The organism is Streptomyces sp. NPDC102467 (genome assembly GCF_044765445.1).
In the GTDB taxonomy this organism is placed as follows: domain Bacteria; phylum Actinomycetota; class Actinomycetes; order Streptomycetales; family Streptomycetaceae; genus Streptomyces.
The window spans coordinates 298,744-356,414 of the sequence record NZ_JBIWKA010000010.1 but is presented as its reverse complement, the minus strand read 5'-3'; the positions used below and the strand labels follow the sequence as shown (position 1 = coordinate 356,414).

Here is a 57,671-nt window from a genome sequence, read left to right as displayed (position 1 = left end):
TACCGACCGTGGCGACGCCGTCCTCCACGGCCGACAGCCACTCGTGCTCCTTGCTGTAACGCAGCTGCTGGGGGTTGCTCATGAGGCGAATTCTCCTGTACGCGGGAGGGTGCTGATGACAGTGGGGGAGGGCGGCGGGGCGACGAGCGTCACTTCTGGCGCTTGTAGAACGGCAGCGCCACGACCTCGTACGGCTCATGCGTACCGCGGATGTCCACGCCGACACCTGCCGTACCGGGCGCGGCGAGCGCGGCGTCCACGTACGCGATGGCGAGCGGCTTGCCGAGGGTCGGGGAGGGGGCGCCGGAGGTGACCTCGCCGACCACCTGGCCTTCGTGGACGACCGGCATGCCCGCGCGCGGGACGCGGCGGCCCTCGGCGATCAGGCCGACGAGCTTGCGGGGCGGGGCGCTCTCGGCGCGCTCGGCGGCGGCCGTCAGGGCTTCGCGGCCCACGAAGTCGCCGTCCTTCTCGAACTTCACGACCCGGCCGAGGCCCGCGTCGAACGGCGTCAGCTCCGTGGTCAGCTCGTGCCCGTACAGCGGCATGCCCGCTTCCAGGCGCAGCGTGTCGCGGCAGGACAGGCCGCACGGGATCAGGCCGTATTCGGCGCCCGCCTCGGTCAGCGCCTGCCACAGCTTCTCCGCGTCGGCGGGGGCGACGAACAGCTCGAAGCCGTCCTCACCGGTGTAGCCGGTGCGCGCGATGAGCGCCTCGACACCGGCGACGGTGCCCGGCAGACCTGCGTAGTACTTCAGCCCGTCCAGGTCCGCGTCCGTGACGGACTTCACGATGGCGGGGGAGTGCGGGCCCTGCACGGCGATCAGCGCGTACGCGTCGCGGTCGTCACGTACCTCGGCATCGAACCCGGTGACGCGCTCGGTCAGGGCGTCGAGCACGGTCTGCGCGTTGCCCGCGTTGGCGACGACCATGAACTCGGCGTCGCCGAGGCGGTAGACGATCAGGTCGTCGAGGATGCCGCCGTCGGCGCGGCAGATCATGGTGTAGCGGGCGCGGCCGACACCGACCGTGGCGATGTTGCCCACGAGCGAGAAGCTCAGGAACGCCGCCGCGTCCGGTCCCGACACCGTGATCTCACCCATGTGGGACAGGTCGAAGAGCCCGGCCTTCGTACGCACGGCGTTGTGCTCGTCGCGCTCGCTGGCGTAGCGCAGTGGCATGTCCCAGCCGGCGAAGTCGGTCATCGTGGCGCCCAGCGAGCGGTGCAGGGCGTCGAGGGCGGTCGTACGGGGGGTACGGGTCATGGCTGGTGCTCCCGGGCGTGACGGCGATGGCGAGGGGTCCCCCGTGGCGGAGGTTCCTCCCCATCTGTCATCGGAACCTGAGAGGTTCGCCCCGACCACGCGTACTGGTGGTCATGACTTGCACCTTGGGTGGGGCCGCCGGACTGGACGGGCGGCCCGCTTTTCAGATGTGCCTCGCCCGCGCGGTACGGGGCCTGAGAGATTCAAGGGAGAACTTGCTCCTTCGGCGTCCGGGTACCCGTACTCCTGGTGGGCTGGTGGTTCCCGGAACTCTCCCGCGCGGATTCAAGCGGCCGGTATGCGGTTGTGTGGGTGTGGCGCGCACATCATTGCATGCCCCTCGAACGGGGAAACCCCTTGTAGGGCATTACCTTCTCTTTACACTTGGTGGACAGAACGAGGACAGCAGTGGCGTGACCGGAACGGGGAGGACGATCACGGTGCACAAGCCAGTCGTGGGGGTGTACGCGACGACGGCTTCGGCCGCGGCCGCGGTGGTGCCGGGAGTGCGGATCCCTCGGCAGCGCTCGGTGCGGGACCTACGGGGACGCGGCGGCCGTACGCCGCACCTGATCGGCTTCGCGGCGGGCGATTTCGTGGTGCTCTCCGGATTGCCGGGCAGCGGCAAGTCGACCCTGATGCGGCGGGCCGTCACCGTCGTGCGCATCGACTCGCAGGACACCCGCGAGCGCTGGGCCGCCCGGCTGCCGCGGGTGCCGTACGTGCTCTACCGGCCGCTGGTCCGGGTAGCGCACTACGCAGGTCTGCGGCGGGCGATGCGCTCGGGCGCCAGCGTGGTCGTGCACGACTGCGGCACCCAGGCCTGGGTGCGCCGCTGGGTGACCCGCGCGGCGCGGCGGCGCGGCGCCGCCGTCCATCTGCTGCTCCTCGACGTGCCGCCGGACACGGCCCTCGAAGGTCAGCTGGTGCGGGGCCGCGGGGTGTCGCGGTACGCGTTCGCGCGTCATCGCCGGGCGGTCGGCGCGCTGGTGACGGCGACGGAGCGGGGCGACCTGCCGTCGGGGATCGAGTCGGCGGTGCTCCTCGACCGGGCGGCGACCGACGCGCTTGGCGGGATCACGTTCCGGGAGTAGCCCGCCCGCCCGGACGTTCGCGTTATCGTCGGCGGCTATGGAGCACCCCGCGCATCACGAGGACGCACACCCCTACCCCCACCCCACGCAGGGCTGGCCGGCGAACGAGCTGGAGGAGGTCCTCGCCGCGGCGCTCGGAGTCGAAGGGGCGGGCGGCCGCATCGTCGAGGTGCTCGGCCGCAGCCCGATCTGGATACCGCTGCCGCAGGGCGGCAGCGCCGCGAGCCGCGACCTCGACCTGCCGACGCTGGAGATAGAGGGCCAGGTGTACGTGCCCGTCTTCAGCTCCGAGCAGCAGTTCATGCAGGTCACCGGCGGCCGCATGAACTGCACGGTGGCCCCGGCCGTCGAGTTCGCGCGCGGACTGCCCGCCCAGGTGGGGCTCGCCCTGAACCCGGACGGCGCGGTCGGTGTCCCGCTGCCCCCGCCCGCCGTCGCCGAGCTGGCCCGCGCCGGCCGCACCCCGCTCGACGGCCCGGCCTCCGGCGGCCGTGTCGTGCTCTCCGAGCCGGACTGGCAGCACGACCCGGTGGACTTCCTGTCGGCGGTCCGCGAGGAGTTCGAGGCGACCGGCACGGTGATGAGCGCCCGCCGCTGCCTCGCCGTCGTCGAGGACGCGGCTCCGTCCCTTTTCGTCGGCGTGGAACTGAGCCAGTGGGAGGGCGCCGCGCGCGACCTGCCGCTCGACGCGCTGGGCCGTGCGCTCGGCCGGGCGCCGGCCGGCTGGCCGGTGAACCTGGTGTTCCTCGACGTCACGCAGGACCCGGTCGCCGACTTCCTGCGCACACGCGTACAGCCGTTCTATGCACGGGAACGCTGACGCCGTCCGCCAAGTCGGTGTCAGGAACGCCGCTTAAGCTGGTTTCATGACCTGACCGGGCGGCGCTGTGCCTCCCGGTCACGGCGGAACACGGACGTTCACGAAGGGGCGGTTACGGGTGAGTGCGTCGGGCACGGCCGCGGCCGGACAGGTCGAGCACATGCTGCGCCAGGTGACCCCCGGGCGCTACGACGCGTACGAGGCGCTCCTCGCGGCCCTCGCCGACCCTGCCGCGGGACAGGTCTGGATGCTGCTCTGGCACGGCCAGGCCGGCTCGCCCGACGCCCAGTACGGGAACATGGACGTCGACGGTTTCTCCTACGCGCCCTGCGTGACATCCGCGCAGGAGCTCTCCGCGTCCGGCTGGTCCCGCGCCTACGAGGTGGTCGGCGGGGTCGACGCGGCCCGCACCCTCTACCCCGACCACTACGGCCTGTGGCTCAATCCGCACGCGCCGGGCGGCGGGGTGGGCGTGCCCTGGCTCGATCTGCGCCGCATCGCGGGCGGGCTCGACCGGCAGCCGGCCGGGCCGCTGCGCCTCGCCGAGCCGACCATCGAACTCCCGCAGTTCTACGCGCTGCTCGCGCAGAACGCGCACCGCACCACCGCGGTCCGCTCGCTGCGCCGCGCGTGGGTGCAGCCCGCGGTCGGCGCGCCGTACCTGGCGATCGGCCTCGATGTGTACGACACGGCGCCCGCGTCGGTGGACGCGGTCCGGGCGATGATGCAGGGCTCCGTCGCGGCGGTCCCGGACGGCCTGCCGGTCTCCACCGTCGCCATGTCCGACGAGTACGACCCGGTGGCGATGTGGCTGCGGGCGAACGCCCGGCCGTTCTACGACCGCGAGGCGCACGCGGCTCCGGCGGGGCCGGTGGGTGGGGGTTACGGGTACCCGCCGCCGTACGGCGCGTCGTACTGACCGTTTGTCCTCAATCGCCGGACTGCAACGTGCGTGCGGCTACGGGCGGTTGTGGCACCAATGTCCGACCTGGCGCCACTTCCGACCCAACTGCCCAACGTTCGCACCCCGTTCACAGCTGTCCGGATAACGGAACACCCCTGAAGGCATCACGTTTAGGCATCCTTTCCCCTTCAAGTCTGGCAACAGATCGCACACAGGTTGAAGACTCCGGCAGCAGGGGGCTTCGCCTCTGTGTACGACGGACTGAATCACGCCGCTACAGCGGCAAGTGTGGGCCGGTCACCGCCGGTTGAGAGGGGTCCTTGCCACGATGACGGCACCATTGCACGACACGACCGCGGAAGTGGATCCGACCGCCGCGGTCGACGCCGCCGCGAGCGGCTCCGACCGCAAGGTCGAGGGCAGGTCGCTGAAGCAGATCGCCTGGAACCGCCTCAAGCGGGACAAGGTCGCCCTCGCCGGTGGCATCGTTGTCGTCTTCCTGATTCTGGTGGCGGTCTTCGCGCCGCTCATCGTGAGCCTGCTCGGTCACCCGCCGAACCAGTTCCACCAGGACAAGCTGGACCCCCTGACGAACCTGCCCAGCGGGTCTCTCGGCGGTGTCAGCGGTGACTTCCTGTTCGGCGTCGAGCCGAACAAGGGCCGCGACGTGTTCAGCCGCATCGTCTACGGCGCCCGCATCTCCCTGCTCGTGGCGTTCCTCGCGGCGATCGTCGCGGTGGCGCTCGGCACCCTGTTCGGCATCATCGCCGGCTACTTCGGCGGCTGGGTCGACGCGCTGATCAGCCGCGTGATGGACGTGCTGCTCTCGTTCCCGCAGCTGCTCTTCATCATCTCCCTGGTCTCGGTGCTCCCGGACGACCTGCTGGGCCTGACCGGCAGCGGAGTGCGCATCGCCGTGCTCATCATGGTCATCGGCTTCTTCGGCTGGCCGTACGTCGGCCGCATCGTCCGAGGACAGACGCTCTCGCTGCGCGAGCGCGAATACGTGGAAGCGGCACGGTCGTTGGGTGGCGGCTCGCGGCACATCCTCTTCCGCGAACTGCTGCCGAACCTGGCCGCGCCGATCGTCGTCTACATGACACTGATGATCCCGACGAACATCCTCACGGAGGCCGCGCTCAGCTTCCTCGGCGCCGGTGTCCGGCCGCCCACGGCATCGTGGGGCGGCATGCTCCGCGACGCCCTCGAGACGTACGAGCACGACCCGATGTTCATGATCTTCCCGGGCGTCACGATCTTCATCACCGTCCTCGCGTTCAACCTCTTCGGCGACGGGTTGCGCGACGCGCTCGACCCGAAGGGGTCCCGGTAAAGCCACAGGCCCGACCGGTCTGTCCCGAACTGCCCCTGCCGCATTGTCAGGTGGCTCGACTCCATGGTTCTCCGGCTGCTGGCCCGGGACCGCGATCTCGGAGGTTACGAGAAAATGCCCACAAGTTCCCCGAAGCGACGGCTCGCCGCAGGCGCGGCCCTCGTCGTCGCGGCGCTCGTGTCCACCACGGCGTGCGGCGGCGGTGACGGCGACTCCAAGGACTCGTCGAAGGGTGCCGGTTACGACGCCGCGTACAACAAGATCGCGAACGTCTCCACGAAGAAGGGAGGCACGCTGAAGATGGTCGGCAAGCAGGACCTGGACTCCGCCGACCCGCAGCGCGCCTACTACGGCATGTCGTGGGACTTCATGCGGTTCTACACGCGTCAGCTCGTGACGTTCGCGCCGAAGGCGGGCGCCGCCTCCACCGAGCTGGTGGGCGACCTCGCGGATTCCACCGCGAAGGTCACCGACGGCGGCAAGACCTACACGTACACCCTGCGGGACGGCGTCACCTGGGAGGACGGTTCGCCGATCACCTCGCAGGACATCAAGTACGGCATCGAGCGCATCTGGGCGACGGACACCATCACCGGTGGCCCGCAGTACCTGAAGCAGAACCTGGACCCCAAGGGCGAGTACAAGGGCCCCTACAAGGACAAGTCCAAGGACAAGCTCGGTCTGAAGTCGATCCAGACGCCGGACGCGAAGACCATCGTCTTCAAGCTCCCCAAGCCCAACGGTGACTTCGAGCAGTTCCTCGCCATGCCGTCCGGCTCGCCGGTGAAGCAGGCCAAGGACACGGCGACCAAGTACACCCAGCACCCGTTCTCCTCGGGCCCGTACAAGTTCCAGTCGTACAAGGCCAACAAGAAGATCGTGCTGGTCCGCAACGACAAGTGGAAGAAGGCCTCGGACCCGATCCGTGCCGCGCTTCCCGACAAGATCGACGTGACGATCTCCGCCAACCTGGAGGAGAACGACAAGCGCCTGATGGAGGGCGACTACGACGTCGACCTGAACGGCACCGGCATGACCCAGTCGGGTCGCGTCAGCGCCGTCCAGGACCACCGTGACAGCGTCGACAACATGCGGACCTCCTTCGTCCGCTACGTCGCCCTGGTGCACACCGCCAAGCCGTTCGACAACGTCCACTGCCGCAAGGCCGTGTTCTACGCGACGGACTTCGCCGGTCTGCAGCAGACCCGTGGCGGCAAGCTGGCCGGTGGCGACATCGCCAACTCGACCCTGCCGGTCTCCATCAAGGGCCACACCGACTACGACCCGTACGGCGTCATCGCCCGCAAGGGCAAGCCGGACGTGGCCAAGGCCAAGGCCGAGCTGAAGGAGTGCGGCCAGCCCAACGGGTTCTCCTCCAAGATCACCGCCCGTAACAACCAGCCGGGCGAGGTCGACACCGCGGAGGCGCTCCAGGAGCAGCTCTCCAAGGTCGGCATCAAGATCGAGGTGGACTCCCTCGACGGCGCCGAGACCTCCGCGATCACCGGTTCGCCGAAGGTCGTCAAGGAGCGCGGCTACGGCATGACGATGAGCGGCTGGGGCCCGGACTTCCCGTCCGGCCAGGGCTTCGGCCAGCCGCTGTGGGACAGCCGGTTCCTGTCGGACACCGGTAACTACAACGAGTCCCAGATCAAGGACAAGAAGATCGACGGTCTCTTCGACAAGGCGATCGCCGAGACCGACGCGGACAAGGCCGGGAAGCTCTACGAGGAGCTCGACCACCGGATCCTCGACCAGGCCGACTGGATGCCCTTCATCTACGAGAAGAACATCACCTGGCGTGGCCCGCGTCTGACCAACGTCTACATGTCCGACGCGTACAACGGTCGCTACGACTACGCCTCCCTCGGCGTCGTCAAGTAACACCCTTTCCGGGCAACGGAGTCGGGACGATCCGTTGCCCGGATCTGGACCTCCGCCGCCGAAACCCGCCAGTCCGAAGGGCAGGTGATGGCCCCGGGCGCCGATCGGGGACTCCCACAAGGAGTTCCCGGCCGGTGCCGGGCCGCGCACAGTGCTTGCTTATCTCATCCGGCGCCTGTTCGCCGTTGTCATCATGGTGCTCGTCGTGCTGCTCGCGACCTTCACCATCTTCTTCATGCTGCCCAAATGGGCGGGTCAGGACGTAGCCGTCCTCTTCGCCGGCAAGGCAACCGGAGCCGAGCAGCTCGCCGGTATCCGGATCAAGCTCGGCCTGAACGACCCCGTGCTCCTGCAGTTCTGGGACTTCGTCAAGGCCATCCCGATGGGTCGCGACTACGTCAACGGCAATGACGTGACCCACTGCGCCGCTCCGTGCTTCGGCTACTCCTTCCGCACGGAGGAGCCCGTCTGGACCACCCTCAAGGACGCGCTGCCGGTCACCCTGGCCCTCGCCGCCGGTGCCTGTGTCCTGTGGCTGATCGCCGGTGTCGCCACCGGTGTGCTCTCCGCGCTCAAGCGCGGCACCATCTGGGACCGTTCCGCCATGACCATCGCCCTCGGCGGTGTCTCCCTGCCGGTCTTCTTCACCGGCATGGTCGCGATGGGCGTCTTCGTGCACAGCCTCGGCTGGGTGCACATCGCCGACAGCCTCTCGACCGAGGACTCCATCGGCGTCTGGTTCGAGACACTGATCCTGCCGTGGATCGTGCTCGCCTTCCTCAACGCCGCGATGTACGCCCGTCTCACCAGAGCCACCATGCTGGAGATCCTGGGCGAGGACTACATCCGCACCGCGCGCGCCAAGGGACTCGGCGAGTCCGCGGTCATCACCCGGCACGCCCTGCGGTCCGCGATGACCCCGATCCTCACCGTCTTCGGACTCGACCTCGGTGTGCTGCTCGGCGGTGCCGTGCTCACCGAGTCCACGTTCAACCTGCCGGGTCTCGGCCTCGCGGCGGTCCAGGCCATCAGCAACAAGGACCTGCCCGTGATCCTCGGCGTGACGCTGTTCGCGGCTCTCGCGATCGCCGTCGCCAACCTCGTCGTGGACCTTCTGTACGCCGTCATCGACCCGCGAGTGAGGCTGGGATGACCGAACTGCACAAGACCGGTGCGGCGGTCGGAGAACCCGTCACCGCCCCGGCCGCTCCCCGCGCCTTCCTCGAGGTCCGTGACCTCAAGGTGCACTTCCCGACCGACGACGGTGTGGTCAAGTCCGTCGACGGACTCTCCTTCAAGCTGGAGAAGGGCCGCACCCTCGGCATCGTCGGCGAGTCCGGATCGGGCAAGTCCGTCACGTCGCTGGGCATCCTCGGCCTGCACACCGCGGGCCAGTACGGCCGGCGCAAGGCCCAGATCAGCGGCGAGATCTGGCTGGACGGCACCGAGCTGCTGACCGCGGACCCCGACAAGGTACGCAAGCTGCGCGGCCGCGACATGGCGATGATCTTCCAGGATCCGCTCTCCGCGCTGCACCCGTACTACACGATCGGCAAGCAGATCGTGGAGGCCTACCGGGTCCACCACGACGTCGACAAGAAGACGGCACGCAAGCGGGCCATCGAGATGCTCGACCGGGTCGGGATCCCCCAGCCGGACAAGCGGGTCGACTCCTACCCGCACGAGTTCTCCGGCGGTATGCGCCAGCGCGCGATGATCGCCATGGCGCTGGTGAACAACCCCGAGCTGCTGATCGCCGACGAGCCGACCACGGCCCTCGACGTGACCGTGCAGGCGCAGATCCTCGACCTGATCCGGGATCTGCAGAAGGAGTTCGGCTCGGCCGTCATCATGATCACGCACGACCTCGGTGTCGTCGCGGAGATGGCCGACGAGCTCCTCGTCATGTACGGCGGCCGCTGCGTCGAACGCGGCCCGGCGGGCAAGGTCTTCTCCACGCCGCAGCACCCGTACACCTGGGGCCTGTTGGGCTCGATGCCGCGCATCGACCGGGAGCAGACCGAGCGGCTCACCCCGGTCAAGGGCTCCCCGCCCAGCCTGATCAATCTGCCGAGCGGCTGCGCGTTCAACCCGCGCTGCCCGTACGCGGACATCCCCAAGGACAACATCACCCGTCGCGAGCGCCCCGAACTGCACCAGATCGGCTCCGGCCACTTCTCGGCCTGCCACATGTCGGCCGAGGAGCGGGAGCGGATCTGGACCGAAGAGATTGCGCCGAAGCTGTGACGGACGCCAAAGGACCCGAGATGACGATCCCTCAGCAGGCGAGCGACTCGCCGGCCACCTCGCCGGATCCCGCCAAGGGTGAGCCGCTGCTCAAGGTCGAGGGACTGGTCAAGCACTTCCCGATCAAGAAGGGCCTGCTCAAGCGGCAGGTCGCCGCGGTGCAGGCGGTCGACGGGCTGACCTTCGACGTGCGCGCGGGGGAGACCCTGGGCGTGGTCGGCGAGTCCGGCTGCGGCAAGTCGACGATGGGCCGGCTGATCACGCGGCTGCTCGAACCGACCGCCGGGCGCGTCGAGTTCGAGGGCACCGACATCACGCACCTGGGCACCGCCGGCATGCGTCCGCTCCGCCGCGACGTCCAGATGATCTTCCAGGACCCGTACTCGTCGCTGAACCCGCGCCACAACATCGGCACGATCGTCGGGGCGCCGTTCACCATCCAGGGCGTCAAACCCGAGGGCGGTGTGCGCAAGGCCGTGCAGGATCTGCTGGAGCGCGTCGGGCTCAACCCCGAGCACTACAACCGCTACCCGCACGAGTTCTCCGGCGGCCAGCGCCAGCGCATCGGCATCGCCCGCGCGCTGGCCCTGCGCCCGAAGCTGGTGGTCGCCGACGAGCCGGTCTCGGCCCTCGACGTGTCGATCCAGGCCCAGGTGGTGAACCTCCTCGACGACTTGCAGGACGAGCTCGGTCTGACGTACGTGATCATCGCGCACGACCTCTCGGTCATCCGGCACGTCTCCGACCGGATCGCGGTGATGTACCTCGGCAAGATCGTGGAGCTCGCCGACCGCAACGACCTCTACTCGACGCCGATGCACCCGTACACCAAGGCACTGCTGTCGGCGGTTCCGGTGCCGGACCCGAACCGGCGCGGTGCGAAGAGCGAGCGCATCCTGCTGCGCGGCGACGTCCCCTCGCCCATCGACCCGCCCGCCGGCTGCCGGTTCCACACGCGCTGCTGGAAGGCGACGGAGGTGTGCGCGACGAAGGAGCCCCCGCTGCTCCAGCTCGCCACCGGCCACCAGGTCGCCTGCCACCACCCGGAGAACGCCCCCGACCAGGCCCCCGAGGACACCAAGCTGCTCTCGGTGGCGAAGGAGGCGATCGACGTGGTGACGGTCCCGGCACCGGCCGCCGTCGAACCGGAGCCCGAGGTTGTAGCGGAGCCGGAGGTCGTCGCGGAGCCCGAGGTCGTCGCGGATCCTGTGGCCGCGGCGAAGCCCAAGGCTGTCGCGGAGCCCGAGGTTGTAGCGAAGCCCGAGGCCGTCGCGGAGCCCGAGGCCGTAGCGAAGCCCAAGGCCGTCGCGGAGTCCGAGGTCGTCGCGGAGTCCGACGAGAAGTGAGTCCCCGGCGCGGGGCAGGCAGCCTGCCCCGCGCCGAACTCGGCAGTGAACATGGCCCAGAAGGGTCATGTACACGACGTACCCCCGAGCGGCAGTGTCTCCGTGTCCAATACACCGGAACCTGCTCGAAGGGACGCCCATGGCTCTCTCCCGTTCGGCACGCCTGGCCGCGCTCACCGTCGCCGCCGCCTCCTTCTGCCTGATAGCCGCATCCCCGGCACCCGAGCCCGGCGCCGACGGCATCGGCGACACGTACTTCCCACAGCTCGGCAACGGCGGCTTCGACGCCCGCCATTACGATCTCGATGTCGCCTACAACCCCGACACCGACCGCCTCGACGGCCGCACCACCCTCACCGCGCGCGCCACCCAGAACCTCTCCTCCTTCGATCTCGACCTGCAGCAGCTCACGGTCACCCGGGTCGAAGTGGACGGCAGACGCGCCGACTTCACGCGCACCGGCGACGAGATAGTGGTCACCCCGCGCGGCTCGATCCGTAAGGGGCACACCTTCCGTGCCGCCGTCACCTACGGCGGAGTCCCCGAAGCGCTCAGCGGTCCGATCGTCTTCGGCTCCGACTACGGCTGGATGAAGACCACCGACGGCGTCTTCGTCGCCTGCGAGCCGAACGCCGCCTCCACCTGGTTCCCGTCCAGCGACCACCCCTCCGACAAGGCGACCTACGACATCCGTATCAAGGCCCCCAAGGGCCTCACCGGTGTCTCCAACGGCCGACTCGTCGACACGTACGACACCAAGGGCGGCCAGACCGTCCACCACTGGCGCGAGTCGAAGCCCATGGCGACCTACCTCGCGACCGCCAGCATCGGAAAGTTCGACGTGAAGAGCGGCCGCACCCCGGCGGGCACCCCCATCTACGTCGCCATCGACCCGGTCCTCGCCAACAGCAACGGCGTCGACGTGTACGCCGTCACCGCCGAGGCCACCGACTACTGGTCCCGGGTCTTCGGCCCCTACCCCTTCGAGGAGACGGGTGCGGTCGTCGACGACATGCCGCAGGCCGGCTTCTCCCTGGAGACCCAGTCCAAGCCCAGCTACTCCGCCGTCCGCAACGAGTCGACCATCGTGCACGAGCTGGCCCACCAGTGGTTCGGCGACTCCGTCTCCGTCGAGCAGTGGCAGCACATCTGGCTCAACGAGGGCTTCGCCACGTACGCCCAGTGGCTGTGGGCCGAGCACAAGGGAACCCAGTCGGCGCACGACGCCTTCCTCGCGGGCTACAACTCCCGCCCGGCCACCTCCTCCTTCTGGCAGACGAAGGTCGGTGACCCGCAGCGCGACACGATGTTCGCCTCCGCGGTCTACCAGCGCGGCGCGATGACCCTCCAGGTGCTGCGCGAGCGCATCGGCGACAAGGCCTTCTTCAAGCTGCTGCCCGCCTGGACGAAGCTGCACCGCTACGGCAACGCGCGGACGTCCGACTTCATCGCCCTCGCCGAGCGGATCTCCGGTCAGCGGCTCGACGGCCTCTTCGACACCTGGCTGTACACCACGGGCAAGCCGAGCCTGTAGCCGGGTTCCGGTCGTCCGGCAGGTAAGAATGTCGGGTGATCCAGGAACTGTTCACCCCCTCCGTCCAGCATTGGCTCGACCTCATCGGCATCTTCGTGTTCGCGATCTCCGGTGCGCTGATGGCCGTCCGCAAGAACTGGGACGTCTTCGGCATCGTCGCGCTCGCCGAGGCCACCGCGCTGGGCGGAGGGGTGTTCCGCGATCTGGTCATCGGGGCCGTGCCCCCGGCCGCTTTCACCGACCTCGGCTACTTCCTGACCCCGATGGTCGCCGCGGCCCTCGTCTTCTTCCTGCACCCCGAGGTCGAGCGGACCCAGCTCGCCGTGAACATCTTCGACGCGGCCGGCCTCGGCCTGTTCTGCGTCACGGGCACGACCAAGGCGTACGACTACGGGCTCGGCCTCACCGCGTCCGCCGCGCTCGGCCTCACCACGGCGGTCGGCGGCGGTGTGGTGCGCGACATCATCGCCAACGAGGTGCCGTCGCTGGTCCGCTGGGACCGGGACCTCTACGCGGTCCCGGCGATGGTCGGCGCGGGCATCGTCGTCCTGTGCATCAACTACGACGCCCTGAACGGCTTCACCAGCGCCGTCGCGGTCCTCACCGCGTTCCTCCTGCGGCTGCTCGCCATGCACTACCACTGGCGCGCGCCCCGCGCGTGGAACCGCAGATCGGCCGCGGTGGACGTGACGGAGGAGACGCCGTAGCGGAGCGGGCCCTCAACTCCCGCCTCTTTCCTGTCTCTTGACTCCCTTGGGCCTCACGAGTTAACTCACGTACTGAATTAAGTCTGGACCAACCTTCCCTCCCCCCACGCTTGGAAGGCCCATGAGAACTCGTACCCGGATCACCGCCGTGGCCGCCGCGACCGCGGCCGTCGCGGCAGGCACCCTCTTCGGTACCGCCCAGGCCGACCCCGCCCCCACGGCCGCCCCGCAGGCCGTGGCCCCCTACCTCTACAACGGCTGGGGCGACCCGCCGGGCCCGGCGGAGGTCCAACAGGCCACCGGTGTCCGCTGGTTCACGCTCGCCTTCGTTCTCGACGCCGGCGGCTGCACCCCGAAGTGGGACGGCTCCCGTCCGCTCACCGGCGGCGCCGACCAGCGGACGGTCGAGGCCGTACGGGCGGGCGGCGGCGACGTCGTCCCGTCCTTCGGCGGCGCGAGCGGCGCCAAGCTGGAGCAGTCCTGCTCCGACGCGGACGCGCTCGCGGGGGCGTACCAGAAGGTCATCGACGCCTACGGGCTGAAGGCGATCGACATCGACATCGAGGGCGACGCCTACAACGACCCGGCCACGCAGACGATGACGATCGACGCCCTGAAGAAGGTGAAGGCCGACAACGCGGGACTCACCACCTACGTGACGTTCCCCTCCGACCGGAGCGGCCCCGACGGCAGCATGATCGACCGGGCCGCCGACGCCGGTCTGGAGGTGGACGGCTGGACGATCATGCCGTTCGACTTCGGCGGCGCGGGCCAGAACATGGGCGAGCTGACGAAGCAGGCCACCGACGGGCTCAAGGACCGGGTGAAGTCGGCGTACGGCTACAGCGACGACGAGGCGTACCGGCACAGCGGCCTGTCCTCCATGAACGGCATCACCGACAACGACGAGACCGTCACCCAGGCCGACTTCGAGACGATCCTCGCCTACGCGCAGGCCCACCACCTGGCCCGGCTCTCCTTCTGGTCCGTCAACCGCGACCGGCCCTGCCCCGGCGCCTACCCGAACGACGACACGTGTTCCGGTGTCGACCAGGAGCCCTGGGCGTTCACCAAGATCCTCGCGAAATACGAAGCTACCGCTTAGTAATTTCTTGTTGTACGTTTCCGGTATGGCAGAAGCAGCGTCCATGCAGGACCGTACGACGACCATGCAGGACCGTACGACGACGGTGACCGCGGCGACGATCGGCGACAGCGAGTTCGACCGCGACACGACCGTCATCCGGCGGGAGCCCGGTGTCTACGACATCGAGCTCTCCGCCGGGTGGACGATCATCAACGCCGTCAACGGGGGCTACCTGCTCGCCGTGCTCGGCCGCGCCCTCGCGGACGCCCTGCCGCACAGCGACCCGTTCACGATCTCGGCGCACTACCTGACGGCCTCGGCACCTGGCCCCGCCGTCATCCGCACCGACGTCGTACGTACCGGCCGCACCCTCTCCACCGGACAGGCCTCCCTGTTCCAGTACGCCGACGACGGCACCGAGATCGAGCGCATCCGCGTCCTCGCCTCCTACGGCGACCTGGACGCGCTCCCCGACGACGTGCGCACCAGTGCGCAGGTCCCGTCCATCCCGCCCATCGATCAGTGCTTCGGCGCGGGCGACGCACCCGACGGCACGCCCCCGGTCCCCGGCAGCTCCGCGATCACCGACCGCCTCGCGCTCAAGCTCGACCCGGCGACGCTCGGCTGGGCCCTCGGCGCCCCCTCGGGCAAGGGTGAGATGCGCGCGTGGTTCGGCCTGGCCGACGGCCGCGACGCGGATCCGCTGTCGCTGCTGCTCGCCGTGGACGCCCTGCCGCCGACCGCCTTCGAGCTCGGCCTCAAGGGCTGGGTCCCGACGGTCGAACTGACGGTCCACGTCCGCTGCCGCCCGGCGCCCGGCCCGCTCCGGGTCTCCATCACCACGCGCAATCTGGCCGGCGGCTTCCTGGAGGAGGACGCGGAGGTCTGGGACGCGCAGGACCGGCTCGTGGCCCAGTCGAGGCAGCTGGCGCGGGTTCGGTTGGGCTGACGCGGGTCCCCTCCGGGGGAGGTCGGGTCGTGTCGCCGGGTGCACCTTTCGTCGTGGCTGGTCGCGCCCACGCGGCGGAGCCGCACATGTCACAGCCCCGCGCCCCTGAGATGCGCACTGCGTGCGCCATCTCAGACGCCCATGGGGCTGCGGCGAAGCCGCATGCCTCAGCGGCGCGGGGAACTGCGCGAGAAGTCCCCACCGGGGCGCACCTGGCGGCGGGCCGTGGCGGGCACGTCAGACTGGCCCGGTGAAATCGGACCGGCTGCTCTCCATCCTCCTGCTCCTCCAGACCCGCGGCCGCGTCCCCGCCCACGAACTGGCGGACCGGCTGGAGGTCTCGGTCCGCACCATCTACCGGGACGTCGACGCGCTGAGCGGCGCGGGCGTACCCGTCTACGCCGAGCGCGGGCGCCACGGCGGCATCGCCCTCCTGCCCGGCTACCGCACCGACGTCACCGGCCTCACCGCCGACGAGTCGCGCGCCCTGTTCATCCTCGCCGCGCAGGGCGCCCACGCCGCCCTCGGCCTGGACACGGCGTTCGGCTCGGCCCTGCGCAAGGTCATGGCCGCGCTGCCCGCGCCGCACCGCCCCGCCGCCGAGCTGACCAGCCGCCGGATCCTGGTCGAGTCCTCGCGCTGGATGGGCCCGCCGCCGCGCGAGGTCGACGTCAGCGCCTTGCAGGACGCGGTCTTCGCCGACCGGCGGCTGCGCATCCGCTACCGGCACAGCGGCGCCGACGCGCCGCGCACGTACACCGTCGACCCGTACGGCCTCGTCTCCAAGGCCGGCGTCTGGTACCTGATCGCCGACCGCCGGGCCGTGCCCCGCCTCTTCCGCGCCGACCGGATGCACGCCGCGACGCTCACCGACGCCCCGGTCAAGCGGCGAGCGGGCGTCGAACTCGCCGACGTGTGGGCGGTGTTGAAGCGACAGGTCGAGGTGCGGACCGGCGGTATCGGCGTCACGGCCCGGGTCCGCCGCGACCGCTTCGACCTGTTCCTGCGGATGTGCGGCAACTCCCTGACCGAACACCCCGAGGACGACGGCGTCAGCGAGTGGATCACCGTCCGGCTCGGCTACGGGGTCCTGGGGGCGGCCCGCATGCTCCTCCCTTTCGCCGACCACCTCGAAGTGCTCGAACCCGCCGAGGTGCGCGAGGAGTTGGCCCGCTGCGGCGCCGCGATCACCGGCCTGTACGGAGGAACCGACCGAGCGCGGCCGTGAGTTCGGCGGGCGCGTCCTCCTGGACCAGGTGTCCGGCGCCGCCGATGATCCGCAGCTCGGCACCGGGGATCAGCGCGGCCAGCTCATGCCCCCGCCCGACCGGGATCCAGGTGTCCTCGGCGCCCCAGCAGACCAGCACGGGCAGCGCCAACTCCCCGTAACGGCCCTGGATGTCGTCGGTGCCGACATGAGGGACGTTCTGCTCGATCTGCCGGTAGAAGGCGTCCTTGCCCGCCTCGGTCAGCCACGGGGCGACGAGTCGCGCGTGCGTGTCCGGGTGCAGGCCGGGGTGGCTCGCCGAGCTGATGTAGCGGTGCACGAGCGCCTCGTGCAGATCATCGGGCAACCGCCGGAAGACATCCGCGTGTTCGGCGAGCAGGCGGTACGTGGGGGAGCCCCAGGGTGCGAGCGCCACCGGGTCGACCAGGGCGAGGCGGGAGTACGCGGCGCCGTGCAGCAGATGGGCGCGCAGGGCGACGCAGCCGCCGAAATCATGGGCGACGACGGCCGGTGCGGCCGGTCCTGTCAGGCCCCAGTGGTCGATCAGCCCGGCCAGGGCGCGGGCCTGCGCGTCGAGCGTGACGTCCTGGCCGGGCCGCATCTCGGAGGCGCCGTAGCCCGGCAGGTCCCATACGTACACGCGGTGTTCGGCCGCCAGCGCCCGTGCGGGGCCGCGCCATACGTACGACGAGAACGGCGTGCCGTGGACGAGGACGACGGGCGGCGCGTCCTCCGGGCCGAGCGCGGCCCAGCGGATCTCGCCGGAAGGGCCGGCGTAGCCGCGATCGAGGGTCCAGTCGGTGGTCCGGACACCCCTGGCTTCCGCTGTTGTCATGACCGTAAGGCTAGTAGCTCCTGACGTACTCGGCCAGGGCTCATGACGCGTCCAGCCAGTGCCGGCGCCCGAGGCTCACCAGCCTCAACTGCCGCTCCGCCAGCCCTGCCACGCGCGCGAAGTCCTCGGGGGGCGTGGTGAGAAAGACCGACGCCGTCATCACCATGTGGTCGACGTACAGGCCCGCGAGCATCAGCAGATCCTCCCGGCTCCAGCCCACCGACTCCGGGTCGTGGCTCAGGGCCGCGGCCACCTCCTCGGCGAACTGCCCGAGCTGCGCCCCTATGGCCTCGCTGACCCGCTGGACGCCGCCGTGCCGCTCGCGCGCGATGAAACGCACGTGGGCCGGATGGGCGCGCACGTGCGCGGCGATCAACTTCACGGTGCACGCGATCCGTTCGTCGCTGTCCCAGGTCGCCGTCAGCAACTCGGAGACCACCGCGTGCAGACTGCCGAGCGCCTCGTCGACCAGGGCCACGCCGAGGTCGGCCGTGCTGTCGAAGTGCCGGTAGAACGCGGTCGGCGCCACCCCCACGGCCCGCGTGACCTCCCGCAGGCCCAGGCTGCTGAGGCTCTGCTCCTCCAGCAGTTCCAGCGCCGCGTCGAGGAGGGCCTGCCGGGTTTTCTGCTTCTGGGCCTGCCGGACGCCGAGAGTGTGACTCATGTCATCCAGTTAACAACTGTTCTCCGTAATTGAAAAGCCGTACACGGGCTAGACTCCTAAGTCAGTGAACAGTTGTAACCTACGCTGAGTCTGAGAGGTCTTGTCCATGCTGTTCCTCGTAGCGGCCCTTCTGCTCCTGGGCTTCGCGCTCGGCACCGTGGCGCACGCCCCGCTGTCGTTCACGCTCGTCGCCGCCGCCGTCATCGGCGTCTGGCTGGCCGTCTTCGCGGTCCGCGAGCGCCACAGCCGCCGCCACCAGCACTGATCTCTACGCAGCATTGATCTGCATTGATCTGCATTGATCTGCACGCAGCACTGATCCGTTTTCGTCAGCAAGGGGGTACCACCATGCAGCTCACCGCACCGGCCCGGACACCGAAGACGACCGACGACGTGTCGGAGACGACCGAGGCGCCGGAGACGGCTCACGTATCGGAGACGACCGAGGCGCCGGAGACGACCGAGGCGCCGGAGACGGCCGACGCGCCGGAGACGGCCGACGCGCCGGAGGCGACCGAGGTCCGGCCCACCGGACGGCGGGACACCGACGGTATGGCCGTCGCCTCGTTCGTCCTCGGCCTCATCGGGCTGCTCGTCCTGAACGTCTTGCTCGGCCCGATCGCGATCGTTCTCGCGGGCCTGTCCCTGTGGCGTGGCACCGCCCGCCGCGGCCGTGCCCTGCTCGGTCTCGGACTCGGCGTCGCCGACCTCGTCGTGCTCGCCGCCCTCGTCGCGGCGGACGGCACTTTGTCCTGGAGCATCGCGGGCTGACGCCCGTCGCAGAGCCTCGCGTGGGTACGGGACCCCACGCGGCGGCAGAGGATCCCCGGCGGGCTCGTAGAATCGTGGTCACCATGGCCTACCTCGACCACGCCGCGACCACTCCGATGCTCCCGGAGGCGGTCGAGGTGATGACCGCCCAGCTCGGCGTCACCGGCAACGCCTCGTCCCTGCACGCCGCGGGCCGCCGCGCCCGGCGCACCGTCGAGGAGTCCCGCGAGACCCTCGCCGCCTCCCTCGGCGCCCGCCCCAGCGAGGTCGTCCTCACCGCGGGCGGCACCGAAGCCGACAACCTCGCCGTCAAGGGCCTCTACTGGGCCCGGCGTGCCGCGGACCCGGGCCGCACCCGCGTCCTCTCCAGCCCCGTCGAACATCACGCCGTTCTCGATGCCGTGCACTGGCTCGCCGAGCACGAGGGCGCCACCGTCGAGTACCTGCCCGTCGACTCCTACGGCCGCGTCTCCGCCGAAGCCCTGCGCGAGGCGATCGCCCGTAACCCCGACGATGTGGCCCTGGCCACCGTCATGTGGGCCAACAACGAGATCGGCACGATCCAGCCCGTCCGCGAACTCGCCGACGTGGCCCAGGAGTTCGACATCCCGCTGCACGCCGACGCGGTCCAGGCCTACGGCCAGGTGCCGGTCGACTTCGCCGCCTCGGGCCTCGCGGCCATGACGGTGTCGGGCCACAAGGTCGGCGGCCCGTACGGCATCGGCGCGCTCCTCCTCGGCCGTGAGTACACCCCCGTCCCCGTCCTGCACGGCGGCGGACAGGAGCGGCACGTCCGCTCCGGCACCCTTGACGTACCGGCCGTCGCCGCGTTCGCCACGGCGGGCCGGATCGCGGCCGAGCGGCGCGAGTGGTTCGCCCGCGAGATCGGCGCCCTGCGCGACGAACTGGTCCGGGCCGTCCGCACGGCCGCCCCCGAGGCGCTCCTCGGCGGTGACCCGGACCCCGGCGGCCGCCTCCCCGCCAACGCCCACTTCACCTTCCCCGGCTGCGAAGGCGACTCCCTCCTGCTGCTCCTGGACGCCCAGGGCATCGAGTGCTCGACGGGCTCGGCCTGCACCGCGGGCGTCGCCCAGCCCAGCCATGTCCTGCTCGCCACCGGCACCGCCCCGGACCTGGCCCGCGGCACGCTCCGCTTCTCGCTCGGCCATACGTCGACGAAGGCGGACGTGGACGCGGTGGCCCAGGCGATCGGCCCGGCGGTGGAGCGGGCGCGGTCGGCGGGCCTGACGTGATGTGACGGCGGGTGGCGGGTGGCGGGTGGCGGGTGGCCGGTGGCTTTGGCGGCTCGGGGCCAAGGCCTTGCGGTTTGGCCCTGGCGGCTCAGGCCCTGGCGGTTCAGGCCTTGGCGGCGCCGGCCCGCTTGTGTGCCTCCCGCACCAGCCGCATGTACTTGTCCCAGTCCCAGTGCGGCCCGGGATCGGTGTGATCGGTCCCCGGCACCTCCACGTGGCCGATGACGTGCTTGCGGTCCGGCGGAAAGTCGTAGCGACGGCATATCGCCGCGGTCAGCCGGGCCGACGCCGCGTACATGGCCTCGGTGAAGTCCTCCGGGTGGTCGACGAACCCCTCGTGCTCGATGCCGACACTGCGCTCGTTGTACTCCCGGTTCCCCGCGTGGAACGCGACGTCCAACTCCCGGATCATCTGCGCTATGTGCCCGTCCTGGCGCACCACGTAATGCGATGCCGCGCCGTGCCACGGATCCTTGAAGACCTTCAGGGTCCCCTGATAGCTGCCCTGCGTGACGTGGATGATGACCCGGTCGATCGTGTAGTCGGCGGGCCGGTCCGCCCGCCGCCAGTTCGCCGCGGCCGCCGCCACCCACTCCGCGCCCCGGTAGTCCACCGCTCCGGCGTCGCGCGGCTTGTCGACCCCCGGCATCTGCCACCACATGTGCGCGAGATCGCTGCGCGCGAGCAGCCCTACGCCCACGGCCGACGCCGCGCCGCCGATGATCAGCGTCCGCCTGCTGACCCGACCGTCCCGGTCGGCGCCTTTTCCGGCTCCCGACTTACCCATCCCACGCCCCCGTCCTCCCCGTACTAGATCCAAACGGATATCCGGGGGATTCGGTTCCCAGCGCCCCGTACCCTGTTAGAGCTATGACTTCGCAGACTCCGCAGACTCCGCAGACCTCGCAGCGCCCTGCCGACCGCCCCGACCGCCCCCTGCGCGTTCTGGCCGCCATGTCCGGCGGCGTGGACTCCGCCGTCGCCGCGGCCCGCGCCGCGGAAGCCGGGCACGACGTGACCGGCGTACACCTCGCACTTTCGGCGAACCCGCAGTCGTTCCGCACCGGGGCCCGTGGCTGTTGCACCATCGAGGACTCGCGGGACGCGCGCCGCGCGGCGGACGTCATCGGCATCCCGTTCTACGTCTGGGACCTCGCCGAGCGCTTCCGCGAGGACGTGGTCGACGACTTCATCGCCGAGTACGAGGCCGGACGCACTCCGAACCCGTGCCTGCGCTGCAACGAGAAGATCAAGTTCGCCGCGCTCCTCGACAAGGCGCTGGCCCTCGGCTTCGACGCGGTCTGCACGGGCCACTACGCCCAGGTCATCGTGAACGAGGCGGGCGATCGTGAACTCCACCGCGCCTCCGACATGGCCAAGGACCAGTCCTACGTCCTCGGGGTCCTGGACGACCGCCAGCTCGCCCACGCGATGTTCCCGCTCGGCGACACGGTCACCACCAAGGAAGAGATCCGCGCGGAGGCCGAGCGCCGGGACCTCGCGGTGGCCAAGAAGCCCGACTCGCACGACATCTGCTTCATCGCCGACGGCGACACCCAGGGTTTCCTCGCCTCGCGCCTCGGCAAGGCGGAGGGCGACATCGTCGACGAGTCCGGGGCCACGGTGGGTACGCACGAGGGCGCATACGGCTTCACCATCGGCCAGCGCAAGGGCCTGCGCATCGGCACCCCGGCCCCCGACGGCAAGCCCCGCTACGTGCTGGACATCTCCCCGGTGAACAACACGGTGACGGTCGGCCCGGTCGACGCCCTGGACGTGACATCCCTGACGGCGATCAAGCCCCGCTGGTGCGGAGCGGCGCCCTCCGGGCCGGGTACGTACACGGCGCAGCTGCGCGCGCACGGCGGCGAGACCGAGGTCTCGGCAGAGCTGGTCGACACCGAACTCCGAGTCTCGTTCACCGAGCCGGCCCGGGGGGTTGCCCCGGGCCAGGCGATCGTTCTTTACGACGGGACGCGGGTGGTGGGGTCGGCGACTATTGCGTCGACGTCGCGGGTCGCAGCGCGGGTCTGAGGTCGGCCGCGGGCCGGGTCAAAAATGCGGGAGTGTCGGCCGCGGCGATCCATAGATTTCGCAGATTCACGATGGCGATACTCACGCACCACACGTCCAGCAGGATCAGGATTCCCACCCACGTGGAGAACTCTCCACGTTTGATTAGTAGTTCGCTGAATGCCGTCATCCAGGTAGCGAGCACTACTGACCACAGGGCTCTGTTGGAATTGTCGTTCACTGACAACCTGCACGCCGGGTCGTTAGGGTCTTGAAGGTTCATACGGTGTACTCCTGCGTGTTCACTCTAAACCAGCTTGTTGTCGTAGCTTCTGCCGACGACGGGGAACTTCCTGAGCTCATCAGAGAGAGCCACCGTTGCCAGTCCGACGCCGCCGAGTAGCCCGTTCAGGCCGAGCATGAAATGGTCGTACTCCTTCACAAGCTCGTGGTACGCCTGCACCATCGAATTCACCCGCTCAACGGCCAACGCCACGCCGACGAAAGACCCCGTGAAGCCCACCCCGGTGAGAGCCATGGCAGTGGACGCCGCGGCCGCGATGGCGGCCTGCGTACCTTTGTCGCAGATCTCTGCGAGCACTCCCTTGGCCAGTTCGGCAAAGGAGAAGACCATCTTGGTAACGCTCGCATACCGATCGCGAAGCTCGTGGAAAGCGTCATGTGCCGAGTCGAGTCGGGCTGCCACCTTGTTGAAGTATTTCCAGGCCGCGTCGGCGGCATTACCTCGCCAACTGGTCCCGAGTACCTGATTTCCATGCCGAATGTTATCCGCGGTGGCGGCACAGAATTCTCCTAGGCAGTCCCATGCGTCGGCGCATGCGGCGTAGTTCTGCCAGTCGCCGGAGAACCAGTTGCAGACAGTCCCGAGGACGTCCCAGCCGAAGGCCATCTTGATACCTTCGTTTGCCAGCGCGGACGGGCTGCCGATGTCCAGCAGTGTTCCTGCCGTCTTGTGGATCGGGGCGAACATGAACTCGTCCGCATGTCCTTGAAGCCAGCCGTCTGAACTACCGGTGGGTTTGAGGCGGTCGACGGCATCGTGGACGTCCTTGAAGGAAAGCGAGCCACTCGGCCGAACTCGAGGGATGGCCGTTGCATGCTTACCCGTCGGGTATGTCGCGTCGAGTGCACGAGCTCGCTCCAAGTCCACCGACCGGTACCAGGAGGCGGTCTTCTTGAGCTCTGTCTTCGAAGCGCCGAGGATCGTGCCGAACCGCGTCAGAACGTTCCGGGCTTCCCGACTTCTTTCGGTGTGATCGCCGAGGGCCATGTCCCAGGCCTTCTGCGAGAGGGAGAAGCTGATCGGTGTGCACCTGTCCAGATAGGCAAGAGCGCTGTCGCAGTCCTCACCGGCTCTGCGCACCAAGCCCGCGTAGCCGATCAGGTCGCCTGACTCCACGGCAAGCGTCATGAGCACCCACCCTGTGGGCGCTCGGACTTCAGGAGCGCTCGCTCCTCCGCCACCTGCTGTTCGCCCAGTCGAACCAACGCCTCGCGCTCCGCGTTCGACATCGCGTCCCAACGCCCCCGGAAATCCCGCCCCCCATCAATCACCGCCTCCGCATACGCCGGAATCCCCGTGGCCTCCCGCAACCCCACCCGCCCCGCAAGAACCTCCTGAGCCATCTCCTTCAGGACGGGCCCGGCGTCCCCCCGGCGGAACACCTCCATCGCGCGGCGCAAGAGGCGTTGCTGGACCGGGTCGTCGGTCAGGTCCATGTATGTGGCTCGGTCGAGCTGGTGCGGCGTCTCGGCGGTCACTACGGCTCCTCGGTGCGGTATCGCAGGAGAGCGGCACAGTAGTGATGCCGGGAGGCGCGAGAAGCGCACCGGGGGCGCAGGAAAAGCGCACGGGGCAAGGGGCCGTTGGCCGCACCCCGTAGGGGCAGGTCATCCGATCGGGCGAGGCGTCAACTGGGGTCGGGCAGCGGTGAATTGCGGGGCCGGGGGATCAGCCCCGGGCCCCCAGGTAATGGTGAAGTACGGCAGTCAACTCAGCGCACCACTGCGACACCTGTGACCGGCGCCGCGCCCGCACCCGGCACTCGTAGACGGGCCCGTCGACCGTCACCGCGGCCACGGACAGGCCCGCGTCCAAGGGGTAGAACCGAACGGTGTGCAGCCGGGCCCAGGGCAGCTCGATGCCGTGCGGGCCCTGCTCGAAGTGGACTCCCTCGGCGTCGACGACCAGTCCATTGCGCTCATCGGCAGCCACGAACTCGGGCCCGGGTCCCCCGAACATCGCCGGCGGCGCCCCGAACCCGCCCACCGGCCCGCCCTGTTGCCCGTATCCGTGCGTCATGTCCACCTTGCTCCTACGTATATGCAGCTCCTACGTATACGTAAGAGCCCGCCCGGCCCTCATCCCACCACCTCGACCTCGTAGAAGCACAAGTGCCCCTTGATGGCAGCCACTTCCGCCTTCGGTTCGGGGTACGTCCAGACGAAGTCGGGAGCGTCGGGCAGCGACCAGTAGGAGGCCGTGCCCTTGAAGGGGCAGTACGTCGTCGTGTCCGAGGCCGTCAGCAGCTCCATGGCGACGTCCTCGCTCGGGAGGTAATAGCGCACGGGACAGCCCGTCTCGCGCAGCAACAGGGGCTGCGTGCTCTCGGCGACCACCCGCCCGCCGCGCTCCACGCGCACCCGCTGCGAACCCTGCTCGATCGTGATCTTGTGTCCAGCTGTCATACAGGGTTCAGCGCCGCCGAGGCCCAGGTTCTTCCCCGGTACGGGAGTCGTACCGTGGACCCCATGAACATCTGCGTCTTCCTCTCCGCCGCCGACCTCGACGACCGCTACACCGGCCCCGCCCGCGCATTCGCCGAGCTGCTCGGCAAGGCTGGGCACACCTTGGTGTGGGGCGGTTCGGAGAGTGGGCTCATGAAGGTGGTCGCCGATGGGGTGCAGGAGGCCGGAGGGCGGCTCGTAGGGGTGTCCGTGGACTTTCTCGCGGCCAAGGCGCGCACCGTCTCCGCGCCCGACGAGATGGTCGTCGCCAAGGATCTCGCCGAGCGCAAGGCGCTCCTCCTGGGGAAGGCCGACGCCGTCGTGATCATGGTGGGCGGTACGGGGACGCTCGACGAGGCCACCGAGATCCTCGAACTGAAGAAGCACGGCAAGACCACCATGCCGATCGTGCTGCTCAACTCGGCCGGCTTCTACGACGGGCTCAAGGAGCAGTTCCGGCGGATGGAGGACGAGGGCTTCCTGCCCATCCCCCTCACCGACCTGGTGTTCTTCGCCGAGGAGCCGGTCGGCGCGCTGGCCTACCTGGAGGAGTCGCAGGGTATCGAGTAGTGCGACCATGGCGGCCATGACAGGCACAGCTGCACATGTGATCACCGGCGCCGGTTCCGGCATCGGCGCCGCCGTCGCCCGCCGCCTCCACGCGCGCGGGGACGAACTCTTCCTGCACGCGCGCGACGCGGGCCGCGCCAAGGAGCTCGCCGCCCAGTTCCCCGGCGCGAGGACACTCGTCGGCGACCTCTCCGACCCGGAGAAGCTGTCCTGGGCGTTCTCGCACCAGACGCTGCCGGACCGGATCGACTCGCTGCTGCACATCGCCGGCGTCGTCGACCTGGGCCCGGTCGGCGAGCTCACCCCGAAGGCATGGCGCCACCAGCTCAACGTGAACCTCATCGCCCCGGCCGAGCTGACCCGCCACTTCCTGCCCCAACTCCGCCTCGCCCAGGGCCACGTGCTGTTCGTGAACTCCGGCGCCGGTCTCAGCGCGAGCGCCGACTGGTCCGCGTACGCCGCGTCCAAGCACGGCCTCAAGGCCCTCGCCGACTCGTTGCGGCAGGAAGAGCACGGCAACGGGGTGCGGGTCACGTCGGTCTACCCCGGCCGCACCGCGAGCGCCATGCAGGCCAAGGTGCACCAGCAGGAGGGCAAGGAGTACGACCCGGCGCGCTGGATCGACCCCGAGTCGGTCGCCACCACGATCCTGATGGCCCTCGACCTGCCGCGCGACGCGGAGGTCAACGACCTGACGGTGCGCCCGGGACGCTGACGGACGGCGAGGCGCGGACGTTACGTACTCTTCCTGGGTGAGCGATAAGAGCGACTTCAGGTGGGGGCCGGCCACAGGCGTCGGTTCGATGCCCGGCGGCGATGCCCTAGAGGCCGCCAAGACCGTCACCGGCTCCTTCGAGGGCCCTGAACAGGGGATCCCGTTCCTCGCCGAACTGCCCGCGCGTGGGCCGGGGGCCGACATGATCGGCCGGACCGCCGGCCTGCTCGTGGACGTGTACGCGCGCGTGGAGCCCAGCGGCTGGCGTATCGGCGACCGTCCGGGCCGCGACACCAAGCGCGCCAGGTCATGGCTCGGCGAGGACCTCGACGCGCTCGAGGAGTTCACGCAGGGGTACGAGGGCCCGCTCAAGGTGCAGGCCGTCGGCCCGTGGACCCTCGCGGCGGCACTGGAACTGAGGAACGGGGAGGCCGCGCTCTCCGACCCCGGCGCCTGCCGTGACCTCGCCGGGTCGCTCGCCGAGGGCCTGCGCTCCCACCTCGCCGACGTCCGCCGCCGCGTCCCCGGCGCCCAGGTCGTCCTCCAGCTCGACGAGCCCTCCCTCATCGGCGTCCTGCGCGGACAGGTGAAGACCGCCAGCGCATACCGCACGTACCGCGCCGTCGACCGCCAACTCGTCGAGAGCACCCTGCGGGATGTCCTGGGGACCAATGAGGGCGCCCCCGCCATCGTCCACTCCTGCGCCCCCGACGTGCCCTTCGCGCTGCTGCGCCGGTCCGGGGCCGACGCGGTCTCCTTCGACTTCTCCCTGCTCACGGAGCGTGACGACGAGGCGATCGGTGAGGCCGTCGAGGGCGGCACCAAACTCCTCGTCGGTGTCGTGCCCGGCGTGGACGGCCCGTTGTCAGACCCTGCCGGTAGCGTCATGGGTGTCAGGACGCTGTGGCGCAGGCTGGGGCTGAATCCGGGTTCGTTGGCGGACGCGGTCGTGGTCACACCGTCGTGCGGACTCGCGGGTGCCTCACCCGCGTATGCCCGCGCGGCACTCGCCCACTGCGCCCGGGCGGCGAGATCACTCGCGGACAACCCTGAGTGACCGGGGACCGAAGGCAACGGGAGGACGAGACGGTGGCTGCCGGAAAGGCTGAGCGGAGCGGAGAGGACGAAGAGGCCGGTCAGGCCGAGAGGGTCGACCAGGTCGCGCAGCGGAGTGCCGTGCCCGCCAAGGCGCGGGACGAGCACGGGCGCCTGGCCGAGCAGATCGAGGAGCACCGCTTCCGGTACTACGTGAAGGACGCGCCGGTCGTCTCCGACGCCGAATTCGACAAGCTGCTGCGCTCCCTGGAGGCGCTCGAGGAGAAGTACCCGGAGCTGCGCACCCCGGACTCGCCGACGCAGAAGGTCGCGGGGGCCTACGCCACGGAGTTCACGTCCGTGGAGCACCGAGAGCGCATGCTCTCCCTCGACAACGCCTTCGACGACCTCGAACTGGCGGCCTGGGCCGAGCGCGTCGCCAAGGATGTCGGCGCCCCCGGCTATCACTTCCTGTGCGAGCTCAAGGTCGACGGCCTCGCGGTCAATCTGACGTACGAGGACGGGCGGCTGACCCGCGCGGCCACCCGCGGCGACGGCCGCGTCGGCGAGGACATCACACCGAATGTGCGCACGATCGCGGAGATCCCCGAGCGCCTCAAGGGCGACCGTGTCCCCGCCCTCGTCGAGATCCGCGGCGAGGTCTTCTTCCCCATGGAGAAGTTCGAGGAGCTGAACGCGCGCCTGGTGGAGGCCGGTGACAAGCCCTTCGCCAACCCCCGTAACGCGGCGGCGGGTTCGCTGCGCCAGAAGGACCCGCGCGTCACCGCCACCCGCCCGCTGCACATGGTCGTCCACGGCATCGGAGCCCGTGAGGGCTTCGACATCGAGCGTCTGTCGGAGGCGTACGACCTGCTCCACGAGTGGGGCCTGCCCACCGCCAAGCACAACAAGGTCGTCGACGGCCTCGACGGTGTACGCGCGTTCATCGCGTACTTCGGGGAGAACCGGCACTCCGTGGAGCACGAGATCGACGGCGCGGTCGTCAAGCTCGACGAGATCCGGCTCCAGGGCCGGCTCGGCTCCACCGCGCGCGCCCCGCGCTGGGCCATCGCCTGGAAGTTCCCGCCCGAAGAGGTCAACACCAAGCTGGTCAACATCCGCGTGGGCGTGGGCCGTACGGGCCGGGTCACGCCGTACGCGCAGGTGGAGCCGGTGACCGTGGCGGGCTCCGAGGTCGAGTTCGCGACCCTGCACAACCAGGAGGTCGTGAAGAAGAAGGGCGTCCTGATCGGCGACACCGTCGTCATCCGCAAGGCAGGAGACGTGATCCCCGAGATCCTCGGGCCCGTCGCCGACCTGCGCGACGGCAGCGAGCGGGAGTTCGTGATGCCCGCCGAGTGCCCCGAGTGCGGCACACCGCTGCGGGCCATGAAGGAAGGCGACATCGACCTGCGGTGTCCCAACGCCCGCACGTGCCCGGCCCAGTTGCGCGAGCGCCTCTTCTACCTCGGCGGCCGCCAGTGCCTGGACATCGAGAACTTCGGCTCGGTCGCCGCCGCCGCGCTCACCGCGCCGCTGGAGCCCGCCGAACCGCCGCTCACCGACGAGGGCGACCTCTTCGACCTCGTCATCGAGCAACTGCTGCCCATCAAGGCGTACGTCCTCGACCCCGACAGCGGACTGCCCAAGCGCGACCCGAAGAGCGGTGAGGACAAGGTCGTCACCGTCTTCGCCAACCAGAAGGGCGAGCCGAAGAAGAACGCGGTGTCGATGCTGGAGAACATCGCGGCGGCCAAGGACCGCCCGCTGGCCCGCATCATCAACGGGCTCTCGATCCGGCACGTCGGCCCGGTCGCCGCCGAGGCGCTCGCCCGCGAGTTCCGCTCCATCGACCGCATCGATCAGGCCACCGAGGAGGAGCTCGCCGCGACCGACGGAGTCGGCGGAATCATCGCCACTTCGGTGAAGCAGTGGTTCGCCGAGGACTGGCACCGCGAGATCCTGCGCAAGTGGCGCGAAGCCGGCGTGCGCATGGAGGAGGAGGGGGCGGGAGAGGACGAGGGGCCGCGGCCGCTCGAAGGGCTCACCGTCGTCGTCACCGGGACGCTGCAGAACTACACGCGGGACGGCGCGAAAGAGGCCCTGCAGAGCAGGGGCGCCAAAGTCACCGGTTCCGTTTCCAAGAAGACGTCCTTCGTGGTGGTCGGGGAGAACCCGGGATCCAAGTACGACAAGGCCATGCAGGTGAAGGTTCCGGTTCTGGACGAGGACGGGTTCGCCGTACTCCTCGACCAAGGCCCGGAAGCGGCCACCGAAATGGCGCTTCCCGCGGAAGAACCGACTCAGGAGTAGCGGTTGAAGACCACCCGTTCGGCGCATATCAGATGTATACGGGTGGTCGGGTCGCATTCGGGCAACAGCAGTCGGGCGCAACCGTCTGGTGCCCGCGAAAGCCTTCTGCGGCCTACTGTTGAGAGTGTGCGCCTGCCGTGTCCTGCTGCGGATGTGGCAATCCCCTGGCTTCGCGGAAGCCAGGGGAGCGGGCAGTGGATGCGGACACCGCCGGCTGTGAGAGGGACGGGAATGGAACCGACCGAGAGCGCTGCCCCCGACTCACGGCTGCGTCCGCGCCGACGCGCGCGGCGCAGGACCACGCACGGCGGCGGGGGCGAGGCCAACGAAGGCGGTCGTGGGGAGAGCGAGCGCGGTGCGGTGAGGTGGCGCAACTGGTGGCGTGAAGCGGGCCGCGGTTTCCTTCGCACGGACACGGGTGCGAACCGGGGCCGTACCGATCTCGGCCGCAACCCCTCGGCGACCACCGGCGTCACGTCCGGCGGAATGCCCTCGGCCGGCTACGTCGGCGCGGCGACCCCCGCGCGCAACGAGATCTCGGCGGGCCCCGACACCGCCTCCCGGGCCGTGGCGCTGCCGCTGCTGCCCGGCGCGATCGTCACCCTCGCGGCGGTCATCATCGGCGCCGGTTTCTACTGGTCCTTCGCCCACCACCACGCGCTCTTCCCGTCCGGCACGACCGGCTGGTCGCTCGCCGTGCTGACCGGCATCATCGTCGGCCATCTCGTCGCGCTCGGCCGCGACCGCTGGTGGGGCGGCACCGGATCCGGCGCCGCCCTCACGCTCGCCGTGCTGCTCCTGTTCGGCTGGGTGCCCGCCGGGATGGTCAGCCTCACCGTCGTCGTCCTCGTCGGCGCCGCCCGCCGGCACCGCTGGCGCCAGGGCGTGCTGCACGGCGCGATCGACATCCTCGGGATCGGCGCGGGCGGCCTCGTGCTGGCCGCGGTCGGCCGCCTGGCGTCCGTCGAGGCCCCGTGGAAACCGGAGACCTGGGACTTCTACGCCGTCCCCGAGGTCATGCTCGTAGCGGCCACGTATCTGCTGGTCACCCGCGCGCTGCTCTGGTACGTCCACGCGCCGCGCCCCGCGGGACTGCCGACGGTCGCGCGGACGGCGCTCGTGCGCCAGGGCCTGGTGGGGATCGCGCTGCTCGGCATCGCGCCGCTGGTCTGCGCCGTGGCGATCGCTCTGCCGGTACTGCTGCCGCTGTTCGCGATCCCGCTGATCGCGCTCGACTCGACGCTGTGGATGGCGCGGGCCCGCGCCGAGGAGCAGCTGCGCGACCCGCTCACCGGACTGCCCAACCGGCAGTGGCTGTTGGAGCGCACCTGGAAGGCGCTCGACGACGCCGAGCGGATCGGGGCGCGCAGCGCCCTCATGCTGATCGACCTCGACCGGTTCAGGTCGGTCAACGACACGCTGGGCCATCTCGCCGGTGACCGGCTCCTGTTGCAGATCGCGGATCGGCTCAGAGCCGCCCTGCCGCGGGGGGCCGAGGCCGCGCGGATCGGGGGCGACGAGTTCGCCGTGCTGCTCCCGGTCGCCGACTCCACGACGTCCGCGTCACGCGTCGCCCGCAACCTCGTCGCCGCGCTCGGCTCGCCCCTCGACCTGGACGGACTGACCCTGGTCCTGGAGGCCAGCGCCGGACTCGCCGTCTTCCCCGACCACGCGCTCGACGCCGAAGGGCTGCTGCGGCGGGCCGACGTCGCGATGTACCAGGCCAAGCGGGACCGTACGGGCGTGGAGGTGTACGAGTCGAAGCGGGACTCCAACACCCCCGACCGGCTCGGCCTGTTGGGTGATCTGCGCCTCGCGCTCGACGCCGGGGACGTGGAGCTGCACTACCAGCCGAAGGTTCAGTTCGACGGCCAGGTGGCGGGACTCGAAGCGCTCGTACGGTGGGAGCATCCGGAGCGCGGGAAGGTTCCGCCGGACGAGTTCATCGCGATCGCCGAGTCGTCCGGGCTGATGCCGCACCTGACCGAGTATGTGCTGGAGACGGCGCTCGCCCAGGTCGCGCGGTGGCGCAAGCAGGGGCTGGACGTACCGGTCGCGGTGAACGTGTCGCCGAGGGACGTGCACACCCCCGGCTTCGCCGGCGCGGTCGCGGCACGCCTTGCGCGGCACGGAGTCCCGGCCGGATCACTGCAGTTGGAGATAACGGAGCATGTGCTCCTGGAGGATCCGCAGCGGGCCGCGGACACCCTCGCCGGGCTGACCGGGCACGGCGTGAAGATGTCCCTGGACGACTTCGGCACCGGCTACTCGTCCCTCGTCCACCTGCGGCGGCTCCCGGTGAGCGAGCTGAAGATCGACCGCTCGTTCGTGGCCCGGCTCGCCGTGGACAACGAGGACGCGGAGATCGTCCGCTGCACCGTGGACCTGGCCCATTCGCTCGGTCTGCTCGTCGTCGCGGAGGGCGTCGAGGACGACGAGACCTGGGAGCGGCTGCGCGACCTCGGCTGTGACGCGGTGCAGGGCTGGCTCGTCGCCGCCGCGATGCCGCCGGACGAGACGACGGCCTGGCTGCGCGCCCGTGGCTCGCGCGGCTGGCAGCGGGAGCCCGCGGCGCTGCCGGCGTCCCAGGGGGACACCCCCCGTTCTCTCACGTGAGAGCGGTCGTGCGCAGGGGCGCGGGCTCGCTGTCCGCCGCCTGAAACCGACCGCTCCACCGCCCCGGGAACAAACCGTTTACCAGGCATGGGGTCGGGCCCCATAGGATTGGGCCCAAACCACACACTCCCACCAGAGGATCGCTGCATGCCTGGCATTACGCGCGAGGAGGTCGCCCACCTCGCCCGGCTGGCGCGTCTGGAGCTGAAGCCCGAAGAGCTCGACCACTTCGCCGGCCAGCTCGACGACATCATCGGCGCGGTCGCCCGCGTCAGCGAGGTCGCCGACCAAGACGTACCGCCGACCTCCCACCCGCTGCCGCTGACGAACGTCATGCGCGCGGACGAGGTCCGTCCGTCGCTCACCCCCGAGCAGGCGCTCTCCGGCGCCCCGGCCCAGGAACAGCAGCGTTTCAAGGTGCCGCAGATCCTGGGGGAGGACTAAGAAGTCATGACGGACCACATCACCATCATCAAGCTCACCGCCGCCGAGACGGCCGCGAAGATCGCTTCCGGCGAGCTCACGGCCGTCGAGGTCACCGAGGCCCACCTGGCCCGGATCGAGGCCGTCGACGAGAAGGTGCACGCCTTCCTGCACGTCGACCGCGAGGGCGCTCTCGCGCAGGCCCGCGCCGTCGACGAGAAGCGCGCCAAGGGCGAGAAGCTCGGCCCGCTGGCCGGCGTCCCGCTCGCGCTGAAGGACATCTTCACCACCGAGGGCGTGCCGACCACGGTCGGCTCCAAGATCCTCGAGGGCTGGATCCCGCCGTACGACGCGACGGTCACGAAGCGTCTGAAGGCCGCCGACATCGTCATCCTCGGCAAGACCAACATGGACGAGTTCGCCATGGGGTCCTCCACCGAGAACAGCGCCTACGGCCCGACCGGCAACCCCTGGGACCTCACCCGGATCCCCGGCGGCTCGGGTGGCGGCTCGTCCGCCGCGCTCGCCGCCTACGAGGCCCCGCTCGCCATCGGCACGGACACTGGCGGCTCGATCCGCCAGCCCGCGGCCGTCACCGGCACCGTCGGCGTCAAGCCCACGTACGGCGGCGTCTCGCGGTACGGCATGGTCGCGTTCTCCAGCTCGCTCGACCAGGGCGGGCCCTGCGCCCGCACGGTCCTGGACGCGGCGCTGCTGCACGAGGTCATCGCCGGGCACGACCCGCTCGACTCGACGTCCATCGACGCGCCGGTCCCGCCGGTCGTCGAGGCGGCCCGTAACGGCAGCGTGCAGGGCATGCGCGTCGGCGTCGTCAAGCAGTTCCGCGGCGAGGGCTACCAGGCCGGTGTCGTGCAGCGCTTCGACGAGTCCGTCGAGCTGCTGAAGTCGCTCGGCGCCGAGATCGTCGAGCTGGACTGCCCGACCTTCGACCTGGCGCTCTCCGCGTACTACCTGATCGCGCCGTCCGAGTGCTCCTCGAACCTCGCCCGGTTCGACGCCATGCGCTACGGCCTGCGCGTCGGCGACGACGGCACGCACTCCGCCGAGGAGGTCACCGCCCTCACCCGTGAGGCCGGTTTCGGCGACGAGGTCAAGCGCCGCATCATCCTGGGCACGTACGCGCTGAGCTCCGGCTACTACGACGCGTACTACGGAAGCGCCCAGAAGGTCCGCACGCTCATCACCCGCGAGTTCGAGGCGGCGTTCGAGGACGTGGACGTCATCGTCTCCCCGACGACGCCGACCACCGCCTTCCCGATCGGCGAGCGTGCCGACGACCCGATGGCGATGTACCTCGCGGACCTGTGCACCATCCCGACCAACCTGGCCGGCAACGCCGCCATGTCGCTGCCCTGCGGCCTGGCCCCCGAGGACGGCCTGCCGGTCGGCCTGCAGATCATCGCCCCCGCCATGAAGGACGACCGCCTGTACAAGGTGGGCGCCGCCGTCGAGGCCGCCTTCGTGCAAAAGTGGGGGCACCCGCTGCTTGAGGAGGCTCCGTCGCTGTGAGTGCCATGGCAAAGAAGGCCAAGAACTTCAAGAAGTCCAAGACCGGCGTCTACGTCTCGCTGGCCAGCACCGCTTTCGGCGCGATCAGCGTCGCGAAGCAGGCGAAGATGGCCCGCAACGACAACGACACCCTGCGGCTGATCGACGCCGCCGTGTCCGCCGCCGCCATCGCTACCGGCCTGGCGATCCTCTACCGGGAGCTCAAGCGCCTGGGCGACGACGACGTCCTGCTGGGCTGAGAGGGATAGTTTCACCGTGACTGTCACGACTGACCTGGTGCCGTACGAGGAAGCCCTCGCGACGTACGACCCCGTCATGGGCCTCGAGGTCCATGTCGAACTGGGCACCAAGACGAAGATGTTCTGCGGCTGCTCCACGGAGCTGAAGCAGGACGCCAACAGCCAGACCTGCCCGACCTGTCTCGGCCTGCCCGGCGCACTGCCGGTGGTCAACGAGATCGGCGTCGAGTCCGCCATCAAGATCGGCCTAGCGCTCCACTGCGAGATCGCCGAATGGTGCCGGTTCGCCCGGAAGAACTACTTCTATCCGGACATGCCGAAGAACTTCCAGACCTCCCAGTACGACGAGCCCATCGCCTTCAACGGCTACCTCGACGTACAGCTGGAGGACGGTGAGGTCTTCCGCGTGGAGATCGAGCGCGCCCACATGGAGGAGGACACCGGCAAGTCGACGCACGTCGGCGGTGCCACCGGCCGCATCCACGGCGCCTCGCACTCGCTGCTCGATTACAACCGCGCGGGCATCCCGCTCATCGAGATCGTCACCAAGCCGATCGAGGGCGCGGGCGAGCGGGCCCCCGAGGTCGCGAAGGCGTACGTCGCCGAGCTGCGCGAGGTCATCAAGGCGCTCGACGTGTCCGAGGCCCGGATGGACAAGGGCCAGATGCGCTGCGACGTGAACCTGTCGCTGCGTCCGCACGGGCGCGAGGAGTTCGGCACGCGCTCGGAGACGAAGAACGTCAACTCGCTCCGTTCCGTGGAGCGTGCGGCGCGCTTCGAGATCCAGCGCCACGCGGCTGTCCTGAACGACGGCGGCACGATCATCCAGGAGACCCGTCACTTCCACGAGGAGGACGGCTCCACGACGTCGGGCCGCATCAAGGACAACGCCGAGGACTACCGGTACTTCCCGGAGCCCGACCTGGTGCCCGTCGCCCCGTCCCGCGAGTGGGTCGAGGCGCTGCGCGCCGAGCTCCCCGAGCTGCCGCTCGCGCAGCGCAACCGGCTGATCGAGGAGTGGGGCGTCACCGCCCACGACATGCAGTCGATCCGCAACGCCGGTGCCATCGGCCCGATCGTCGCCACGATCAACGCCGGTGCGGACGCCGCCTCCGCCCGTAAGTGGTGGATGGGCGAGCTGGCCCGCGGCGCCAACGAGCAGGGCGTCGACCTCGGCGCGCTGCCCATCACGCCCGAGCAGGTGGCCCGCGTCTCCGAGCTCGTCTCCAAGGGCGACCTCAACGACAAGCTGGCCCGTCAGGTCATCGACGGCGTCCTCAAGGGCGAGGGCACGCCGGACGAGGTCGTCGAGAAGCGCGGCCTGAAGGTCGTCTCCGACGAAGGCGCGCTGTCCACTGCCGTGGACGAGGCCATCGCCGGCAACGCCGGGATCGTCGCCAAGATCCAGTCCGGCAAGATCGCGGCTGCCGGTGCCCTTGTGGGCGCCGTCATGAAGGCGACCCGGGGGCAGGCCGACGCGGCTCGCGTCAAGGAGCTGATCTTGGAGAAGCTGGGCGTCAGCGAAGGCTGAGCTGTTTTTGGGCGGCGGTGCACTGGTCCCCGGTGCGCCGCCGCCCGCTTGTGTTCCTGTCACGGGGCTCCGCCCCGGACCCCGCTCCTCAAACGCCGGAGAGGCTTAAATGTTGCTTCTCTCCCTCGTCTTGCTTGCGGCCACGCTCGCTTTCGCGGTCGTACGTCCCCGTAACTGGCCCGAAGCCGTCGCCGCCGTGCCCGCCGCCGCCCTCGCCATCGGCACGGGAACCGTCACCCCCACCCACGCCTGGTCCGAGACCAAGGAACTTCTCCCCGTCGTCGGGTTCCTCGCCGCGATCCTGCTCCTGGCTCAACTCTGCGCCGACGACGGCCTGTTCAAGGCGGCCGGTGACGCCGTCGCGCGGGCCTGTCACGGCAGTCCGAAGCGCATGCTCGGCGGGGTCTTCGCGGTGGCCGCCGCCGTCACCGCCGTGCTCAGCCTGGACGCCACCGTCGTGCTGCTCACCCCGGTCGTCTTCGCCACCGCGGCCCGCATCGGCGCCCGCCCGCGCCCGCACGTCTACGCGAGCGCCCACCTCGCCAACTCGGCGTCCCTGCTGCTGCCCGTCTCCAACCTGACGAACCTGCTGGCGTTCGCGGCGAGCGGGCTGACGTTCAGCCGGTTCGCGGGGCTGATGGCGCTGCCGTGGCTGGTCGCGATCGGCATCGAGTACGCGGTGTTCCGCCGCTACTTCGCCGACGACCTCGCGGCGCCCGCGCACGACCCCGACCCCGAGGACGCGACCGCGGTCCCGGTGTTCACGCTCGTGGTGCTGGCGCTCACGCTCGCCGGGTTCGTCGTCACGTCGTTCGCGGGGATCGAGCCGCTGTGGGCGGCCTTCGCGGGCGCGCTCGTCCTCGGGGCCCGGTCGCTGGTACGGCGCCGCAGCACCCCGGGCGAGCTGGCGGGCGCCCTCAACCTCCCCTTCTGCCTCTTCGTCCTCGCCCTCGGCGTCGTGGTCAAGGCCGTCGTCGACAACGGGCTCGGCGACGGCATCGCGCACGTCCTGCCCGACGGTTCGGCCCTGCCCGCGCTGCTCGCGATCGCCGGTGTCGCCGCGGTGCTCGCCAACCTCATCAACAACCTGCCCGCGATCCTCGCCCTGCTGCCGGCCGTCGCCCCGGCAGGCCCAGGACCGGTGCTGGCCGCGCTCATCGGCGTCAACCTCGGCCCGAACCTCACGTACGTGGGGTCTCTTGCGACCCTGCTGTGGCGGCGCATCGTGCACGCCCACGGCACCGAACCCGATCTCGGCGGCTTCACCCGGCTCGGACTGCTCACAGTGCCCGCCACGTTGCTCGCTTCGACGGTGGCCCTGTGGGCCGGACTGGCGCTGCTCGGCTAGCAGCTGGACCTGGCGAGGCCGGTAGTTGGACCTTTGTCCCAGATGCTTGGACGTTTACGTTTCGGCTGGTTCACGTCTTTCCCAGGGACATCTGGCGTCGCTACCGTCCCCGCCGAACCAGTCAATGGGTCAGACGCAGACCATTGCGTGCAGACCCTTACGTGCGGAGGTCCCGTGTCACCGTCCTCGGATTCCCCCGAGCTGTCCCGCAGACGCCTCATGGCCGTCGGCGGCGGTGCGCTCGGCGCAGCGGCCGTCGGATCGTTCCTGCCGCCCTCGCTGCAGCAGGCCGTCGCCGCCCAGTCCGAACAGGGCGCCCCTCCCCGGGGCGGGCTCGACGCCATCGAGCACGTCGTGATCCTGATGCAGGAGAACCGGTCCTTCGACCACTACTTCGGCACCCTGCGCGGCGTGCGCGGCTTCGGCGACCGCAACGCGATCAGGCTGCCGGGCGGCACCAGCGTCTTCGAGCAGCCCGGCGCGCTGCGCACCGTCCTGCCGTTCCCCGTACGAGAAGCCGCCGCGGCCCAGAAGAAGGACCTCCAGTACATAGGCGCACTCGACCACTCGTGGTCCGGCGGCGCCAAGGCCTCGCACGGCGGTTGGCACGACGGGTGGATCACCGCGAAGACCGCGGCCACGATGGCGTACTACACGCGCGAGGACATTCCGCTGCACTACGAACTCGCCGACACCTTCACCGTCTGCGACGCCTACCACTCCTCCATCCACTCCTCGACCAGCCCGAACCGCAACCACCTGTGGAGCGGCAGGACCGGCGACGAGCCGCTGACCGGCGACCGGGCCGTCGGCAATGACGCGTACGACGAGGGCACGCACCCCGGCTACGACTGGGGCACCTACCCGGAGCGCCTGGAGAAGGCGGGCGTGAGCTGGCAGACGTACACCGAGTGGGAGAACTTCACCGACAACCAGATCGAGTTCTTCACCACCTTCAAGGCCATCGCGAAGAAGGTCCTGGCCGGGACCGGCCTCACCTACATGGAGGCCTTCTACGCGAAGGTGCGTGACGCCGCCGACGAGGAGGAGCGGGCCGCACTGCTCGCCACCCTGGACAAGGGTGTCGCGACGCTGAGCAGGAGCGAGCGGTCGCTGTTCGAGCGGGCGTTGCGGCGCGTGCCCACCGGAAAGCTCGCCGAGACGTTCGCGCGCGACGTCGCGCGCGGCAAGCTGTCCCGCGTCTCCTACCTCGTGCCGTCCGCCGTGGACTCGGAGCACCCTTCCGTCTCCTCGCCGATCCACAGCGCGACCATCGTCTACAAGGTGCTCGACGCGCTCGCCTCGCACCCCGAGGTGTGGCGCAAGACGGCCGTCTTCATCAACTACGACGAGAACGACGGGTTCTTCGACCACGTGCCGCCGCCCGTGCCGGGAGCCGACGTCACCGAGGAGCGGTGGCAGGGCCTGCCCACCGGGCTGGGTGTGCGTGTGCCGATGCTCGTCGTCTCCCCGTGGACCGTCGGCGGGTACGTGTGCTCGGAGGTCTTCGACCACACCTCCGTGATCCGCTTCCTGGAACAGTGGACCGGCGTGCGCGAACCCAACATCGGCGCCTGGCGCCGCCAGGTCACCGGCGACCTGACCGGTGCCTTCGACTTCCGGCACGGCCACCGGCAGCCCGAGGTCGAACAGCCCGGTGCCATCCCCGGGTTCAGCGGCCGCTGGGCCCCGCAGCCACCGGCGAAGCAGTCGATGCCCGAGCAGGAGCCCGGCACCCGGCCGGCCCGCGCCCTGCCGTACCAGCCGGACGCCCACGCGCGCGTGCACGGGGGAAAGCTGACGCTCAGCCTCGTCAACGCGGGCCGCTCCAGCGCGCACTTCACGCTCTACCCGTACGCGGGTGAGTTCGCGGCACCGCAGCACTTCGACGTCATACGGGACGCGACCGTGCCGGTGCGCGAGGGCGCGTACGACTTCGTGGTGACCGGACCCGGCGGATTCCGGCGTGAGTTCCGGGGGCGTACGGACTTCGGGGCCGACATCAAGACCACCGTGGACGCACGCGCGCGTGCCGTCCGCATCCGGCTGCGCGGCACGGGCGAGGCGGCGCGGACGTTCACCGTAGGGAAGCGGACGGTCGTCGTCCGCCCCGGCCGGACCGTCACCGTGGTGCACGAGACGGAGAAGGCGCACGGCTGGTACGACATCGAGATCGCTTCCGGAGACGACTTCCACCGGCGGCTCCTGGGACACATCGAGAACGGGCGGCCGAGCGTGTCCGGCTGACCGCCACCCCGACGCCGTACACACGTGAGCAGGCCCTCCTCGTGAGCAGGCACTTGTGAGCAGGCCCCTTGTGAGTAAACACACTAAAGAGACAAAGGATCACTTCTGCCTGTAAGAGTGACTGGCCATTGCTCACGTGTTCTTTGCGGGCTGGTTCAGCTCATGTCGGCTGTTGTCGTCTGATCACCGACTGTTCCCGGTAAAGATCCACAAAACCCCCAGGGAGCACGTCCGTGGCCGCACTCGCACGGTGGTGTGTCAGGCACCGGCTCGTCGTCGTCCTGCTGTGGCTGCTCGCGCTCGGAGGGACGAGCGCGGCGGCCACGGTCGCCGGATCCGCGTACTCGAACGACTACGAGGCACCCGGCACCGAATCGGGACAGGCCACCCAGCTCCTGGACGAGGGATTCTCCGGCCTCGGCGGCGACAGCGACACCGTCGTCTGGCACATCGACGGCTCCACCGTGCGCGCCGCCGATGTCGAGACGGCGATGAGCAACACGCTGGACCAGATCGGGAAACTGCCCGGCGTCTCGTCCGTCGTCTCGCCGTACGAGACCCATGGCGCCGACCGGATCAGCGCCGACGGGCACACCGCGTACGCCACGATCACCTTCGGGCAGCAGGCCGACGACATCCCACGGAGCCAGGCTCAGGCCGTCGTTGACACGGCCCGCGACGCCGAGGCCCACGGCCCGGACGGGCTGCGGGTCGAGCTGGGCGGCAGTGCCGTCGCCCTCACCGAGCCGACGTCCGCGCACCTCTCCGAGGTCATCGGCGTCGTGGTCGCGGCCGTCGTGCTCTTCCTGGCCTTCGGCTCGCTCGCCGCGGCCGCGCTGCCCATCGCCACCGCGCTGATCGGCGTCGGCACCGCGTACGCGGGCATCGGGCTGCTCGGCCACGCCATGACCGTCGCGGACTTCGCGCCGATGCTCGGCATGCTCGTCGGGCTCGGCGTCGGCATCGACTACGCGCTGTTCATCGTGACCCGGCACCGGCGCGGGCTCAAGCGCGGGCTGCCCGTCGCGGTCGCCGCAGAGCGGGCCGTCGCCACCACCGGGCGAGCCGTCGTCTTCGCGGGCGCCACCGTGTGCATCGCCCTGCTCGGCATGCTCATCCTGCGGCTCGGTTTCCTCAACGGCGTCGCGATCGCCGCGTCCGTGACCGTCCTGCTCACCGTCGCCGCCTCCGTGACCCTGCTGCCCGCGCTGCTGTCCTTCATCGGGACACGGGCCCTGTCGCGGCGCGAGCGGCGCCGGCTCGCCGCGCACGGGCCCGCACCGGAGCTGCCGACCGGGCTCGCCGCCCGCTGGGCCGCCTTCGTCGAACGCCACCCGAAACTGCTCGGCGGCCTCGCCCTCGCCGTCATCACGGTCCTCGCGCTGCCCACCCTCTCCCTCCACCTCGGCACCTCCGACCAGGGCAACAACGCCGAGTCCAGCACCACCCGGCAGGCCTACGACCTGCTCGCCGACAGCTTCGGGCCCGGCGTGAACGGGCCGCTCACCCTGGTCGGCGACGTGCACGGCGCCCAGGACAAGCTGGCGCTCGGACAGCTGGCGAGCGATCTCGGCTCCACCGAGGGCGTCGCCGCCGTCTCCCCGGTCACGTACAACCACGACGACAGCACCGCCTACCTCACCGTCGTCCCCACCTCCGCCCCGCAGTCCGACCGGACCAGCGAACTCGTCGACCGGCTGCGCGCCGACGTCGTCCCCGACGCCGAGCGGGGCAGCTCGCTGGACGTCCAGGTCGGCGGCGTCACCGCGAGCTACGACGACTTCGCCGAGGTCGTCATCGGCAAACTGCCGCTGTTCGTGGGCGTCGTGGTCGGGCTCGGCTGCGTACTCCTGCTGCTCGCGTTCCGCTCGATCGGCATCCCTCTGAAGGCCGCCGCGATGAACGTCGCCGCCGTCGCCGCCGCCTTCGGCGTCGTCGTCGTGATCTTCCAGTGGGGCTGGGGCAGCGAACTCCTGGGGCTCGGCAGGGCCGGGCCGATCGAACCGTTCCTGCCGGTCATCATGGTGTCGGTGCTGTTCGGCCTCTCGATGGACTACCAGGTGTTCCTGGTGAGCCGGATGTACGAGGAGTGGCTGGAGACCGGTGACAACCGGCGGGCCGTCCGGGTCGGCCTGGCCGAGACCAGCCGTGTGATCAACTCGGCGGCCGTGATCATGATCTCGGTCTTCCTGGCCTTCGTCCTCAGCGGGGACCGGGTGATCGCGATGTTCGGCATCGCGCTGGCCGCCGCCGTCGCCGTCGACGCGTTCATCCTGCGCACGCTCCTGGTCCCGGCCCTGATGCACCTGCTCGGCAGCGCCAACTGGTGGCTGCCCGGCTGGCTCGACCGCTGCCTGCCCCGCCTCAGCATCGAACCGCCGGAATGCCGGGCGGCCGCCGCGGGTGCGAGGATCCCCGGGCAGCGTGGCGCGGCGGGCGGCGCGCTGGACGACGTACCGATGAAGGAGCCCGATGTACGCGATACCGCTGGGTGACGGCAGCGCCGAGCTGCGCCCCCTGGAGCCCTGGCACGCCGAGGAGTTCCTGCGCCATCTCGACCGCGGCCGGGAGTTCATCGGGCAGTTCATCCCGTTCGGCTCCCAGGTCACCGATGTGACGTCCGCCCGGGGCACCCTGCAGCGCTACGCCGACATGCGCGCCGCCGACACAGCAGCCCACCACGGCATCTGGCTCGACGGGACGCTCGTCGGCGGCGTCCTCACCCTGAACTTCGACGCGGGGGCCGGCACCTGCGAGGTCGGCTGCTGGCTGGAGCCCGCCGCGGCGGGGCGCGGCCTGGTCACGCGCGCGATGCGGCATCTGCTCGACTGGGCCGTCGAGGAGCGCGGCATCCACCGCGTGGAATGGGTCGCCGCGTCCGGCAACGTGCCGAGTCTGAACGTCGCCGAGCGGCTCGGATTCACCCGGGACGGCGTGCACCGTGAGGCCCATCTGTGGCGGGGAATCCGCCACGACATGGAGGTCTGGTCCGTCCTGGCGCCTGAATGGCGCAGCGCGCGCGACGCGCACAAGAAACGTTAAGAGACTTCTCAGACTCCGTCCGTACGGTGCGGAGCATGACTACGAAGACTGATGCGCAGCCCGACGCCGCCGAGCGGAAGGAGAACGAGGAGGCCGTCGAGGCGAGCGAGCCGACGGACGCCCCCGGCACGGCCGAGAAGTCGACCGAGAAGCCGGCCGGGACCAAGAGCGAGGCCGTCGCGGCCGAGGACGGCCTGCACGGTGACGCGGACGACGACGCCACGGACGACGACGCCGCTTACGAAGAGCTCCTCGCCAAGGAGGAGGCCGCCGCCGCGCGCCCGGCCGGCGCCGGCCAGGGTGCGGGCGCCATCGTGTCCGTGGCCCTCGGCATCGTCGCGCTCAGCGGCAGCTGGCTCGGCACGGTGGCCTCGGCCCGCGAGTCGCTGATCGGCCAGCTCAACACCACGCAGACCGCGAGCGTCGCCACCCAGGTCTCCGAGGTCTACGGCGACTCCTGGCACGCCGCGGCCCTGGTCGGCGGGATCTTCTCGCTGATCGCCCTCATCATCGGTGCGGTCGTCCTGGTGCGGCCCGCGTTCGGGGCGCCCGGCAAGGCGCAGGCGATCTGGATCAAGTCGACCGCGTGGGCCGGTGTCTCCCTCGCCGTCCTCGGCCTGCTGCTCGCCGTGGCCAAGTACTCGGACCTGCTCCTGAGCCTGCCGAAGACCAGCTGAGCCGGAGTGTCTTTCGAGGGCGCCTAAGGCAGTCGTACGCGACTGCCCTGGGCGCCTAAGGCATCTCCGGGCACGAGTAAGGCACCCCCGACCTCGAACATGTGGCACTCTCCCGATGTGGCGCACCCCCCTGGGAAACGAAAGTTGAGGCATCGCGGAGAACGGTCCGCGAGAGCCGCAGACGATCGTCACCAGGAGGACGAGATGTTCGAGTACGAAATGCACCAGGTCCACTCCGCCGAACTCATCCAGCGGGCCGAGGCCTACAGGCTGGCCCGCACGGCCCGCGCCGCCGCCAAGGCCCACCGCGCGGAGCGCCGCTCGGCCGGTCACGACGCCGAAGGCGGGGTGAGTACGAACGGCCCGCGCCGACACCGTGCCCCGCGCGCGGCATGAGCGCGGCCCCGCGGACCGGGGGAACGACCACGGGGAGCCCCGTGGGGAGTCGCCTGGGGAGTTCCCTGGGGGAGGGCGGGGCGTCTGCCGTCCTCCCCTTCTCCGTGCCCGCCGAAAACTCTGCGCCGCCCTCGAGCCCGTGTGCGATGCTCGCCGATGTGGAAACCAGGTCCGTCAGCCCGGTGTTCGTCGGCCGCGCCGACGAACTGGGCGTACTGAACACCGCCCTCGCCCGCGCGGCCGACGGCGCGCCCCAGGCGCTGTTGCTCGGCGGCGAAGCCGGGGTCGGCAAGACCCGCCTCGTCGAGGAGTTCGCCGCGGGGGCCTGCCGGCAGGGCGCCCTCGTCGTCACCGGAGGCTGCGTCGAGATCGGCGCCGACGGGCTGCCCTTCGCCCCCTTCTCCACGGCCCTGCGCGCGCTGCACCGCAAGGTGCCCGACGCCTTCGACCTCGCCGCGGCCGGCCGGGAGGACGAACTGGCCCGGCTGCTCCCGGAGTTGGGCGACCGGACGGCACCGAGCCCCGACGGGCGCGGCGACGAGAGCGCCACCGCGCGTCTCTTCGAACTCACCGGGCGCCTCCTGGAACGCATCGCCGCCGAGCACACCGTCGTGGTCGTCCTCGAAGACCTGCACTGGGCGGACGCCTCCACCCGCCACCTCCTCTCGTACCTCTTCCGCACCCTGCGCAGCGGCCGCCTCGCCGTCGTCGCCACCTACCGCGCCGACGACGTGCACCGCCGCCACCCGCTCCGCCCCCTGCTCGCCGAACTCGACCGGCTGCGCACCGTCACCCGCATCGACCTCGGCCGCCTCACCCGCGACGAAGTGGCCCGCCAGGTCGCCGGGATCATGGCCGCCGAACCCGAACGGGCCGTCGTCGACGACATCTTCCGGCGCTCCGACGGCAACGCCTTCTTCGTCGAGGAGCTCGCCGTCTCCGCGGCCGAGGGCTGCGCCACCGGCCTCACCGACTCGCTGCGCGACGTCCTCCTCGTCCGCGTCGAATCGCTGCCCGAGTCCGCGCAGCGCATCGCCCGGATCTGCGCCGAGGGCGGCTCCACCGTCGAGTATTCGCTGCTGGCCGCCGTCGCCCGGCTCGGCGAGGACGAACTCATCGAAGCCCTGCGCGCGGCCGTCGGCGCCAACATCCTGCACGCCGCCCCGGACGGCGACGGCTACCGCTTCCGCCACTCCCTGGTCCGCGAAGCCGTCAGCGACGACCTGCTGCCCGGCGAGCGCTCCCGCCTCAACCGCCGCTACGCCGAAGCCCTCGAGGCCGATCCCGCGCTCGTCCCCGTCGACGCCCGCGCCATGCGCCTGGCCACCTACTGGTACCACGCCCACGACCCCGCGAAGGCGCTGCCCGCCGTCCTCGGCGCCTGCAACGAAGCGCGCCGCCGACATGCCTACGCCGAGCAACTCAGGCTCCTGGAACGGGCGATGGAGCTGTGGGACGGAGCACCGGAGCCCATCCGGGCCACGCTCCGACTCGGCGACTACTCCGAGTCCTATCCGGCCTGCGGCTGCGACCCCGCCACGACTGCGCTCAGCTATCTCGACCTGATGGGCGAGGCCGCCCTCGCGGGCCGTCTGTGCGGCGAGCGGGAACGTGCCATGAAGATCAGCAGACGCGCGATCCGGATCCTCGACGAGGCCGCGGCCACCGGCGAGGGCGACCCCCTGCGCGCCGCCTGGTTCTGGATCCAGCGCTCCCGGATCAGCTCCCACACCGGCCGCGGAAGCGGCTGGGACGAGATAGCCACCGCCCAGGAACTGGTCCGGGGCCTGCCCCCGTCCGCCGTGCATGCCCAGGTCCTCACGCACGCGGCGGCCTGGGGCATGCTGCACAGCCCGGGCCCCGAGACGCTTGCCGCCGCCGAACGCGCCGTGGAATTCGCGCACATGGTCGGCGACGTGGAGACCGAGCTCCACGCCCGCCTCATCCTCGGCGGCCTCCTCGTCGATGCGGGCGACATCGAGCACGGTTTCGCCGAGATGTACGCGGTGCGCGACCGCTCCGTCGAACTCGGCCTGATCACCCGCATCAGCAACGTCAACATCAACCTGCCCTCCTGTCTCGAAGGCGCCGGCCGCTCCGAGGAAGCCGTCCGGATCTGCGACGAGGGCATCGCCCTGTGCCGCCGCTACGGCCTCACCGACTCCAAGGGCTGGGTCCGCTCCAACAAGGCCGAGTCCCTGCTCTCCCTCGGCCGCTGGGACGAGGCCGTCAAGGCCGCCGACTGGACCCGCCGCTCCGCCCTGAGCGCCAAGCCCCGCGGCACCTCCAGCGTGCACCTCGCGACCATCTCGCTGGGCCGCGGCGCCCTCCAGGAAGCGGTCGGCCACCTCGCCGCCGCCCACGAGCACTACGGCACACACGATCCGATGCCGCAGTACTCCCTTCCGCTCGCCCATCTCACCCTCGCTCTCGCCGCCGCCCAGGGCCGCCTCCTCGACGCCCGCGCCGAACTCGACCGCATCGTCGCCACCGGCCTGCCTCCCTCCATGCACCGCTACATCTGGCCGCTGCTGCGCACCGCCGCCGCCGCGGAGGCGGACGCCCGCGGCCTGCCCGCCGCCGACGCGGGCCGCGCGGAGGCCGTCGCCCGTATCCGGGACGCCGCCAAGCGCCAGGCCACCTCGGTCCCCGTCTGGCACGCCCACGAACAGTGGGTACGCGCCGAACTCCTGCGTGCGGAGGGCCGCGACACCCCTGACGACTGGTCCGCCACCGTCACCTCCCTCGAACCTCTCGACCGCCCCCACGATCTGGCCCGCGCCCGGCTCCGCCTCGCCGAGTCCCTCCTCGTCTCCTCCGCGTCCGACGGCGGTCCCACCGAGGACGACCGCGACCGCGCCACCGAACTGCTCCGCCTCGCCGCAGCCGTCGCCGACCACCTCGGCGCCCGCCCGCTGACCGAGTCCGTCGCCCTGCTCGCCCACCGCGCCCGGCTCAGCCTCACCCGCGACGTACCGCGCCGGGACGCTCCCGCCGAACCCGCAGAGGCGCTGGGCCTCACCAGCCGCGAACGTGACGTCCTGCGCCTGGTCACCGCCGGCCGCACCAACCGGCAGATCGCCGAGGAGCTCTTCATCTCCCCGAAGACCGCCAGCGTCCACGTCTCCAACATCCTCGCCAAGCTGGGCGTCGCGGGTCGCGGAGAGGCGGCGGCCCTGGCCCACCGGCTGCGCCTCTTCCCCGAGCAGCCGGTGCCGGCGCCGCCCGGTGCCAAGGGCTGACGCCCCCGTTGGGCCCTCCCGTACGCTGAACAGGAGGCTCGGCCGCCACGCCACCTGGAGGCGCAGTGTTCAACATGTTCGAGGAGTTGTTCGCGCCCGGCCGCAAGCACACCAACGACGAGGGCAAGCGCCTGGAGCTGACCCGGGTCGACCTGAACGACGGCGACCCCGGCCGCGGCCCCATAGACCTCTCCTCCGGCAAGGTGGTCGTCCGGCCCCTGGATCAGGCCGAGCGGGGCCAAGCAGAGCCGGATCAGGCCCAGGAGGACGAAATGGCGCCGGGCCACCTGGCGCCGGGTCACATGGCGCCGGACGAGGTCGAGCCGGAGCGTGAAGATCACGGCCACGGCCACGGCCACGGCCACGGCCAGGGCCAGGGCCAGGGCCAAAGCCAGGGACACGGCTAGGGCCAGGGCTCTAGCTGACCTTCAGTTCCAGAATTCGGTCGTCCCCCTTCCCGGGTGTGCCCCGTGTGTCCGTCTCGCTCGTCACCAGCCACAACTTGTCGCCGCCTGCGGAGACCACCGTGCGCAGCCGCCCGTACTTACCCTCAAGGAACGCCTGCGGATCGTGCGCGGCCTTGGTGCCATCCAGCGGAACGCGCCACAGGCGCTCGCCCCGCAGGCCCGCCATCCAGATCGAACCCTCGGCATAGGCGATGCCGCTGGGGGAGGCATCCTGCGTGTGCCACTGCGCGATCGGGTCGTGAAAGCCCGATCTGCCGCCCTTGCCCTCGGCGTCGGGCCAGCCGTAGTTGCCACCCGCCACGATGTTGTTCAGCTCGTCCCAGGTGTCCTGGCCGAATTCCGACGCCCACAACCGCTTCTTCGTGTCCCAGGCCAGGCCCTGCACATTGCGGTGGCCGTACGAGTACACCGGGGAGTCGCCGAACGGATTGCCCGGCGCGGGGGCGCCGTCCGGCGTGAGGCGCAGGATCTTGCCGCCCGGGGACTTCTTGTCCTGCGCCAATTCGGTGTGGTAGGTCTCGCCCGTCCCCGCGTACAGCAGGCCGTCCGGGCCGAACGCGATCCGGCCGCCATTGTGGTTCGAGCCCTTGGGGATGCCCTTGAACACCGTGTCCGGAGCGCCCAACTGCTCGCCTGCGGGCTCCTTCTCGTCGTACAGCATCCGCGCGATGCGGTTGTCCGACTCCGTCGTGAAGTACGCGTAGACCATGTGGTCAGAGGCGTAGGAAGGTGAGAGCGCGAGGCCCAGCAGGCCGCCCTCGCCGGCCGAGGCCACACCGGGCACCGAGCCGATCTCCGTCTTTTTCCCCGTCTCCGTGTCGACCCGGGTGATGGTCCCCTCGTCCCGGGACGAGACCAACAGGTCGCCCTCGGGCAGCGGGGCCAGCCCCCACGGTGATTTCAGGTCCTCGGTGACCGTGCGCACCACAGTCACCGTCCCCTTCGCGGACGGCACGTCGCCCGACGTGGGCGAGGCGGGTGACTTGCCCGCGTCGCTCACGCTCGGCGCGGACGTCTTGTCCTTGCCCGGGGGCCCGCTGTCACCCGAGGAGCACCCCGCCGTGAACAGGAACGCGGCACAGGCGGCCGCGGCCAACGCGGGCCGCACACTTTGACGTTGCACGATCAGGTCCCTCCGACGCGACGGTTCTACTGTTCATACACCGCTCGCACCCCGCAGGTTCCCGATCTCCGCCGACCGGATCAGTCCCCGTCGAATCGGCCCGTCGCAGCGACCGGGTCGAATCTGCCCCGGCCGGACCAGGCCCGCTCGGACAAGGCCGGGACTGCTCGGACCAGGCCCGCTCGGACAAGGCCGGCCCGCTCGGACAAGGCCCGGCCAGCCCCAGCCGGCGCGGGTCGACGTCAGTCCCAGGAGCCCCGGGCCGCCGGCAACCGCGCGATCTCCGCCAACTCCGCTTCCGTCAGCGCCAGTTCGCCGGCCGCCGCGTTCTCCGCGGCCCACCGCTCGTGCTTGGCCCCGGGAACCGGCACCACGTTCCGCCCCTGCGCGAGCACCCAGGCCAGCGCCACCTGCGCCGGTGTCACGCCGTCGCCGCGGCGCGCCGCGACCCGGCGCAGGCCCGCCACGATCGGCTGGTTCGCCGCCATCATCTCCGCGGTGAACCGGGGGTGGCGGGCCCGCACGTCGTCCGGCTCGAAACCCTGGCCGGGCGTCAGCGTGCCCGTCAGGAACCCGTTGCCCAGCGGCATGGCCGCCAGGAACCCGACGCCGCGCACCGCACACCAAGGCAGCAGCGCCTCCAGCGCCTCCGGTGACCACACCGACATTTCGGCCATCACCGAACTCACCGGGAACACCTGCTGGATCCGCTCCAACTGCTGAATCGTTCCGGCATGCAGCCCGGCACGGCCACCTCGGCGCGTGGCCCGCGCGCCCACCGCGCACAGTCCCAGGGAGCGCACCTTGCCCGCGCCCACCAGCTCCGCCATCGCGCCCCAGGTCTCCTCGACCGGGATCTCCGGGTCGGCCCGATGCAGTTGATACAGGTCGATGACGTCCGTCTGCAGGCGCCGCAGCGACGCGTCGCAGGCCCGCTTCACATAGCCGGGGCGGCCGTTCGCGACGATGTGCTGCTCCCCGACGAGCAGCCCCACCTTCGTCGACACGAACGCGTCCGCACGCCGCTCCTTCAGGACCCGGCCGAGCAGCAGCTCGTTGGTGAACGGCCCGTACATGTCGGCGGTGTCGATCAGGGAACAGCCCCGGTCGAGCGCGGCGTGCACGGTGCGCAGGGACTCCTCGCCGCGTTGCCGCGAGCCGGTGTACGCCCAGTGCATCGGCATGCAGCCGAGCCCGACCGCCCCCACCTCGAGCGCCGCCGCCCCGATCGCCTTGCGCTCCACCTGCTCGTGACCCTCCCTGTCTTTGGCCACCAACCTAACCTCTGCACGTCGGAGCGTCTGACATAGCCTCCTGACCATGACTGGTGATGTATGGCTGCCCTTCCCCGCTGACGAGATCCCCGGCCTTCCTGAAGGACTCGACTACCGCTTCTGGAACGGTGAACAGGACTTTCCCGCCGACCCGGCCGACTGCGCGTTCTACGTCGCCCCCTACATGAAGGGCGGCGACATCGCTGTACGACCCCTGCAGCGGATGACGTCCCTTCAAGTGGTGCAGACCCTCACCGCGGGCATCGACCATGTACAGAACGGGCTCAAGTACCTGCGTCCGGGCGTCCAGTTGGCGAATGCGCGCGGAGTGCACAACGCCAGCACCGCCGAACTCGCGCTCACGCTGACCCTCGCCTCCCTGCGCGGAATCCCCGACTTCGTACACGGACAGGACCGGGGGGAGTGGCGTTCCGGGTTCCGTCCGGCGCTCGCCGACAAGAATGTCCTCATCGTGGGATACGGGGCTATCGGCTCGGCCATCGAGGACCGGCTCGTCCCCTTCGAGGTCGCGCGGGTGGCGCGCGTCGCGCGCTCCGCACGCACGACGGAGCGCGGGCCCGTACACCCGCTCGCGGAGCTGCCGGAGCTGCTGCCCGAGGCCGACGTCGTCATTCTGGTCACGCCGCTCACCGAGGACACCCGAGGCCTCGTGGACGCCGAATTCCTCGCGCGTCTCAAGGACGGCGCTCTGCTGGTGAACGTCAGCCGCGGCCCGGTCGTCGACACCAAGGCACTCCTCGCGGAGCTCGAGAATGGCCGCATCATGGCGGCGCTGGATGTCACCGATCCTGAACCGCTGCCCCAGGAGCACCCGTTGTGGCAGGCTCCGGGGGTGCTCATCTCCCCGCACGTGGGCGGTCCCACCTCCGCCTTCACGCCCCGCGCCAAGCGGCTCCTCGCCGCCCAGCTCACCCGCTTCGCTGCCGGGCAGCCGCTCGACAACGTCGTGCTCACCATCAGCTGACCGACGGCACGACAGCCCCACGGACAACTCCCGTGCGGCTGCCCGCGGTTGGGCGCGTACGCTCCGCGCCCGTCCGGCTGCACCGCGTGCCTCCATCGCCGCTGGTCGTCACGGAGAGTAGAGGAACTATGTCCCTGAGTGACGAGACTGGTGTATCGTCCCGACTGGGGCAGCGCCGCTCGGTACGTGGCGCCGGGGATGAGTGACGGACTGCGAGGGGGGCGACGGGCGATGCACGGCCTATGGGTGAACAATCCGACGCGGCGGGGCCGCCGACGGCGACCCTCACACGCACCGACGCGCGGGCGCAGTCCGGGCTACCGCAGGAACCAACCGCACCGGAACCATCCGCATCGCGGCGGCACCCGCGGCTGCCGCAGAAAGCATCCGCACACCGGGCAGGGCGAGCGGGACACGGGAGCGGCCCGACGGACCGAGGCGGCCCGGTGACCGGCAAAGCGGCATCCGCCACCGCTATGGGAGCCCCCCTGCGCGCCGGGGCCCCGGCACCCGCCCGCGCTTCGCGCCGCAGCACGGGCACCGGCCCCCAAGTGGGGCTCACCCTCCTGTGCGCGACCTACGCCACGGGGTCCGGGCTCGGCTGGGGGAGCGAAGAAATCGCCCTGTTCATGGGGGACTTCGGGTTGAGCATCGCGGCTGCTGTCGCCGCCGTCTCGAACTTCCTGTACGCGCGCAGCCGGCGCAGCCGCTTTCGACCCGCCTGGCTCCTCTTCGCACTCTCCTCGCTGATGGCGTCGCTGGGTAACGGGGTGTGGGGCTGGTACGAGGTCGTCCTGCGGGCGCCGGTGCCGACTCCGAGCCTCGCCGACCTCTTCTTCCTCTGCTTCGCGCCGCCCGCGATCATCGGACTCCTCGTCCTCGCGAAGCGGCCCGTGACGAAGGCCGGCTGGATCTGCCTCGCCCTCGACGCCTGGCTGATCGCCGGATCCCTGGTCACCCTCTCCTGGAGCCTCGCACTCGCGCACACCGCCGAGTTCGAAGGGCAGAGCGTCACCCGCACCGCGCTCTCGCTCGCCTACCCGCTCCTCGACATCGCTCTGGTCAGCATGGTCCTCGCCCTGCACTTCCGGCGTTCGCCCGGAAACCGCACGGCGGTGAACACCGCGATCGGCGCGCTCGCCCTGACGGTGATGTGCGACGCGCTGTTCACCTCACCGCTGCTGCACGCCAGTTACCGCTCGGGGGAGATCCTCGACGCGGGCTGGTTCGCGGGGTCGCTGCTGCTCGCGTACGCGCCCTGGGTGGGGCCCGGGAGCGGGCCGTCGTACGAGGAGCGCGCGCAGGGGCCCGGTGGGCGCTATCAGGTCAGTCACACCCGGCCCATCTCGGGTTCGCTGGCCGCGCTCACCCCGTACCTGGCCGCCGCCGTCTGCACGTTGGGGATTCTCTACAACGTGCTGAACGGCCACAGTGTGGACCGGGTCGTGCTCTTCACTGCCTGCACCGTCGTCCTGGCTCTCGTCGTGCGCCAGGGCATCATGCTCCTCGACAACATCACGCTCACCCAGGAGCTGGCGCAGAAGGAGAACCACTTCCGCTCCCTGGTGCAGGGCTCCAGCGACGTCATCATGATCGCCGCGCCGAACGGGATCCTGAGGTACGTCAGCCCGGCAGCCGCCGGCGTCTACGGACGCGACGCGGAAGAGCTGGTCGGGTCCGAGCTCGCCTCGATCATCCACCCCGAGGACCTCGGGCGGGTGGTCCACGAAGTGCGCAGGTTCCTCGCCGCGAGCCAGGTCGAGGAGCCCACCACCCGCATCGAATGCCGCTTCCGCTCCGGCACCGGAGCCTGGCTGAACGTGGAGTCCACGATCAACCGCCACCACGGCGGCCTGATCCTCAACAGCAGAGACGTCACCGAACGGGTGCGCCTCCAGGCACAGTTACAGCACAACGCCGAGCACGACCCGCTCACCGACCTGCCCAACCGGGCACTGTTCACCAAGCGGGTCAGCCAGGCGCTGACCGGACGGCGGGCCACCGACCGGGGCACCGCCGTGCTCTTCATCGACCTCGACGGCTTCAAGCAGGTCAACGACACGATCGGCCACCAGGCGGGCGACGAACTGCTCGTGCAGGCGGCAAGAAGGCTGGCCGACTCCGTACGTTCCGGAGACACCGCGGCCCGTCTCGGCGGTGACGAGTTCGCGGCGCTGATCGTCGGCGACGGAGGTCGCGACCACACCGCCAGGGAACAGCAGATCTACGAGCTGGCCGACCGGCTCAGAATCGCCCTGTCCCAGCCGTACCAGATCGACGGCCACAAGGACGTACGGGTCGCCGCCTCCATCGGTGTCTCCTTCGCCGAGCCCGACATCACGGCGGGCGAGCTCCTGCGCAACGCGGATCTGGCGATGTACCGGGCCAAGGCGGCGGGGAAGGGCCGCGTCGAGCTGTACGCGCCGCAGATGCAGGCCGACGTCGTACGGAAGGCGGAGCTGGCCACGCGGCTGCGCTCGGCGCTGCACGACGGCGAGTTCGCGCTCCTGCACCAGCCGATCGTCTCCCTCGACGACGGCCGGATCACGGCGGTCGCCGCGCAGGCGCGCTGGCGCTCGACCCAGGGCATCCTCTTCACGCCCGCCGAGTTCCTGCGCGTGGCCGACGACGGCGAGCGCACCGCGGAGCTGGGCCGCTGGGTGCTGGAGGAGGCCGTCGCGCAGGCCGCCGAGCGCGGCCGCCGCGGGCACGCGACGCCGGTCGCCGTGCGGATCAGCGCGCGCAGACTCCTCGACCGCGCCATGCCGCTCGGCTCCATCGAGGCGCTGCTGACCCGGCACGGGCTGCCGTCGGGCGCGCTGGTCATCGAGCTCGCCGACAGTGATCCGAGAGTGCCGCTGGACGAGCTGGAGCGGCGTCTCACGGCGTTGCGCAGACTCGGTGTCCGGATCGCCCTGGACGGGTTCGGCAGCGGCTATGCGGCGATCACCGCCCTGCGCCGCCTCCCCGTGGACGTACTGAAACTGGACAGGTCGCTCGTCGAGGGCGTCGTCGAGTCCGCCCGCCTGCACAAGATCACCAGTGGGCTGCTGCGGATCGCGGGAGATCTCGGGCTGACCTCCGTGGCCGACGGTGTCGATCTGCCCGAGCAGGTGCTCGCGCTGCGGGCGATGGGGTGCACGCACGGCCAGGGGATGGCGTTCTCCGGGCCGCTCGACGAGTACCGACTGCGGCGCGCGCTGGGTTCGGGGGAGTACCCCGTGCCGAGGGGCCCGGCCGAGCCGGTGTTCGCCGGCGCGTCGACTCTGCGCTCACATGATGAGACTCCCGTCCCACCCACTTGACACGCCCTAGGCGCCGGGGGGAGGGTCAATGCCATGCGCACCCGAATTCTCGTACTTGGAAAGCGCGTCGGCTGAAGCTGGGACCCACTGGTGGAGACACCGGAATCCCCAGCAACCGCTCCCGGCGCGCTCCCCTCGCTTGCCTCACGGCACGAGGGGTTTTTTGTTGCACCGGCACAGGCGCGAACCCGTAAGACCCCTGCACAACCCTCGCAAAAACCCTCAGCATCGAGAAGAGAATGCCGATGACCGAGCAGGCCACCGGGGCCCACCATCCGCAGCCGCGGCCCCGTTCCGGAGGACAGCAGTCCGCCCTCGTTGAGCACGTCACGGGTGCGAAGTCCCTCATTCGCTCGCTTGAGGAGGTCGGGGCCGACACCGTATTCGGCATTCCCGGCGGCACGATCCTTCCCGCCTACGACCCGATGATGGACTCGAGCCGGGTGCGTCACGTGCTCGTCCGTCACGAGCAGGGCGCGGGGCACGCGGCGACGGGTTACGCGCAGGCCACCGGCAAGGTCGGCGTCTGCATGGCCACTTCGGGTCCGGGCGCCACCAACCTGGTCACGCCGATCGCCGACGCGTACATGGACTCGGTGCCGCTGGTCGCGATCACCGGCCAGGTCGTCTCGGCCGCGATCGGCACGGACGCCTTCCAGGAGGCGGACATCGTCGGCATCAGCATGCCGATCACGAAGCACAACTTCCTGGTCACCAAGGCCGAGGACATCCCGAAGGCGATCGCCGAGGCGTTCCACATCGCCTCCACCGGGCGTCCGGGCCCGGTCCTCGTGGACATCCCGAAGGACCTGCTGCAGGCGCAGACGACGTTCACCTGGCCGCCGCAGATGGACCTGCCCGGCTACCGCCCGGTGACCAAGCCGCACGCCAAGCAGATCCGCGAGGCCGCGAAGCTGATCACGAGTGCGAAGCGGCCCGTCCTGTACGTGGGCGGCGGCGTCATCAAGGCGCAGGCCACCGCCGAGCTCAAGGTCCTCGCCGAGCTCACCGGAGCGCCCGTCACCACCACCCTGATGGCGCTCGGCGCGTTCCCCGACAGCCACCCGCTGCACGTGGGAATGCCGGGCATGCACGGTGCGGTCACCGCCGTCACCGCGCTGCAGAAGGCCGACCTGATCGTCGCCCTCGGCGCCCGTTTCGACGACCGCGTCACCGGCAAGCTGGACAGCTTCGCGCCGTTCGCGAAGGTCGTCCACGCCGACATCGACCCGGCGGAGATCGGCAAGAACCGCACCGCCGACGTGCCGATCGTCGGGGACGCCCGCGAGGTCATCGCCGACCTGATCCAGGCCGTGCAGAAGGAGCACAGCGAGGGCCAGACCGGCGACTACAGCGCCTGGTGGAAGGGGCTCAACCGCTGGCGCGAGACCTACCCGCTCGGCTACGACCAGCCGGAGGACGGCTCGCTCTCCCCGCAGCAGGTCATCGAGCGGGTCGGCCAACTCGCCCCCGACGACACGATCTTCGCCGCGGGCGTCGGCCAGCACCAGATGTGGGCCGCGCACTACATCCAGTACGAGAAGCCCGCCACCTGGCTGAACTCGGGCGGCGCCGGAACCATGGGCTACGCGGTGCCCGCCGCGATGGGCGCCAAGGCCGGCGCGCCGGACAAGCCGGTCTGGGCGATCGACGGCGACGGCTGCTTCCAGATGACCAATCAGGAGCTCACCACCTGCGCCCTGAACAACATCCCGATCAAGGTCGCCATCATCAACAACGGCGCTCTCGGGATGGTCCGCCAGTGGCAGACGCTGTTCTACAACCAGCGTTACTCGAACACGGTGCTGCACGCGGGCCCGGAGGGCGACACGCCGCCCAACAAGGGCACCCGCGTCCCCGACTTCGTCAAGCTGTCCGAGGCGATGGGCTGCTACGCGATCCGCTGTGAGCGCCCCGAGGACCTCGACAAGTGCATCGAGGAGGCGAACTCGATCAACGACCGTCCCGTCGTGGTCGACTTCATCGTCCACGAGGACGCCATGGTGTGGCCGATGGTCGCCGCCGGAACCTCGAACGACGAGGTCATGGCCGCGCGCGGCGTCCGCCCCGACTTCGGCGACAACGAAGACGACTGAGAGCTGATCGGAAGAGGGAACACGCACCATGTCCACCAAGCACACGCTCTCCGTCCTGGTCGAGAACAAGCCCGGCGTGCTCGCCCGGATCACCGCACTGTTCTCACGCCGCGGCTTCAACATCGACTCGCTCGCCGTCGGTATCACCGAGCACCCCGACATCTCGCGCATCACCATCGTCGTGAATGTCGAGGGACTCCCGCTCGAACAGGTCACCAAGCAGCTCAACAAGCTGGTCAACGTCCTGAAGATCGTCGAACTGGAGCCGGGCGCCGCCGTCCAGCGCGAGCTCGTGCTCGCCAAGGTCCGCGCCGACAACGAGACGCGCTCGCAGATCGTCGAGATCGTCCAGCTGTTCCGCGCCAAGACCGTGGACGTCTCGCCCGAGGCCGTCACCATCGAGGCCACCGGCTCCAGCGACAAACTAGAGGCGATGCTCAAGATGCTGGAACCCTTCGGCATCAAGGAGCTCGTCCAGTCCGGGACCATCGCGATCGGCCGCGGCTCGCGCTCCATCACCGACCGGAGCCTGCGGGCGCTCGACCGCACGGCCTGAATCGGCCTGATCCCGGCATTGTCCAGCTCGCATAGCGAGACCTGAAAACTTTCCGTCCTTTGCCCGCCGTACGGTGGGCGCAGGACCAGCAATACCGCAAACAAGGAGAACCCCAGTGGCCGAGCTGTTCTACGACGACGACGCCGATCTGTCCATCATCCAGAACCGCAAGGTCGCGGTGATCGGATACGGCAGCCAGGGCCACGCCCACGCGCTGTCCCTGCGCGACTCGGGCGTCGACGTGCGCGTCGGTCTGCACGAGGGCTCCAAGTCCAAGGCGAAGGCCGAGGAGCAGGGCCTGCGCGTGGTCACCCCCGCCGAGGCGACGGCCGAGGCCGACGTCATCATGATCCTGGTCCCGGACCCGCTTCAGGCCAAGGTCTACGAGGAGTCCATCAAGGACAACCTGAAGGACGGCGACGCGCTGTTCTTCGGTCACGGCCTCAACATCCGCTACGACTTCATCAAGCCGCCGGCGGGCGTCGACGTCTGCATGGTCGCCCCCAAGGGCCCGGGTCACCTGGTGCGCCGCCAGTACGAAGAGGGCCGCGGCGTTCCGTGTATCGCGGCGGTCGAGCAGGACGCCACCGGCAAGGCCTTCGAGCTGGCGCTCTCCTACGCGAAGGGCATCGGCGGCACCCGTGCCGGCGTCATCAAGACGACCTTCACCGAGGAGACCGAGACCGACCTGTTCGGTGAGCAGGCCGTGCTCTGCGGCGGCACCGCCGCGCTGGTCAAGGCGGGCTTCGAGACGCTGACCGAGGCCGGCTACCAGCCGGAGATCGCGTACTTCGAGTGCATGCACGAGCTGAAGCTCATCGTGGACCTCATGTACGAGGGCGGCCTGGAGAAGATGCGCTGGTCGGTCTCCGAGACCGCCGAGTGGGGCGACTACGTCACCGGCCCGCGGATCATCACGGACGCCACCAAGGCCGAGATGAAGAAGGTCCTCGCCGAGATCCAGGACGGCACGTTCGCCAAGAACTGGATGGACGAGTACCACGGCGGTCTGAAGAAGTACAACGAGTACAAGACCCAGGACGAGAACAACCTCCTGGCGACCACCGGCAAGGAGCTGCGCAAGCTCATGAGCTGGGTGGACAACGAGGAGGCGTAAGCCTCTCGGGAGCGGGGGGGGGGGGGCGGGCCCGGGCCGGGGCGGCCCGCCCGGGCCGCCCCCAGGCCGCCGCCGGGGGCGCCCCGGCCCAGGCGGGCCCCCCCCGCCCGCCAGAGCCGCGCCGGGCGCGGGGCCGCGCCGC

At 70.3% G+C, this 57,671-nt stretch carries 49 protein-coding genes, 1 pseudogene and 1 riboswitch (1 of these 51 running past the window's edge); of the genes and pseudogenes, 39 read left to right on the top strand and 11 right to left on the bottom strand.

Features of this window, described 5'->3' with window-relative positions:
- Nucleotides 1-82, bottom strand: partial view of a glycine cleavage system protein GcvH gene (gcvH, locus tag ACIREE_RS23015; protein WP_404155043.1) — the 5' portion only. The gene continues 296 nt to the left of window position 1, outside the view; only the first 82 of its 378 coding nucleotides appear in the window; its start codon is at nucleotides 80-82; the stop codon falls past the left edge of the window.
- A 67-nt stretch (nucleotides 83-149) separates the two neighbouring features.
- Nucleotides 150-1,265 carry a glycine cleavage system aminomethyltransferase GcvT gene (gene gcvT, locus ACIREE_RS23010; protein WP_404155040.1) on the bottom strand — a complete coding sequence of 372 codons (1,116 nt, stop codon included), beginning with the start codon at nucleotides 1,263-1,265 and terminating at the stop codon, nucleotides 150-152.
- Nucleotides 1,266-1,438: 173 nt separating this feature from the next.
- Nucleotides 1,439-1,553, bottom strand: a riboswitch (glycine riboswitch).
- A gap of 146 nt (nucleotides 1,554-1,699) precedes the next feature.
- Here gcvT and ACIREE_RS23005 point away from each other — a divergent pair.
- The 13 genes and pseudogenes from ACIREE_RS23005 (at nucleotide 1,700) to ACIREE_RS22945 (ending at nucleotide 16,398) form a co-directional block, all read left to right on the top strand.
- On the top strand, nucleotides 1,700-2,359 hold the full coding sequence (locus ACIREE_RS23005; protein WP_404155204.1) for an AAA family ATPase: 660 nt from the start codon (nucleotides 1,700-1,702) through the stop codon (nucleotides 2,357-2,359).
- Between the two features lie 37 nt (nucleotides 2,360-2,396).
- A complete protein-coding gene (locus ACIREE_RS23000) occupies nucleotides 2,397-3,179 on the top strand; it encodes an enhanced serine sensitivity protein SseB (protein WP_404155037.1) in 783 nt (260 codons plus the stop codon).
- Nucleotides 3,180-3,297: 118 nt separating this feature from the next.
- Nucleotides 3,298-4,098 (top strand): enhanced serine sensitivity protein SseB C-terminal domain-containing protein, encoded by an 801-nt coding sequence (locus ACIREE_RS22995; RefSeq protein WP_404155034.1) that lies wholly within the window; start codon nucleotides 3,298-3,300, stop codon nucleotides 4,096-4,098.
- A 313-nt stretch (nucleotides 4,099-4,411) separates the two neighbouring features.
- A complete protein-coding gene (locus ACIREE_RS22990) occupies nucleotides 4,412-5,416 on the top strand; it encodes an ABC transporter permease (protein WP_404155031.1) in 1,005 nt (334 codons plus the stop codon).
- A 114-nt stretch (nucleotides 5,417-5,530) separates the two neighbouring features.
- A complete protein-coding gene (locus ACIREE_RS22985; protein ID WP_404155029.1) occupies nucleotides 5,531-7,300 on the top strand; it encodes an ABC transporter substrate-binding protein in 1,770 nt (589 codons plus the stop codon).
- Nucleotides 7,301-7,451: 151 nt separating this feature from the next.
- Nucleotides 7,452-8,453, top strand: a complete 1,002-nt coding sequence (locus tag ACIREE_RS22980) for an ABC transporter permease (RefSeq protein ID WP_404155027.1) — start codon at nucleotides 7,452-7,454, stop codon at nucleotides 8,451-8,453.
- Entirely contained in the window at nucleotides 8,450-9,547 is a 1,098-nt protein-coding gene (locus ACIREE_RS22975) for an ABC transporter ATP-binding protein (RefSeq protein WP_404155024.1), read from the top strand. Before ACIREE_RS22980 ends, ACIREE_RS22975 begins: the two co-directional genes overlap by 4 nt.
- A 20-nt stretch (nucleotides 9,548-9,567) precedes the next feature.
- Nucleotides 9,568-10,893, top strand: a complete 1,326-nt coding sequence (locus ACIREE_RS22970) for a dipeptide ABC transporter ATP-binding protein (RefSeq protein WP_404155021.1) — start codon at nucleotides 9,568-9,570, stop codon at nucleotides 10,891-10,893.
- Between the two features lie 139 nt (nucleotides 10,894-11,032).
- Nucleotides 11,033-12,427, top strand: a complete 1,395-nt coding sequence (locus ACIREE_RS22965; RefSeq protein ID WP_404155018.1) for a M1 family metallopeptidase — start codon at nucleotides 11,033-11,035, stop codon at nucleotides 12,425-12,427.
- Between the two features lie 35 nt (nucleotides 12,428-12,462).
- Complete coding sequence (locus ACIREE_RS22960; protein ID WP_404155015.1) at nucleotides 12,463-13,134, top strand: trimeric intracellular cation channel family protein; 672 nt, start codon at nucleotides 12,463-12,465, stop codon at nucleotides 13,132-13,134.
- Nucleotides 13,135-13,354: 220 nt separating this feature from the next.
- Nucleotides 13,355-14,239 (top strand): annotated as a pseudogene (locus ACIREE_RS22955) (chitinase); the annotation flags it as partial.
- Nucleotides 14,240-14,303: 64 nt separating this feature from the next.
- Complete coding sequence (locus tag ACIREE_RS22950) at nucleotides 14,304-15,170, top strand: thioesterase family protein (protein WP_404155201.1); 867 nt, start codon at nucleotides 14,304-14,306, stop codon at nucleotides 15,168-15,170.
- A 250-nt stretch (nucleotides 15,171-15,420) separates the two neighbouring features.
- Complete coding sequence (locus tag ACIREE_RS22945; protein WP_404155012.1) at nucleotides 15,421-16,398, top strand: helix-turn-helix transcriptional regulator; 978 nt, start codon at nucleotides 15,421-15,423, stop codon at nucleotides 16,396-16,398.
- Here ACIREE_RS22945 and ACIREE_RS22940 read toward each other — a convergent pair.
- Nucleotides 16,358-17,233: an alpha/beta fold hydrolase gene (locus tag ACIREE_RS22940; RefSeq protein ID WP_404155009.1), complete on the bottom strand. Its 876-nt coding sequence runs from the start codon at nucleotides 17,231-17,233 to the stop codon at nucleotides 16,358-16,360. The genes ACIREE_RS22945 and ACIREE_RS22940 overlap by 41 nt on opposite strands.
- A 40-nt stretch (nucleotides 17,234-17,273) precedes the next feature.
- Nucleotides 17,274-17,897, bottom strand: coding sequence for a TetR family transcriptional regulator (locus ACIREE_RS22935; RefSeq protein ID WP_404155006.1), 624 nt, complete (start codon nucleotides 17,895-17,897; stop codon nucleotides 17,274-17,276).
- A 106-nt stretch (nucleotides 17,898-18,003) separates the two neighbouring features.
- On the opposite strand from ACIREE_RS22935, the gene ACIREE_RS22930 reads away from it, so the two are divergent.
- The 3 genes from ACIREE_RS22930 to ACIREE_RS22920 all read left to right on the top strand — a co-directional run bounded on the left by ACIREE_RS22930 (nucleotide 18,004) and on the right by ACIREE_RS22920 (nucleotide 19,921).
- Nucleotides 18,004-18,162, top strand: a complete 159-nt coding sequence (locus tag ACIREE_RS22930; protein ID WP_404155004.1) for a hypothetical protein — start codon at nucleotides 18,004-18,006, stop codon at nucleotides 18,160-18,162.
- A 287-nt stretch (nucleotides 18,163-18,449) separates the two neighbouring features.
- Complete coding sequence (locus tag ACIREE_RS22925; protein ID WP_404155199.1) at nucleotides 18,450-18,668, top strand: DUF4190 domain-containing protein; 219 nt, start codon at nucleotides 18,450-18,452, stop codon at nucleotides 18,666-18,668.
- An 83-nt stretch (nucleotides 18,669-18,751) separates the two neighbouring features.
- Nucleotides 18,752-19,921 (top strand): cysteine desulfurase family protein, encoded by a 1,170-nt coding sequence (locus ACIREE_RS22920; RefSeq protein WP_404155002.1) that lies wholly within the window; start codon nucleotides 18,752-18,754, stop codon nucleotides 19,919-19,921.
- A 103-nt stretch (nucleotides 19,922-20,024) separates the two neighbouring features.
- On the opposite strand, the gene ACIREE_RS22915 is transcribed toward ACIREE_RS22920, so the two are convergent.
- A complete protein-coding gene (locus ACIREE_RS22915; RefSeq protein ID WP_404154999.1) occupies nucleotides 20,025-20,708 on the bottom strand; it encodes an N-acetylmuramoyl-L-alanine amidase in 684 nt (227 codons plus the stop codon).
- 83 nt (nucleotides 20,709-20,791) lie between these two features.
- On the opposite strand from ACIREE_RS22915, the gene mnmA reads away from it, so the two are divergent.
- Entirely contained in the window at nucleotides 20,792-21,955 is a 1,164-nt protein-coding gene (gene mnmA, locus ACIREE_RS22910) for a tRNA 2-thiouridine(34) synthase MnmA (protein WP_404154996.1), read from the top strand.
- 286 nt (nucleotides 21,956-22,241) lie between these two features.
- Here mnmA and ACIREE_RS22905 read toward each other — a convergent pair whose 3' ends face one another.
- From ACIREE_RS22905 to ACIREE_RS22890, 4 genes are all read right to left on the bottom strand, one after another.
- Complete coding sequence (locus ACIREE_RS22905) at nucleotides 22,242-23,366, bottom strand: hypothetical protein (protein WP_404154993.1); 1,125 nt, start codon at nucleotides 23,364-23,366, stop codon at nucleotides 22,242-22,244.
- A complete protein-coding gene (locus tag ACIREE_RS22900; RefSeq protein WP_404154990.1) occupies nucleotides 23,363-23,716 on the bottom strand; it encodes a hypothetical protein in 354 nt (117 codons plus the stop codon). The genes ACIREE_RS22905 and ACIREE_RS22900 overlap by 4 nt, the downstream gene beginning before the upstream one ends.
- 190 nt (nucleotides 23,717-23,906) lie before the next feature.
- On the bottom strand, nucleotides 23,907-24,257 hold the full coding sequence (locus ACIREE_RS22895; protein ID WP_404154988.1) for a hypothetical protein: 351 nt from the start codon (nucleotides 24,255-24,257) through the stop codon (nucleotides 23,907-23,909).
- Between the two features lie 59 nt (nucleotides 24,258-24,316).
- Nucleotides 24,317-24,643, bottom strand: coding sequence for a DUF427 domain-containing protein (locus ACIREE_RS22890; RefSeq protein ID WP_404154985.1), 327 nt, complete (start codon nucleotides 24,641-24,643; stop codon nucleotides 24,317-24,319).
- Nucleotides 24,644-24,706: 63 nt separating this feature from the next.
- Here ACIREE_RS22890 and ACIREE_RS22885 point away from each other — a divergent pair, with 63 nt between their 5' ends.
- From ACIREE_RS22885 to ACIREE_RS22805, 17 genes are all read left to right on the top strand, one after another.
- Nucleotides 24,707-25,252: a TIGR00730 family Rossman fold protein gene (locus ACIREE_RS22885; RefSeq protein WP_404154982.1), complete on the top strand. Its 546-nt coding sequence runs from the start codon at nucleotides 24,707-24,709 to the stop codon at nucleotides 25,250-25,252.
- A 16-nt stretch (nucleotides 25,253-25,268) separates the two neighbouring features.
- Nucleotides 25,269-25,967 (top strand): SDR family oxidoreductase, encoded by a 699-nt coding sequence (locus ACIREE_RS22880; RefSeq protein ID WP_404154980.1) that lies wholly within the window; start codon nucleotides 25,269-25,271, stop codon nucleotides 25,965-25,967.
- Nucleotides 25,968-26,004: 37 nt separating this feature from the next.
- The gene (locus tag ACIREE_RS22875) at nucleotides 26,005-27,024 is read left to right on the top strand and encodes a methionine synthase (RefSeq protein ID WP_404154978.1); all 1,020 of its coding nucleotides are present in this window, start codon (nucleotides 26,005-26,007) and stop codon (nucleotides 27,022-27,024) included.
- 119 nt (nucleotides 27,025-27,143) lie between these two features.
- Nucleotides 27,144-29,315, top strand: coding sequence for an NAD-dependent DNA ligase LigA (gene ligA, locus ACIREE_RS22870; RefSeq protein WP_404155196.1), 2,172 nt, complete (start codon nucleotides 27,144-27,146; stop codon nucleotides 29,313-29,315).
- 360 nt (nucleotides 29,316-29,675) lie between these two features.
- Nucleotides 29,676-31,931, top strand: a complete 2,256-nt coding sequence (locus ACIREE_RS22865; protein WP_404155193.1) for a putative bifunctional diguanylate cyclase/phosphodiesterase — start codon at nucleotides 29,676-29,678, stop codon at nucleotides 31,929-31,931.
- Nucleotides 31,932-32,078: 147 nt separating this feature from the next.
- A complete protein-coding gene (gene gatC / locus ACIREE_RS22860) occupies nucleotides 32,079-32,375 on the top strand; it encodes an Asp-tRNA(Asn)/Glu-tRNA(Gln) amidotransferase subunit GatC (RefSeq protein WP_018531282.1) in 297 nt (98 codons plus the stop codon).
- A 6-nt stretch (nucleotides 32,376-32,381) separates the two neighbouring features.
- The gene (gene gatA, locus ACIREE_RS22855) at nucleotides 32,382-33,884 is read left to right on the top strand and encodes an Asp-tRNA(Asn)/Glu-tRNA(Gln) amidotransferase subunit GatA (RefSeq protein WP_404154975.1); all 1,503 of its coding nucleotides are present in this window, start codon (nucleotides 32,382-32,384) and stop codon (nucleotides 33,882-33,884) included.
- A gap of 5 nt (nucleotides 33,885-33,889) precedes the next feature.
- A complete protein-coding gene (locus ACIREE_RS22850; protein WP_266873138.1) occupies nucleotides 33,890-34,123 on the top strand; it encodes a hypothetical protein in 234 nt (77 codons plus the stop codon).
- Nucleotides 34,124-34,139: 16 nt separating this feature from the next.
- Complete coding sequence (gene gatB / locus ACIREE_RS22845) at nucleotides 34,140-35,654, top strand: Asp-tRNA(Asn)/Glu-tRNA(Gln) amidotransferase subunit GatB (protein WP_404154972.1); 1,515 nt, start codon at nucleotides 34,140-34,142, stop codon at nucleotides 35,652-35,654.
- A gap of 109 nt (nucleotides 35,655-35,763) precedes the next feature.
- Complete coding sequence (locus tag ACIREE_RS22840; protein ID WP_404154969.1) at nucleotides 35,764-37,002, top strand: SLC13 family permease; 1,239 nt, start codon at nucleotides 35,764-35,766, stop codon at nucleotides 37,000-37,002.
- Between the two features lie 219 nt (nucleotides 37,003-37,221).
- Nucleotides 37,222-39,249: a phosphocholine-specific phospholipase C gene (locus tag ACIREE_RS22835; RefSeq protein ID WP_404155190.1), complete on the top strand. Its 2,028-nt coding sequence runs from the start codon at nucleotides 37,222-37,224 to the stop codon at nucleotides 39,247-39,249.
- 233 nt (nucleotides 39,250-39,482) lie between these two features.
- Nucleotides 39,483-41,744 carry an MMPL family transporter gene (locus tag ACIREE_RS22830; protein ID WP_404154966.1) on the top strand — a complete coding sequence of 754 codons (2,262 nt, stop codon included), beginning with the start codon at nucleotides 39,483-39,485 and terminating at the stop codon, nucleotides 41,742-41,744.
- The gene (locus ACIREE_RS22825) at nucleotides 41,722-42,291 is read left to right on the top strand and encodes a GNAT family N-acetyltransferase (RefSeq protein WP_404154963.1); all 570 of its coding nucleotides are present in this window, start codon (nucleotides 41,722-41,724) and stop codon (nucleotides 42,289-42,291) included. The genes ACIREE_RS22830 and ACIREE_RS22825 overlap by 23 nt, the downstream gene beginning before the upstream one ends.
- A 35-nt stretch (nucleotides 42,292-42,326) precedes the next feature.
- On the top strand, nucleotides 42,327-42,968 hold the full coding sequence (locus ACIREE_RS22820; protein ID WP_404154960.1) for a hypothetical protein: 642 nt from the start codon (nucleotides 42,327-42,329) through the stop codon (nucleotides 42,966-42,968).
- 204 nt (nucleotides 42,969-43,172) lie between these two features.
- On the top strand, nucleotides 43,173-43,364 hold the full coding sequence (locus ACIREE_RS22815; protein WP_404154959.1) for a hypothetical protein: 192 nt from the start codon (nucleotides 43,173-43,175) through the stop codon (nucleotides 43,362-43,364).
- Nucleotides 43,365-43,510: 146 nt separating this feature from the next.
- On the top strand, nucleotides 43,511-46,606 hold the full coding sequence (locus tag ACIREE_RS22810; RefSeq protein WP_404154956.1) for an AAA family ATPase: 3,096 nt from the start codon (nucleotides 43,511-43,513) through the stop codon (nucleotides 46,604-46,606).
- A gap of 74 nt (nucleotides 46,607-46,680) precedes the next feature.
- A complete protein-coding gene (locus tag ACIREE_RS22805; protein WP_404155188.1) occupies nucleotides 46,681-47,013 on the top strand; it encodes a DUF6191 domain-containing protein in 333 nt (110 codons plus the stop codon).
- A 10-nt stretch (nucleotides 47,014-47,023) separates the two neighbouring features.
- Here the strand turns inward: ACIREE_RS22805 and ACIREE_RS22800 are convergent, their stop codons facing one another.
- Both ACIREE_RS22800 and ACIREE_RS22795 read right to left on the bottom strand, forming a co-directional pair.
- Nucleotides 47,024-48,199, bottom strand: a complete 1,176-nt coding sequence (locus ACIREE_RS22800) for a PQQ-dependent sugar dehydrogenase (protein WP_404155185.1) — start codon at nucleotides 48,197-48,199, stop codon at nucleotides 47,024-47,026.
- Nucleotides 48,200-48,438: 239 nt separating this feature from the next.
- Entirely contained in the window at nucleotides 48,439-49,440 is a 1,002-nt protein-coding gene (locus ACIREE_RS22795) for an aldo/keto reductase (protein ID WP_404155182.1), read from the bottom strand.
- Between the two features lie 76 nt (nucleotides 49,441-49,516).
- Between ACIREE_RS22795 and ACIREE_RS22790 the strand changes: the two genes are divergently transcribed.
- The 5 genes from ACIREE_RS22790 to ilvC all read left to right on the top strand — a co-directional run bounded on the left by ACIREE_RS22790 (nucleotide 49,517) and on the right by ilvC (nucleotide 57,529).
- Entirely contained in the window at nucleotides 49,517-50,455 is a 939-nt protein-coding gene (locus ACIREE_RS22790; protein ID WP_404154954.1) for a 2-hydroxyacid dehydrogenase, read from the top strand.
- A gap of 476 nt (nucleotides 50,456-50,931) precedes the next feature.
- The gene (locus ACIREE_RS22785; RefSeq protein WP_404154951.1) at nucleotides 50,932-53,760 is read left to right on the top strand and encodes a putative bifunctional diguanylate cyclase/phosphodiesterase; all 2,829 of its coding nucleotides are present in this window, start codon (nucleotides 50,932-50,934) and stop codon (nucleotides 53,758-53,760) included.
- Between the two features lie 239 nt (nucleotides 53,761-53,999).
- On the top strand, nucleotides 54,000-55,856 hold the full coding sequence (locus ACIREE_RS22780) for an acetolactate synthase large subunit (RefSeq protein ID WP_404154948.1): 1,857 nt from the start codon (nucleotides 54,000-54,002) through the stop codon (nucleotides 55,854-55,856).
- A gap of 28 nt (nucleotides 55,857-55,884) precedes the next feature.
- On the top strand, nucleotides 55,885-56,412 hold the full coding sequence (ilvN, locus tag ACIREE_RS22775; protein WP_363198694.1) for an acetolactate synthase small subunit: 528 nt from the start codon (nucleotides 55,885-55,887) through the stop codon (nucleotides 56,410-56,412).
- A gap of 115 nt (nucleotides 56,413-56,527) precedes the next feature.
- On the top strand, nucleotides 56,528-57,529 hold the full coding sequence (gene ilvC / locus ACIREE_RS22770) for a ketol-acid reductoisomerase (RefSeq protein WP_404154944.1): 1,002 nt from the start codon (nucleotides 56,528-56,530) through the stop codon (nucleotides 57,527-57,529).
- The last annotated feature ends 142 nt before the right edge of the window (nucleotides 57,530-57,671 follow it).

Bases quoted from the DNA above. Each gene is read 5' to 3' on its own strand.
- gcvT (WP_404155040.1), bottom strand. From the start codon at position 1,265: ATGACCCGTACCCCCCGTACGACCGCCCTCGACGCCCTGCACCGCTCG.
- ACIREE_RS23000 (WP_404155037.1), top strand. From the start codon at position 2,397: ATGGAGCACCCCGCGCATCACGAGGACGCACACCCCTACCCCCACCCC.
- ACIREE_RS22990 (WP_404155031.1), top strand. From the start codon at position 4,412: ATGACGGCACCATTGCACGACACGACCGCGGAAGTGGATCCGACCGCC.
- ACIREE_RS22985 (WP_404155029.1), top strand. From the start codon at position 5,531: ATGCCCACAAGTTCCCCGAAGCGACGGCTCGCCGCAGGCGCGGCCCTC.
- ACIREE_RS22975 (WP_404155024.1), top strand. From the start codon at position 8,450: ATGACCGAACTGCACAAGACCGGTGCGGCGGTCGGAGAACCCGTCACC.
- ACIREE_RS22970 (WP_404155021.1), top strand. From the start codon at position 9,568: ATGACGATCCCTCAGCAGGCGAGCGACTCGCCGGCCACCTCGCCGGAT.
- ACIREE_RS22965 (WP_404155018.1), top strand. From the start codon at position 11,033: ATGGCTCTCTCCCGTTCGGCACGCCTGGCCGCGCTCACCGTCGCCGCC.
- ACIREE_RS22950 (WP_404155201.1), top strand. From the start codon at position 14,304: ATGCAGGACCGTACGACGACGGTGACCGCGGCGACGATCGGCGACAGC.
- ACIREE_RS22940 (WP_404155009.1), bottom strand. From the start codon at position 17,233: ATGACAACAGCGGAAGCCAGGGGTGTCCGGACCACCGACTGGACCCTC.
- ACIREE_RS22935 (WP_404155006.1), bottom strand. From the start codon at position 17,897: ATGAGTCACACTCTCGGCGTCCGGCAGGCCCAGAAGCAGAAAACCCGG.
- ACIREE_RS22930 (WP_404155004.1), top strand. From the start codon at position 18,004: ATGCTGTTCCTCGTAGCGGCCCTTCTGCTCCTGGGCTTCGCGCTCGGC.
- ACIREE_RS22925 (WP_404155199.1), top strand. From the start codon at position 18,450: ATGGCCGTCGCCTCGTTCGTCCTCGGCCTCATCGGGCTGCTCGTCCTG.
- ACIREE_RS22920 (WP_404155002.1), top strand. From the start codon at position 18,752: ATGGCCTACCTCGACCACGCCGCGACCACTCCGATGCTCCCGGAGGCG.
- ACIREE_RS22915 (WP_404154999.1), bottom strand. From the start codon at position 20,708: ATGGGTAAGTCGGGAGCCGGAAAAGGCGCCGACCGGGACGGTCGGGTC.
- mnmA (WP_404154996.1), top strand. From the start codon at position 20,792: ATGACTTCGCAGACTCCGCAGACTCCGCAGACCTCGCAGCGCCCTGCC.
- ACIREE_RS22905 (WP_404154993.1), bottom strand. From the start codon at position 23,366: ATGACGCTTGCCGTGGAGTCAGGCGACCTGATCGGCTACGCGGGCTTG.
- ACIREE_RS22895 (WP_404154988.1), bottom strand. From the start codon at position 24,257: ATGACGCACGGATACGGGCAACAGGGCGGGCCGGTGGGCGGGTTCGGG.
- ACIREE_RS22890 (WP_404154985.1), bottom strand. From the start codon at position 24,643: ATGACAGCTGGACACAAGATCACGATCGAGCAGGGTTCGCAGCGGGTG.
- ACIREE_RS22885 (WP_404154982.1), top strand. From the start codon at position 24,707: ATGAACATCTGCGTCTTCCTCTCCGCCGCCGACCTCGACGACCGCTAC.
- ACIREE_RS22880 (WP_404154980.1), top strand. From the start codon at position 25,269: ATGACAGGCACAGCTGCACATGTGATCACCGGCGCCGGTTCCGGCATC.
- gatC (WP_018531282.1), top strand. From the start codon at position 32,079: ATGCCTGGCATTACGCGCGAGGAGGTCGCCCACCTCGCCCGGCTGGCG.
- gatA (WP_404154975.1), top strand. From the start codon at position 32,382: ATGACGGACCACATCACCATCATCAAGCTCACCGCCGCCGAGACGGCC.
- ACIREE_RS22850 (WP_266873138.1), top strand. From the start codon at position 33,890: ATGGCAAAGAAGGCCAAGAACTTCAAGAAGTCCAAGACCGGCGTCTAC.
- ACIREE_RS22840 (WP_404154969.1), top strand. From the start codon at position 35,764: ATGTTGCTTCTCTCCCTCGTCTTGCTTGCGGCCACGCTCGCTTTCGCG.
- ACIREE_RS22835 (WP_404155190.1), top strand. From the start codon at position 37,222: ATGGCCGTCGGCGGCGGTGCGCTCGGCGCAGCGGCCGTCGGATCGTTC.
- ACIREE_RS22825 (WP_404154963.1), top strand. From the start codon at position 41,722: ATGTACGCGATACCGCTGGGTGACGGCAGCGCCGAGCTGCGCCCCCTG.
- ACIREE_RS22820 (WP_404154960.1), top strand. From the start codon at position 42,327: ATGACTACGAAGACTGATGCGCAGCCCGACGCCGCCGAGCGGAAGGAG.
- ACIREE_RS22815 (WP_404154959.1), top strand. From the start codon at position 43,173: ATGTTCGAGTACGAAATGCACCAGGTCCACTCCGCCGAACTCATCCAG.
- ACIREE_RS22810 (WP_404154956.1), top strand. From the start codon at position 43,511: ATGCTCGCCGATGTGGAAACCAGGTCCGTCAGCCCGGTGTTCGTCGGC.
- ACIREE_RS22805 (WP_404155188.1), top strand. From the start codon at position 46,681: ATGTTCGAGGAGTTGTTCGCGCCCGGCCGCAAGCACACCAACGACGAG.
- ACIREE_RS22790 (WP_404154954.1), top strand. From the start codon at position 49,517: ATGACTGGTGATGTATGGCTGCCCTTCCCCGCTGACGAGATCCCCGGC.
- ACIREE_RS22785 (WP_404154951.1), top strand. From the start codon at position 50,932: ATGGGAGCCCCCCTGCGCGCCGGGGCCCCGGCACCCGCCCGCGCTTCG.
- ACIREE_RS22780 (WP_404154948.1), top strand. From the start codon at position 54,000: ATGCCGATGACCGAGCAGGCCACCGGGGCCCACCATCCGCAGCCGCGG.
- ilvN (WP_363198694.1), top strand. From the start codon at position 55,885: ATGTCCACCAAGCACACGCTCTCCGTCCTGGTCGAGAACAAGCCCGGC.